Raw genomic sequence first — 55574 nt, forward strand, 5'->3', positions numbered from 1 at the left:
ATTGCGGCTTGCGGTTTACAACTGCTTCGGCGGCTAACAATGAAAAATGCCGTTCAGTCTTAACTGAACGGCATTACCCCCTTCGGGGCGCTTTTTCTATTTCTGCCGGCCTTACGCGCGCACCGAGACGGGTGGCGCATCGTGCGCAAGCGGCTTGCCGGCGTCTGGCGCCGGGCCGCAGCCCGGGCCGCATTACGGCCCGGTTACCGAATAGGTGAAGCGTATCCGTTACAATGCCGGGGTCTTTGCCGGACCTCGCGCGAGTGCGCCGGTGCCGCTTCCACGTCACGCTGAAACGCTGCCAACCGCATGAAACTGTTCGCCTGGATCGTCCGCATCGTCGTATTCGTGCTGCTGTTCGTGCTGGCGCTGCGCAATACCGCCGAAGCCTCGCTGCAGCTGTTCTTCAATGCCGTCTGGCATGCCCCGCTGATCCTGATCCTGTTCGCGGCCTTCGTGCTCGGCGCGGTCGCGGCACTGGCATCGATCGCGCCCAACCTGATGCGCCAGCGCATGGAGCTTGCCCGGCTGCGCCGCGCCCTGGCCGATGCCGGCGCGCAGGCGAGCGCGTCAGCGGCATCGCCGCCGTCGCCAACCTCGGCAGCAGCCGCCGCGCCGCGCGACGGCAAGCCTGTTCCCTATAACGTAGTCGGCCCGAAGGTCTGATCCATGATGTTTGAAACCTGGTGGCTGCTGGCGCTGCCACTTGTCTTTGGCCTTGGCTGGATGGCGGCGCGCTTCGATGTGCGCCAGCTGATCAGCGAGCAGGGCGCCTTGCCGCGCTCGTATTTCAAGGGCCTCAACTTCCTGCTCAACGAGCAACCCGACAAGGCCATCGACGCCTTTATCGAGGTCGCGCGGCTGGACCCGGAAACCACCGAGCTGCACTTCGCGCTGGGCGCGCTGTTCCGCCGCCGCGGCGAAACCGAGCGTGCCATCCGCGTGCACCAGAACCTGGCGACCCGCCCCGACCTGCCCGAGCCCGAGCGCGAGCATGCCTTGTTTGAACTGGGCGAGGACTTCCTGCGCGCCGGCCTGCTGGACCGTGCCGAGGAATCGCTGCGCCGGCTGATGTCGGGCCCGTACGCGGCGTCGGCCAAGCGCGTGCTGCTTGAGCTCTACGAAGTGGAGAAGGAGTGGCAGAAGGCGATCGAGGCCGCGCGCGAGCTGCAGACGCTGGAGCAGACCAGCTACAGCCTGCAGATTGCCCAGTTCTGCTGCGAGCTGGCGCAGGACGCGCTGCAGCGCAAGCGCCCCGAAGATGCGGTGAAGTGGCTCAACCAGGCCGTTGCCGAGAATCCTGCCAACGTGCGCGCCCCGATCCTGCTGGGCGACGTGGCCGCGGCCGCGGGCGACGCCCGCGCGGCGCTTGGCCACTGGCTTGGCATCGAGCGGCAGGATGCATCCTTCCTGCCGCTGGTGGCGGACCGCGTGGTCAAGGCCTACGCCAGCCTGCAGGAGGAGGGCGCCGCGCTGGAATGGCTGCGCGGCCTGCTCAAGGGCAAGCTGGCGCCGGAGGTGCTCGATACCGCCTACAAGGCGGAACTGGACGTGAACGGCCCGGAAGCCGCCGCGCGCCTGATGCGCGAACAGCTGCGCCGCCAGCCCACGCTGCTGGCGCTGACCAAGTATTTCGAGGCGCAGGCGGCGGTGGTCACGGCCGGCGCCCCGTCCGCGCAGCCGGCGGGTGCCGATGCCCCGGCAGAGGGTGCCGACGGCAACGACGGCAATGGCGAGCAAGCGCAGGAAACCACGGCCATCCGTGACCTGCTGCAGCTGCGCACGCGCAACCTCGCGCGCTACACCTGCCGCGAGTGCGGCTTCCGCGCCCGGCTTTTCTATTGGCAATGCCCGGGTTGCAACCGCTGGGAAACCTATGCCCCGCGGCGCTCCGAGACGCTCGGCTGAGCCCGGGCGGCCTGTGCAACAGAATTGAATTGACGCTATGAAAGTCACCATCATCGGCAGCGGCTATGTCGGCCTTGTCACCGGCGCCTGCCTGGCGGAACTTGGCAACGACGTGTTCTGCCTGGACCTGGACGAGCAGAAGATCGCGCTGCTTAACGCAGGCGGCGTGCCGATCTACGAGCCGGGCCTGCAGGAGCTGATCCAGCGCAACCGTGCCGCCGGGCGGCTGACCTTTTCCACCGACGTGGCGGCCAGCGTCGAGCACGCCGATGTGCAGTTCATCGCCGTGGGCACGCCCCCGGACGAAGACGGCTCTGCCGACCTGAAGTACGTGTTGGCGGCGGCGCGCAATATCGGCCGCCATATGACCGGCTTCAAGGTCGTGGTCGACAAGTCCACCGTGCCGGTGGGTACCGGCGACCGCGTGGCCGCCACGATCCGCGCGGAGCTGGCCGCGCGCAGCCTGGAGGACCTGCAGTTCTCGGTGGTGTCGAACCCCGAGTTCCTGAAGGAGGGCGCCGCGGTCGAGGACTTCATGCGCCCGGACCGCATCGTGCTGGGCTGCAGCGCCGACGTCGCCGGCCGCCACGCGCAGGCCACCATGCGCCAGCTTTACGCGCCGTTCAACCGGCACCACGAGCGCACCTTCTACATGGACGTGCGCTCGGCCGAGTTCACCAAGTACGCCGCCAATTCGATGCTGGCCACGCGCATCTCGTTCATGAACGAGCTGGCCAACCTGGCCGACGAGGTCGGCGCCGATATCGAACTGGTGCGCATGGGCATCGGATCGGACCCGCGCATCGGCTACAGCTTCCTGTATGCCGGCGCCGGCTATGGCGGTTCATGCTTTCCCAAGGACGTGCAGGCGCTGATGCGCACTGCCGCCGACCATGGCAAGCCGATGCGCGTGCTGGAGGCGGTGGAATCGGTCAACGGCGCGCAGAAACGCGTATTGGGCGACAAGGTCGTGCGCCGCTTCGGCGATGACCTGAGCGGGCGCACCTTTGCCGTGTGGGGCCTGGCCTTCAAGCCCAATACCGACGACATGCGCGAAGCGCCGTCGCGCGTGCTGGCGCGCGAACTGGTGTCGCGCGGCGCGTCGCTGCGCATGCACGACCCAGTGTCGATGGCCGAAGCCCGGCGCGTGCTGGATGCCGACCTGGCCGACCTGCCGGGCGGCGCCGCGCGCGTGAGTTTCCACGAGAACCAGATGGATGCGCTGGACGGCGCCGACGCGCTGGTGATCGTGACTGAATGGAAGGTGTTCCGCAGCCCCGACTTCGGCCAGATCAAGCGGCGCCTGAAGGCCCCGGTGATCTTCGACGGGCGCAACCTGTATGAGCCCGAGGCCATGGTCGAGACCGGCGTGGAGTACCACGCCATCGGCCGCCCGACCCGGCAGGCCGTGAACGAATGAGGCGCCGGCGGGTCAACGGACTCATCAACCGATAAGCTAACGCGGCGGCCGCGGCCGTCGCGATATTGCCAAGGATCTTCATGAACAAGACCGTCATTCCGCAGGAGCAGATCCGGCAGTCCCATATCCTGGTGGTCGGCGACATGATGCTGGACCGCTACTGGTTCGGCGATGTGGAGCGCATCTCGCCGGAAGCACCGGTGCCGGTGGTGCAGGTCAAGCGCAGCGACGAGCGCCTGGGCGGCGCCGCCAACGTGGCCCGCAACGCCGCGGCGCTGGGCGCACGCGTGGGCATGCTGGGCGTGGTCGGCGACGACGAGCCGGCCCGCACGCTTGAAGCGCTGCTGGGCGAGAGCCATGTGCAGCCCTACCTGCACCGCGATCCCAAGCTCAACACCACCATCAAGCTGCGCGTGGTGGCGCACCAGCAGCAGTTGCTGCGCGTGGATTTCGAGAGCGCGCCGGCGCATGAAGTGCTGGCCGCGGTACAGGACCGTTTCCTGGCCCTGATCAACGACTACCAGGTGCTGGTGCTGTCCGATTACGGCAAAGGCGGCCTGACCCACGTCACGCGCATGATCGACGCCAGCCGCGCGGCCGGGCGCAAGGTGCTGATCGACCCCAAGGGCGACGACTACTCGCGCTACCGCGGCGCCACCCTGATCACCCCCAACCGGGCCGAGATGCGTGCCGTGGTCGGCGCCTGGAAGACCGAGGCCGACCTGACCATCCGCGCGCAGAACCTGCGCCGCGGGCTGCAGCTTGAGGCGCTGTTGCTGACGCGCTCGGAAGAGGGCATGACGCTCTACACCGAGGCCGAGGTGCTGCACGTCTCCGCCCAGGCGCGCGAGGTCTATGATGTATCGGGTGCGGGCGATACCGTGATCGCCACGCTCGCCACCATGCTGGGTGCCGGCGTGCCGCTCAAGGAAGCCGTGCAGCATGCCAATCGTGCCGGCGCCATCGTGGTGGGCAAGCTTGGTACCGCCGTCGTCTCTTATTCTGAATTGTTCGGCGCCGCCCCGTGAGGCGTGGCGCCCCCATCCTGATCCGACCATGACCATCATCGTCACCGGCGCCGCTGGCTTTATCGGCAGCAACCTCGTCAAAGGCCTGAACGACCGCGGCGAGACCAACGTCATCGCTGTCGACAACCTGACCCGTGCCGACAAGTTCCACAACCTGGTCGACTGCGAGATCTCCGACTACCTGGACAAGCAGGACTTCCTCGCGCGCTTTGCCCGCGGCGAGTTCGGCAAGGTGCGGGCGGTATTCCATGAAGGCGCGTGCTCCGACACCATGGAGACCGACGGCCGCTACATGATGGAGAACAACTACCGTTACACGCTGTCTCTGATGGAGAGCTGCCTGGAACAGGGCACGCAGTTCCTGTATGCGTCGTCGGCGGCTACCTACGGTGCTTCGCAGGTGTTCCGCGAAGACCGCGAGTTCGAGCGCCCGCTGAACGTGTACGGCTACTCCAAGTTCCTGTTCGACCAGATCGTGCGGCGCCGGCTGCCGTCGGCGCTGTCGCAGATCGTGGGCTTCCGCTACTTCAACGTGTACGGCCCGCGTGAAACGCACAAGGGCCGCATGGCCTCGGTCGCCTTCCACAACTTCAACCAGTTCCGCGCCGACGGCACGGTGAAGCTGTTCGGCGAGTACGGTGGCTATGCCCCCGGCATGCAGAGCCGCGACTTCATCTCGGTCGAGGACGTGGTCAAGGTCAACCTGCACTTCTTCGACCATCCGGACAAGTCCGGCATCTTCAACCTCGGCACCGGCCGCGCGCAGCCGTTCAACGACATCGCCGCCACCGTGGTCAACACCCTGCGCGAGGCCGAAGGCAAGCCGCGCCTGTCGCTCGATGAACTGGTGCAGGAAGGCCTGCTCGAGTACGTCAAGTTCCCCGATGCGCTGCGCGGCAAGTACCAGTGCTTTACGCAGTCGGATGTGTCGAAGCTGCGCAGCGCCGGCTACAGCGAGCCGTTCCTGTCCGTCGAGGAAGGCGTGGCGCGCTACTGCCGCTGGCTGATCGAACGCGCCGGCTGACAATCGGCGCGCAGCCGGCCGACACGCTTTCGTGCGGCCGGTGTCAACTTTTGTTGCCGCATGGGCCGCCGCTGCGGCCCGCCCCTATCCTGACCTGACCTCGCCGCCCCGGCGGGGGTGGTACCTCAGACCATCCACAGGAAAGGAGAGCCTTCATGTTCAAGCATTGGGTCCGGCAACTTGCCCGGCGTTTTTCCCTGGTTTCCTTCGCTGCAACCATCTGCCTGTTCGCTGGCGGTGCCGCGCATGCCGCCATCGATGTCAACACGGCGGACGAGGCGGCGCTGACCTCGGTCAAGGGCGTGGGAGCCGCCACCGCCCGCAACATCATCGACGAACGCAACAAGCGTGGGCCCTACAAGGACGCCGCGGACCTGGCCGAGCGCGTCAGCGGCATCGGGCCAAAGTCCGTGGCGAAGCTGCAGGACGCTGGCCTCGCCATTGGCCCGAAGGGAGCCGCAGCAGCGGCGCCGGCAGCGGCGGCGGTCCCGGCCCCAGCCAAAGCCGGTAAGGCAGCGCCCACGGCGGCCGCGAAGCCGGCGCGCTAGCAGGCGCATGGGCTGGCGCCCGGCTGCCGCGTGGCCGGGCGCTCTCCTTGCTGGTATGGGTTGTGCTAGACCCTTGCCGCTTCGCACGCCCCGTGGCGGCGGAGTATCATGCGGACGCCGCGCCGGCAGGATCTGCCGCGCGCGGCTGCCGACAGGCACGCATCTACCAAACAACCAGGCACAAACGCGGCGGCCGCCGACCAGGCGGCCAGCCCGGACCACAGGGAGCAGAACAGTATGGCGAATGGCGAGGACGCGGGATTCCTGCCGCAATGGCGGCTCAAGACCGAAGGCGTGATCGGGCCGGATGAGCGGCTGCCCGCCGGGCAGACGCTGCTGGCCGGCATCCAGCACGTGGTGGCGATGTTCGGCTCGACCGCCATTGCACCGATCCTGATGGGTTTCAACCCGAATATCGCCATCCTGTTTTCCGGCATCGGCACGCTGATCTTCTTCCTGTGCGTGCGCGGGCGGGTGCCGAGCTATCTTGGCTCCAGCTTCGCCTTCATCGCCGTGGTGATCGCCGCCACTGGCTACGCGGGCAGCGGCCCCAACCTCAATATCCCGGTGGCGCTGGGCGGCATCATCGCCGCCGGTGCGCTGTACACGGTGATCGGCCTGATCGTGCAGGCGGTGGGCTACGCCTGGGTCGAAAAGCTGATGCCACCGGTGGTGACCGGGGCCATCGTCGCGGCGATCGGGCTGAACCTGGCCCCGGTGGCGGTCAAGGCAGTCAGCGGCGCGGCCCTCGATACCTGGGTGGGCCTGCTGACGGTGGTGGCCGTGGGGCTGGTGGCGGTGCGTGCGCCCGGCATGATCGGGCGCCTGCCGGTGCTGATCGGCGGCCTGGCCGGCTACCTCGCCTACTACCTGGGCACCAACGTGATGGGGCTGGGCAAGCCGATCGACTTCTCCAGCGTGGCTGCGGCCAGCTGGTTCGGGCTGCCGGCGTTCACCGCACCGACCTTCGAGTTAAGCGCCATGCTGCTGATCGCCCCGGTGGCGATTGTGCTGGTGGCGGAGAACCTGGGCCATATCAAGGCCATCGGCGTGATGACCGGGCGCAACCTGGACCCGTATATCGGCCGTGCCTTTATCGGCGACGGCATCGCGACCATGCTGTCGGCCAGCGGCGGCGGCACCGGCGTGACCACTTATGCCGAGAACATGGGCGTGATGGCGGTCACCAAGATCTACTCGACGCTGATCTTCGTGGTCGCGGCCGCGGTGGCCATCCTGCTGGGCTTCTCGCCCAAGTTCGGTGCACTGATCCTGACCATCCCGGGTCCGGTGATCGGCGGGCTGACCATCGTCGTGTTCGGCCTGATCGCGGCGACGGCGGGCCGGATCTGGGTGCAGAACAAGGTGGACTTCTCCAGCTCGCGCAACCTGATCACGGTCGGCGCCACGCTGACCGTGGCCGCCGGCGACCTGACGCTGAAACTGGGCGGCATGACGCTGGGCGGCATCGGCACCGCCACCTTCGGCTGCATCCTGCTGTACCACCTGCTGGGCGAAGGCAACCACGAAGAGGGCTGAGCCAGGGCAGGATGGGCGCAGGCGGGTGGGTGGCAGCGTAAATCCCGCCTGCCGGCGAGGGATAGGTGTCTGGATTACAATGGCCGGCGAATTGGAATCCCCCGTTTGCGACCCCCTTTCGCGACCCCTCGCTCCATGGCCTACAAGACAATTGAAGACACCATCGGCAATACGCCGCTGGTCAGACTGCAGCGCATCCCCGGTGCCGCCAACGACGCGCGCGGCAATGTGATCCTCGGCAAGCTCGAAGGCAACAACCCGGCCGGTTCGGTCAAGGACCGCCCCGCGGTGTCGATGATCGCCCGGGCCGAGGCGCGCGGGCGCATCAAGCCGGGCGACACCCTGATCGAGGCGACTTCCGGCAATACCGGCATCGCGCTGGCCATGGCGGCCGCCATCCGCGGCTACAAGATGGTGCTGATCATGCCCGAGGACCTGAGCCTCGAGCGCCGCCAGAGCATGGCGGCCTATGGTGCCGAGATCATCCTGACCCCGGTCAAGGGCGGCATGGAGTACGCGCGCGACCTGGCGGATTCGATGGAACGCGACGGCAAGGGCGTGATTCTCGACCAGTTCGCCAACCCGGACAACCCGCAGGCGCACTACGAGGGCACCGGGCCGGAGATCTGGCGCGATACCGACGGCCGCATCACCCACTTCGTTTCGGCGATGGGCACCACCGGCACCATTACCGGCGTGTCGCGCTACCTGAAGGAACAGAACCCGGAGATCCAGGTCATCGGCGCGCAGCCAGCCGAAGGCTCGCGCATCCCGGGCATCCGCAAGTGGCCCGAGGCGTATCTGCCCAAGATCTACGATGCCAGCTACATCGACCGCACCGAGCCGGTGAGCCAGGGCGATGCCGAGCACATGGCGCGGCGCATGGCGTCCGAAGAGGGCATCTTCTGCGGCATTTCGGCCGCGGGCGCGCTCTGCGTGGCGCTGCGCATTGCCGAGGAAGTGGAGAACGCCACTATCGTCTTCGTGGTGTGCGACCGCGGCGACCGCTACCTGTCGACCGGCGTGTTCCCGGCGTGACCTGAACCGGTGCCAACAAGAAAGGCCTCGCAAATGCGAGGCCTTTCTTGCTTTGGCGGGCAGCTGGCGTCAGCCCATCGCCGCCTTGACCGCCTCGCCCAGCTGGTACACCGCCAGCGCATAGAAGAAGCTGCGGTTGTAGCGCGTCAGCACGTAGAAGTTGCGCAGGCCGAGCAGGTACTCCGTGGGCTGGTCGGGGGTGGGCAAGTCCACCACCAGCACGCCGGTCTCGCCTTCGCGCGCGGGGTCGATCGGCTCGTCCACGCGCAGGCCGGCGCGGGTCAGCTGGTTGAGCGTGCGCGTTGGCCACGGCTCGCCGTCGGCCGCCGCGGTGGCGACACCCAGGCTGCCGGCGTCGCCGGCAATGCGCCACACCACCGGGCGGCCCGGCTCCCAGCCGTGCAGCTGGAGGAAGCGCGCGACACTGCCGATGGCATCGGTAGGGCTGTTGCGCAGGTCGATGCGGCCGTTGTTGTCGTAGTCGATGGCGTATTCGCGCAGGCTGGTCGGCATGAACTGCGGGATGCCGATCGCGCCCGCGAAGGAGCCCAGCACCGAGTACACGTCGGTGCGGGTGTCGCGGCACCACAGCAGGTAGTCGGCCAGCTGGTTGCGGAACAGCGTGGTGCGGGCTTCGCGGTTGGGCGTGTCCGGGTAGTCGAAGGCGAGCGTGGACAGCGAATCGAGCACGCGGAAGGTGCCCATGTCGCGGCCATAGATGGTTTCCACGCCGATGATGCCGACGATGACCGATGCCGGCACGCCGAACTCGGCTTCGGCGCGGCGCAGCGTGTCGCGGTTGTCCTGCCAGAAGCGCACGCCCGCGTTGATGCGGATCGGCTCGATAAAGCGCGAGCGGTAGGTGCGCCAGCTTTTGCGGCCGGTGGTGGCGGGCGGCATGATCAGGCGCACCACGGTGGCGGAATAGACCGCCTGGCCAAACCACTCCTGCAGCATGCCACGGTCAAGGCGGTGGCGGGCCACCATCTCGTCGATAAATGCGCGGGTCTGCGGATTGTCGCGGTAGCGGCCGGGTTCGATCTCTTCCTCGCGCATGCTGACGCGGCGCTTGCCCGCGGCGAGCAGGCTGGGGGAGAGGCCGCAGAGTCCGAGTGCGGCAGCGGAAAGCGCGGCGCCCAGCAGGGGGCGTCGCAGTGAGCGCTGGGTGTCGGTCATGATGTCCTTTGCAAGTCGCACCGAGTATAGCGGATGCCACTGCGGCAACTATGGGCAAGCCGTCACGACATCGCGCGCCGGCGCCGCTGGGTGGCTTGGGCTGGCGTGTGCTAACGTAGCGATTGGAGACAACATCGCGACGATAAGAGATGCCGACAGGCTATTACACGCACCCCGAGTTCCAGCGGCACGAGATGGGGCATTTCCATCCGGAGTGCCCGGAACGCCTTCAGGCGATCGAGGATCACCTGATTTCGCACGGCCTGGACGGGCTGCTGGAGCGCCGCGAAGCCCCGCCCGCCACGCGCGAGCAGCTTGAGCGCGTGCACCGGCCCGACTATGTCGATTCGCTCGAACGCGCCAGCCCGGCCAGCGGCTATCACGCGATCGATCCGGATACCTCGATGAACTCGCACACGCTCGCCGCCGCCACGCTGGCCGCGGGCGCGGCGGTAGCGGCCACCGATGCGGTGATTGCGGGCGAGTTCGAGAACGCGTTCTGCTGCGTGCGCCCGCCCGGCCACCACGCCGAGCCTGACCGCGCGATGGGCTTCTGCTTCTACAACAACGTCGCCATCGCCGCGCGCCACGCGCTGCGGGCGCACGGGTTGGAGCGCGTGGCCATCATCGATTTCGACGTGCACCACGGCAACGGCACCGAAGCGGCATTCCGTGGCGACGAGCAGGTGATGATGTGCAGCATCTTCCAGCACCCGTTCTATCCGTACAGCGGCACCGAGCATCTTGCTCCCAATATGGTCAACATCCCGCTGCCGGCCTATACCAACGGCATGGCCGTGCGCGAAGTGGTCGAGACCATCTGGCTGCCGCGGCTCAATGAGTTCCGCCCGCAGATGCTGTTTATCTCCGCCGGCTTTGACGCGCACCGCGAGGACGACCTGGGCCAGATGGGCCTGGTGGAGCAGGACTACGCCTGGATCACCGGCCAGCTGGTGGACGTTGCGCGCGCCCATGCACAGGGCCGCATCGTCAGCTGCCTGGAGGGGGGCTACAACCTGAGCGCGCTGGGCCGCAGCGTGCTGGCGCACCTGAAGGTGCTGCTGGAACGATAGGAGAGCATGGCCATGGCCGAGAACGATGCGCGCGTGGACGCGCCGCTGCTGACCGAAACGCGCGATGCCGCGGGCGTGGTGCGACTGACCATGAATCGGCCGCAGGCGTTCAATGCGCTGTCAGAAACGCTGCTCGACGCGCTGACCGGCGCTCTCGGCCGGCTGGCGTCGGACCACACCGTGCGCGTGGTGGTGCTGGCTGGCGCCGGCAAGGCCTTCTGCGCCGGGCACGACCTGCGCGAGATGCGGGCCTCGCCGTCGCACGACTACTACCGGCGCCTGTTCGACCGCTGCACGCGCATGATGATGGCGATCCAGAAGATGCCGCAGCCGGTGCTTGCGCGCGTGCAGGGCATCGCCACGGCGGCGGGCTGCCAGCTGGTGGCCATGTGCGACCTTGCGGTGGCCGCCGACGATGCGCGCTTTGCGGTGTCCGGCGTCAACCTGGGCCTGTTCTGCTCGACGCCCGGGGTGGCGTTGTCGCGCAACCTGCATCGCAAGCAGGCGATGGAGATGCTGCTGACCGGCGACATGATCGACGCCGAAACCGCCCGCGAGCGCGGGCTGGTGAACCGGGTGGTGCCCGCTGGCCAGCTCGACGAAGAGGTGGTGCGCCTGGCCGCCAGCATCTGCGCCAAGCCGGCCGCCGCGGTGGCCGCCGGCAAGGGCCTGTTCTACCGCCAGCTGGAAATGGGCATCGAGGCCGCCTACCAGCTCGCCGGCCAGACCATGGCCTGCAACATGATGGACGAGTCGGCGCTGGAGGGGGTGCAGGCCTTCATTGACAAGCGCTCGCCGTCCTGGCGTGGCTCATAGGCGACTTTTTGGGCGTTTATATGCCGGGAGCGTATAAAGACATCGGTAAAAAGTCGTTTATGGTATGAAGCGAATCGCATAAAATACGCGCTTCAGAAAAATAACGAGCGGCAACAGCGCTGGAGATCCCTCGCCTGTTGCCGTTTTCTTTTGGTCACCTTTCCATGATCGAACTGCAAGGACTGTCGCAGCGCTTCCCGGGCGCGTCTGGCGACGTGCATGCATTGCGGGACGTCAGCCTGTCGATAGCGGCGGGCGAGGTCTTCGGCATTATCGGCCGCAGCGGCGCCGGCAAGAGCACGCTGGTACGCGCCATCAACCTGTTGAACCGGCCCTCGAGCGGCCGCGTGATCGTCGCGGGCCAGGAACTGACCGCGCTGGACACGGGCGCGCTGCGCCTGGCACGCCGCGAGATCGGCATGATCTTCCAGCACTTCAACCTGCTGTCTTCGCGCACGGTGTATGAGAACGTGGCGCTGCCGCTGGAACTGGCCGGCAAGCCCAAGGCCGAGATCGCCGCGACGGTGCTGCCGCTGCTGGACCTGGTGGGCCTGTCGGCGTTGAAGGACCGCTATCCGGCGCAGATCAGCGGCGGGCAGAAGCAGCGCGTGGGCATTGCGCGTGCGCTGGCCAGCAAGCCCAAGGTGCTGCTGTCGGACGAGGCCACTTCCGCGCTGGACCCCGAAACCACCCGCTCCATCCTGGATCTGCTCAAGCAAATTAACCGCGACCTGGGCCTGACCATCGTGATGATCACGCACCAGATGGAAGTCATCAAGCAGGTCTGCGACCGCGTGGCCGTGCTTGAAGCCGGCCAGGTGGTGGAGACCGGGCGCGTGATCGACGTATTCCTGCGCCCGCAGCACGACGTCACCCGCGCCATGATCGGCGACGTCATCTCGCAGGAACTGCCGGCCAGCGTGCTCAAGCGCGTGGAAAGCCGGCTGGGCAACGGGCGCGACCACGTCTACCGCCTTGCCTTCACCGGCGAGGGCGTGGACCAGCCGGTGCTGGCCCAGGCGATCCGCCGCTACGGGCTGGACTTCAATATCCTGCATGGCCATATCGACGAGATCCAGGGCCAGGCCTTCGGCTCGCTGGCGATCATGGCCACGGGCGAACTGGCCGACGTGAAGGCGGCGATGGAATACCTGCAGGCGCAAGGCGTCGTGGTGGAGGAGTTCGAGCATGTGGTCTGAAATGTTTGACCTGTTCCTGACCTCGTTCAACGAGACCCTGCTGATGGTGGCGATCTCGGGCGTGGTCGGCTCGTTGCTGGGCGTGCCGCTGGGCGTGCTGCTGCACCTGACCAACCGCGGCGGCGTGTTGTCGCATCCGCTGTTCAACCGCAGCATCGGCGTGGTGGTCAATGCGGTGCGCTCGATCCCGTTCATCATCCTGTTGGTGGTGGTGATCCCGTTCACGCGCTTTATCGTCGGGTCGTCGATCGGCACCACCGCGGCGATCGTGCCGCTGACCATCGCGGCGATCCCGTTTATCGCGCGCCTGGTGGAAAGCGCGCTGCGCGAGGTCGACAAGGGCCTGGTCGAGGCCGCCCAGTCGATGGGCGCCACCACCCGCCAGATCGTGTGGAAGGTGCTGCTGCCCGAGGCCATGCCCGGCATCGTCGCCGGCCTGACCATCACCTTTGTCAGCCTGGTCGGCTATTCGGCCATGGCCGGCGCGATCGGCGGCGGCGGCCTGGGCGACCTGGGCATCCGCTACGGCTACCAGCGCTATATCACCGAGGTCATGGTGGCGGTGGTGGTGATCCTGATCGTGTTCGTGCAGGCCGTGCAGAGTTTCGGCGACTGGCTTGTCCGCCGCATCAGCCACCGCTAGTCAGCCACTGCCCAAGCCAATTATTTTCTGAAACAGGAACGCATATCATGCAACGTCGCAACCTGCTGCAATGGATTCTCGGCGCCGCGATCGGCGCAACGCTGGCCACTGGCGCCGTCGCCCAGGAAAAGCCGATCAAGATCGGCGTGACCGGCGGCCCGCACGCCCAGATCATGGAACAGGTGAAGAAGGTCGCCGCCAAGGACGGCCTGAACATCCAGGTGGTCGAGTTCAGCGACTACATCCAGCCCAACGCCGCGCTGGCTGCCGGCGACCTGGACGCCAACAGCTACCAGCACCTGCCGTACCTGGAAGCCCAGATCAAGGACCGCGGCTACAAGTTCGCGCATATCGCCTATACCGTGACCTTCCCGATGGGCGTGTACTCCAAGAAGATCAAGTCGCTCGACCAGCTCAAGCAGGGCGCGCGCGTGGGCGTGCCCAACGATCCCACCAACGGCGGGCGCGGCCTGTTGCTGCTGCAGAGCAAGGGCGTGATCAAGCTCAAGCCCAACGCCGGCCTGAAGGCCACGCCGCTGGACATCGTCGAGAACCCGAAGAAGATCCGCATCGTCGAGCTGGACGCCGCGCAGCTGCCGCGCTCGCTGGATGACCTGGATGCCGCCGCCATCAACGGCAACTACGCGGAATCGGCCGGCCTGTCGCCCGTCAAGGACGCCATCGCCATCGAAGGCCCGAAGGGTCCGTATGCCAACCTGATCGCGATCCGCGAGGCCGACAAGAGCAAGCCCTGGGTGGCCAAGCTGGTGAAGGCCTACCATTCGCCGGAAATCAAGCAATACGTCACATCGACCTTCAAGGACTCGGTCATTACCGCCTGGTAAGCCGGCGTCACTTTGAGGTTTTCATCCAATCAGACGATGCCCGCAAGCCCCGGTTTGCGGCACAATCGCTGGACGGCTGGGATCTGCCGGGCTATGCCCGGCATCATTTTGCCGATAAAATAGTACGATCGTTCGAAAAACAGGAGAGCCGCCAACCCGGTGGTTATAATGACGAGCGAACAATATTTCTGACTATCAGCTATCAGTGGAGTGAGCGCATGAAAGTACTCGTCGCAGTCAAGCGGGTGGTGGATTACAACGTCAAGGTCCGCGTCAAGCCGGACGGCAGTGGCGTCGATCTGGCCAACGTGAAGATGAGCATGAACCCCTTCGACGAAATCGCCGTGGAAGAGGCCGTGCGCCTGAAGGAAGCCGGCGTTGCCACCGAAGTGATCGCCGTCTCGTGCGGTGTCACGCAGTGCCAGGAAACCCTGCGCACCGCGATGGCCATCGGTGCCGACCGCGGCATCCTGGTGGAATCGAACGAAGACCTGCAACCGCTGGCCGTGGCCAAGCTGCTGAAGGCGCTGATCGACAAGGAACAGCCGCAACTGGTGATCCTGGGCAAGCAGGCCATCGACGACGACTCCAACCAGACTGGCCAGATGGTGGCCGCGCTCGCCGGCCTGCCGCAAGCCACGTTTGCCTCGAAGGTGTTGGTTGCCGATGGCAAGGCCTCGGTGACGCGTGAAGTCGATGGCGGCCTGGAAACGCTGTCGCTCAAGCTGCCGGCCGTGGTCACGACCGACCTGCGCCTGAACGAGCCGCGCTACGTGACGCTGCCGAACATCATGAAGGCCAAGAAGAAGCAGCTCGATACCGTCAAGCCGGAAGACCTCGGCGTCGACGTCAAGCCGCGCCTGTCGACCCTGAAGGTGGTCGAGCCTGCCAAGCGCAGCGCGGGTGTGATGGTGCCGGACGTCGCGACGCTGGTGCAGAAGCTGAAGAACGAAGCCAAGGTTATCTGAGCGCGGGGGAGAAATAACATGACTGCACTCGTCATTGCTGAACACGACAATCAATCCATCAAGGCCGCCACGCTGAACACCGTGACTGCCGCTGCCCAGTGCGGCGGCGACGTGCACGTGCTGGTGGCTGGTGCCAACGCCAAGGCCGCGGCCGATGCCGCCGCCAAGATCGCCGGCGTGACCAAGGTCCTGCTGGCCGACGCCCCTTACTTCGGTGACGGCTTGGCCGAGAACGTGGCCGAGCAGGCGCTGGCCATCGCCAACGACTACTCGCACATCCTGGCTCCGGCCACCCCGTACGGCAAGAACATCCTGCCGCGCGTGGCTGCCAAGCTGGACGTGGCCCAGATCTCGGAAATCTCCAAGGTCGACGCCCCGGACACGTTCGAGCGCCCGATCTACGCCGGCAACGCCATTGCCACGGTCAAGTCGGAAGACAAGATCAAGGTCATCACCGTGCGCGGCACCGCCTTTGACGCCGCCGCAGCCGAAGGTGGCTCGGCTGCCGTCGAGACCCTGCCGGCCGTGGCCGACGCAGGCGTTTCGCAGTTTGTTTCGCGCGAAGTGGCCAAGAGCGACCGTCCGGAACTGACCGCCGCCAAGATCATCGTCTCGGGTGGCCGTGGCGTGGGTTCGGGCGAGAACTACACCAAGGTGCTGACGCCGCTGGCCGACAAGCTGGGCGCCGCGCTGGGTGCCTCGCGCGCCGCCGTGGACGCCGGCTTCGTGCCGAACGACTACCAGGTCGGCCAGACCGGCAAGATCGTCGCGCCGCAGCTGTACATCGCCGTCGGCATCTCCGGCGCGATCCAGCACCTGGCCGGCATGAAGGACTCCAAGGTGATCGTCGCGATCAACAAGGATGCCGAAGCCCCGATCTTCTCCGTGGCCGACTACGGCCTGGTGGGCGACCTGAACACCGTGGTGCCGGAGCTGGTGGCAGCACTGGGCTGATGCCTTGCCGGCCGCCAGGCGGCCGGCACTGGTAGCAAGTACGAGCCGTTCCGGGGGTGACCCGCGAACGGCTTTTTCATACATGTTGGGAGACATCGATGACTTACCGTGCGCCGATCAAGGACATGCTGTTCGTCATGAACGAGCTGGCCGGGCTAGAGGCCGTGAGCAAACTGCCGGGCTTCGAGGAAGCCACGCCGGAAACGGCCGAGGCAGTGCTGGACGAGGCCGCCAAGTTCAACGAGCAGGTCGTCGCGCCGCTGAACCGCGCCGGCGACCTGGACCCGAGCAGCTGGAAGGACGGCGTGGTCACCACCACGCCCGGCTTCAAGGAGGCCTTCCGCCAGTTCGGCGAGGGCGGCTGGCAGGGCGTGCTGCATCCGCAGGAGTTTGGCGGCCAGGGCCTGCCCAAGCTGGTCGCCACCGCCTGCAACGAGATGCTGAACACCGCGAACCTGTCGTTCGCGCTGTGCCCGCTGCTGACCGATGGTGCCATCGAAGCGCTGCTGACGGCCGGCACGGATGAGCAGAAGGCCACCTTCCTGCCCAAGCTGATCTCGGGCGAGTGGACCGGCACCATGAACCTGACCGAGCCGCAGGCCGGCTCGGACCTGGCCGCGGTGCGCACCCGCGCCGAGCCGCAGGGCGACGGCACCTACAAGGTGTTCGGCACCAAGATCTTCATCACCTACGGCGAGCATGACATGGCGAAGAACATCGTCCATCTCGTGCTGGCGCGCACGCCCACCGCGCCCGAGGGCGTCAAGGGCATCTCGCTGTTCATCGTGCCGAAGTTCATGGTCAACGCCGACGGCAGCACCGGTGAGCGCAACGACGTGCATTGCGTCTCGATCGAGCACAAGCTGGGCATCAAGGCGAGTCCCACGGCCGTGCTGCAGTTCGGCGACCATGGCGGCGCCACCGGCACGCTGGTCGGCGAAGAGAACCGTGGCCTCGAGTACATGTTCATCATGATGAACTCGGCACGCTTCTCGGTCGGCATGCAGGGCATCGCCGTGTCCGAACGCGCCTACCAGCAGGCGGTGGCCTTTGCGCGCGAGCGCGTGCAGAGCCGCCCGGTCGATGGTTCGGCGCGCGAGGCGGTGACCATCATCCACCACCCGGACGTCAAGCGCATGCTGATGACCATGCGCGCGCTGACCGAAGGCGCGCGCGCCGTGGCCTACGTGGCCGCGGCCGCCAGCGACGCGGCGCACCAGCATCCCGAAGAAGCGGTGCGCCAGCAGAACCAGGCCTTCTATGAGTTCCTGGTGCCGGTGGTGAAGGGCTGGAGCACCGAGCTGTCGATCGATGTCACCAGCCTGGGCGTGCAGGTGCACGGCGGCATGGGCTTTATCGAGGAAACCGGCGCGGCGCAGCACTACCGCGATGCGCGCATCCTGCCGATCTACGAAGGCACCACGGCAATCCAGGCCAACGACCTGATCGGCCGCAAGACCGTACGCGACGGCGGCGCCGTGGCGCGTGCGATCTGTGCGCAGATCGCCGAGACCGAGGCTGCGCTGGGCAAGCACAGCTGCGCCGGGTTCACCGCGGTACAGGCGCAACTGGCCAAGGGCCGCGCGGCGCTGGAAGACGTGGTGGCGTTTGTCGTGGCCAATGCCAAGTCGGACCCGAACGCCGTCTTTGCCGGCAGTGTGCCTTACCTGAAGCTGTGCGGCATCGTGTTCTCTGGCTGGCAGTTCGGTCGTGCGATGCTGGCCGCCGATGCGAAGCGGGCCGAGGATCCGGGCTTTTATGACGCCAAGATCGCCACCGCGCATTTCTTTGCGGAGCACATCCTGTCGCAGGCGTCGGCTTTGCGCGATGCCATCGTCAGTGGTGCGGCACCGGTGAATGCGATGACGGCCGAGCAGTTCTGAGCGGCCTGACAGTCGCCGGAAAGAAGAAGGGCGGCCCCGCGGGGTCGCCCTTTTTGCTTATCGAGGCAGCGCCTGCTTCAGGCAGTGGCCGGCCTGGGCGCCAGGCGATGGCGCGCCGGCTTCAGGTAGCGGCCCACCGACAGGTCGTCGGCGCGGATCGCCGGCGAGGTGCCCGAGACCAGGTCCGAGAGCAGCTTGCCCGAGCCGCAGGCCATGGTCCAGCCGAGCGTGCCGTGGCCGGTGTTCAGCCACAGGCCGCGCACCTGGGTCGGGCCCACGATCGGCGTGCCATCCGGCGTCATCGGGCGCAGGCCGGTCCAGAAGGTGGCCTGGCTGACATCGCCGGCGCCCGGGAACAGGTCGGTGACCACGTGTTCGAGCGTGCGGCGCTTGGCCGGATCCAGGCTGCGGTCATAGCCGACGATCTGCGCCATGCCGCCCACCCGGATGCGGTCGTCGAAGCGGGTGATGGCAACCTTGTAGGTTTCGTCCAGAACGGTGGACACCGGGCTGCGCGACGGATCGCTCAGCGGCACCGTGATCGAGAAGCCCTTGAGCGGATACACCGGCAGGTTGGACATGCCATGCAGGAACGGCTTGACCAGTTGCGTCGACCAGCTGCCCAGCGCCACCACCACCAGGTCGGCATCCATCGGCTGGCCGTCGACCACGGCGCCGGTGACGGCATCGCCCTGGGTCATCAAGCTGTCGATCGAGCGGTTGTACAGGAGTTTCACGCCCAGCAGCTCGGCCATGCCCGCGAGCCGTTGCGTAAACAGCGCGCAGTCGCCGGTTTCATCGTTGGGGAGGCGCAGGCCGCCGGCCAGCTTGTGGCGGACGGCGGCCAGCGCCGGTTCGCTCGCGGCGAGTTCCTCGCGCGAAAGCAACTGGTAAGGCACGCCGGCTTCTTCCAGCACGGCGATGTCCTTGGCCGCGCCTTGCAGCTGCTCGTCGGTGCGGAACACCTGCAGCGTGCCTTGCTGGCGGCCTTCATAAGCGATGCCCGTCTCCGCGCGCAGCGCGCGGATGCAGTCGCGGCTGTATTCGGCCAGCCGCACCATGCGCTCCTTGTTGACGGCGTAGCGTTCGGCGCTGCAGTTCTGCAGCATCTGCCACATCCATTGCAGCTGGAACAGCGTGCCGTCCGGACGGATGCTGAGCGGCGCGTGTTCCTGGAACATCCACTTGATCGCCTTCAGCGGTACGCCCGGCGCCGCCCACGGCGACGCATAGCCGGGCGAGATCTGCCCCGCGTTGGCAAAGCTGGTGCCGAGCGCGGGCCCGGCCTCGCGGTCGACGACGGTCACTTCGTGACCGGCCTTGGCCAGATACCACGCACTGGTGACGCCAATAACGCCGCTGCCTAGTACGAGAACGCGCATGTCCGGGGGCTCCAACTGCGGTGACAAGTTGATAAAGGATTTATCTCTATACTATTGAATCCAATCCAGTCATTGTTATCGAATTTCTCAGGAAAACAGGAAAAACTCATGAGAACGAGTCGCCAGCCCATGCGCACCCTCGACCGGCTCGACCGCAAGATCCTGACGGCGCTGCAGAGCGACGGCCGGATGTCGATGAAGGACCTGGCCGAGGCGGTCGGCCTGACCATCACGCCCTGCATCGAGCGCGTCAAGCGCCTGGAGCGCGATGGTGTCATCATGGGCTACTACGCGCGGCTGAACCCGGCGCTGCTGGGCAGCGCGCTGCTGGTGTTCGTCGAGATCTCGCTGGGCAACAAGTCGGGCAATATGTTCGAGCAGTTCCGGCGCGAAGTGCTGCGTATCCCGGAAGTGCTGGAATGTCACCTGGTATCGGGCGATTTCGACTACCTGATCAAGGCGCGCATCCGCGAGATCGGTGAATACCGCCGGCTGCTGGGCGACATCCTGCTGCAGCTGCCCGGCGCAGCGCAGTCGAAAAGCTATGTGGTGATGGAAGAGATCAAGGAGACGCTGGCGATTTCCGTCGAGGAGAAGAGCCAGGCAGTGTGACCAAGGCCAGCATGGAGCGCCCCCCGCCAAAACCCAAGCCCGCCAGCAGCCGCCCGACGCGGCCCGACGCCGACCCCGACGCGCTCGCGCCGCAGGCAGGCCCGCGGCCGCCCGTGGCGCGCAAGGGCCGGGGCGCCGTGAGCAACCTGCAGGGGCGTTTCGAGCGCGACCTGCGTGAAGCGTTCGACGATGGCTGGGGCAGTGCACCGGAAGAGGCGCCGCGTACCACCGAAGCCGCACCGTCGCCGGAGGCAGCCCCGCTGCCGCCGCTGCGCACGGAAGTCCATATCGAGCGCGCCCGTTCGGTCCTGACGCGCAATGCATCGCCCGACATCCCGTTCGATGTCTCGCTCAACCCCTACCGCGGTTGCGAGCACGGCTGCATCTACTGCTTCGCCCGGCCGACGCACGCCTACCTGGAGCTGTCGCCGGGGCTGGACTTTGAAACGCAGCTTTATGCCAAAACCAACGCCGCCGAGCGGCTGCGCGAGGCGCTGGCACGGCCGTCGTACCGCTGCGAGACCATCGCGCTGGGCGTCAACACCGACGCCTACCAGCCGATCGAGCGCGAACAGCGCATCACGCGCGGCGTGCTGGAGGTGCTGAACGAGTGCGACCACCCGGTGGCGCTGATTACCAAGTCGTCTCTGATCGAGCGCGATATCGACCTGCTCGCGCCGATGGCGGCGAAGCGGCTGGCGGTGGCGGCGGTCACCATCACCACGCTGGACGCCGGTATCGCGCGCACGCTGGAGCCGCGCGCGGCCACGCCGTCACGCCGGCTGCGCACCATCCGCACGCTGACCGACGCCGGCATCCCGGTGGGTGTGAGCATCGCCCCGGTGGTCCCGTTCATCACCGAACCCGACCTGGAGCGTGTATTGGAAGCGGCGCACGAAGCGGGCGCCGTCTATGCAAACTACATCGTGCTGCGGCTGCCCTGGGAAGTGCGGCCGCTGTTCGAGGAATGGCTGCTGGCGCATTTTCCCGAGCGCGCGGAACGGGTGATGAACCGCGTGCGCGACATGCGCGAGGGCAAAGCCTACGATGCCAGCTTTGCCTCGCGCATGCGCGGTACGGGCGTGTGGGCGGACTTGCTGCGTCAGCGTTTCTACAAGGCCGCCGAACGGCTAGGGTTTCGTTACAACCGGTTCGAGCTGGATACGTCGCGTTTCCGCCCGCCAGTCAGGGGGCCCCGCGGCAAGGACGATCCGCAGGGTTCGCTGTTCTGAGTCTTCCGGGCGCGTTCGGTGGCCTGCTGGTCGCCGATCATGCTGCTGGCGAGTTCCAGCGCGGCCTTCGCGCTCGATGGCGGCAGTCCCGAGGACAGCGCCAGCCTGACAGCGATCGCCGCCAGGCGTCCTTCCTCATAGGTTGGCATGTCGATGCTTGCTCCTTTGCGCCAGGGTGTGGCCCCGCCGCGCGTGACGCCGCCGGAATCGGACGGCTCTACCAGTATGGGCGAATTGGCGGAAAGGAGAACCGCCGTTTGCGCCGGCCTTGATCGTGCGCAAGCGCGCAGTGCGCTCTAGGTATCGGGCCGGTCCCAATAGGGCGGGTTGCCGAAGCGCTCGGCGAAGAAATCCACGAAGGCGCGTGTCTTGGGCGGTACCAGATGCCGGCTGGGAAACACTGCCCAGATCGACACTGCCGGCACCACCGGGTATTCGTCCAGTACTGTCACGAGCGCGCCGCTGCGCAACAGCGGGCCCACATCCCAGGTCGACTTGAGCGAGATGCCGACGCCGGCCACCACCGCGTCGCGCAGCACTTCGCCGTTATCCACGCGCAGGTTGCCGCGCACGTGCACCACGGTCTCGCCCAGCGGCGTATTGAAGCGCCACGCCGACTGGTCGGCCAGCACCAGGCAGTTGTGCTGGCGCAGGTCGTCCGGGTGGCGCGGCACGCCGTGGCGCTGCAGGTAGGCGGGTGAGGCGCAGATCACGCGGTGGCTGGGTGCGAGCGCGCGTGCCACCAGCGTGGAATCGGGCAGCACGCCCATGCGCAGCGCCACGTCGATGCTGGCATCGACCAGTCCGATCACCTGGTCGGTCAGGCGCAGGTCAAGCGCGATATCGGGATAGGCGGCGAGGAATTCGGGCAGCGCTGGCGAGACATGCTGGCGCCCGAAGGACGCCGGCGCGGTCACGCGCAACTGCCCGCGCGGGCGCTCGGCGCTGGTGCCGACCGATGCGCTGGCCAGATCCGCGGTGGCAAGCAACTGCTCCGCATGCGGCAGGAAGCGCTCGCCGTCGGCGGTGAGTGCCAGCCGCCGTGTGGTGCGATGCAGCAGGCGGCTGCCCAGTGACTGTTCCAGCCGGCCCAGGCGGGCGCTGGCGCTGGAGGTGGACAAGCCCAGGTCGCGTGCGGCGGCCGACAGGTTGCCCAGCGCCGCGGCGCGGACGAAGACGGCAATGTCGAGCAGGTCGAAATGCACGGCGCCAATGCCGCCGCGGCCGCTATTGCGACAACGCGCGGGCGGCCTCGACCTGCGATTCGAAGAAGGTCTGGAAACTGATCGCCAGCCCTGCCATCAGCAGGCCGGTGCCGATCAGCAGCGACAGGATCACCAGGATCACTACCGGCCAGCCGGAGCGTGTAGGTTTGCCGAGTTGGTTGAAGCGTGCGTCCCATTTGTCGTCCGGGCGCAGCCCGTAGACGATGGCCGCCAGGAAGGCGCTGATGACGGAGGCTCCGCCGGCGACGGCGAAGGTCCAGTTCAGCGCCGGGCTGCCCGCGCCGGTCGCCATCGAGGCCACGCCGAGCGCGCCTGCCAGCAGCGCCAGCAGGTGCACCCAGCCATACGGATCGCGCAGGCCGCCCAGATAGAAGCGATGCGCGCCCAGGCTGCCGCACAGGAACGCCAGCGCCACGGTCAGCAGCTTCGATTTGCCGCGGGCGGGCGGCGAGGCGAGCGTGGAGGCATGGCGGGCTGGCGTGGCTGCAGGCATGGTCGGATTTCCGGCGGTTGCGGGCCGGCAATGCACCGGCACAGGAACGGCGGCACACGGGTACCGGCCGGCCCACATTGTACGCCGGCAGTCAGCGCAAGAAAGGGAAGTGCGTCAGAAGACGCGCAGGACGGCGCTAATGCCAGCCGGACTGCAGGCCGTCCAGGAAGGCCACCGCGTGCTCGCTGATATGGGTTTCGCCGTAGAGGACCAGGGTCAGGAGGCCCATGAACAGGATTGACAGCGATAACTGGCCCGCGTGTTCGGCCAGGTCGCTAAGAAGGGGTGACATGACAAACCTCACAGAATTATTGTCTTTCTGGAGGCTGCGCCCGGGCCGTCTTGATCGGGTCCGGCAGGAGGTGTCGGGCAGAGGCAGGTCAGTTCGATTGCCGTCTGCACTGGACGGCACGCTGTGAGCCCCGGGCAGCGCCGGGCGGCAGCCTGTGCGTGGCACCCGCAAAGCGGGGCGCACACTTGAATAGAGACCGGGGGAGCGGGGGCGGAGTTCCGCGAACCGCCGCAAGACCGTTGGGCAGTGCGGCGACGGGCGGGGGTGTGCCGACAGCCGTCAGCAGTGACCTTTATCGGCCATTGTCGCGGCCACGTGCCTGCCAGCCGGGGCCGACGTTGCCTGGCCGGGAGTCGTTGCGGGCTTCATTGGGGTTGTCGCGTTCCTGGCCCCGGCCACGGTTGTCGTCGCGGGCACCAGCCAGTGCGGCGCGGCGCCCGCTCAGGCGATCGTCGGCACGGGCACGTGCCTCCATGCGGTCGATCTGGGCTTGCACGTGCTCGCGGCTCTCGGCGCGCACGCTGGCCATCTGCCAGCCGTCGCGGGGCTGCGGCTGCATCCGTGCGGACCGGCTATCGGGCCGTACTTGTTGCCAGAACGCGACCTGGGCATGGCTGGTGGCAACCGCGCCGACCAGGCCCGAGGCCACCAGGATGCCAGCCACCAGGTCGCGCAGGAGAGAGCGGGTGAGCATGCGGATTCCCAGGTTCCTGACGCGCTGTGTTGCTGTTGGAAGATGGGTTCATGGTACGCATGGGCCATCGGGGCGCCTATGCCAATCCCGTTACCGGTGTAACGGATTGTTTCGGCCACCCAGACCCCCGTTCCGTGGGGTTTTCAGCGGGATTCAGGGTCGGTAGCGGATGCGGTAAATGGCCCCGGCAAGGTCGTCGCTGACCAGCAGCGAACCGTCCGGCGCAACCAGGACGTCGACCGGGCGGCCCCACGGCCTGCCGCCGCGCAGCCAGCCCTGCGCGAACACCTCCTGGCGCACCGCCTTGCCGGCATCGTCCAGCGCCACGCGGACCACGCGGTAGCCGGACGGCTCGCTGCGGTCCCAGCTGCCGTGCTCGGCAATGAAGACGTTGTTGCGGTAGGCCGCCGGGAATTGCGTGCCGGTGTAGAAGCGCATGCCCAGGGCCGCGACGTGCGCGCCCAGGCGAGCCACCGGCGGCACGAACTCGGCGCAGGGCCGCTGGCTGCCGTATTCGGGATCGGCAACCGTGCCGGCATGGCAGTACGGGTAGCCGAAATGCTGGCCGGCAGCGGTGGCGCGGTTGAGCTCGTCGTCGGGCACGTCGTCGCCCATGCGGTCGCGGCCGTTGTCGGTGAACCACAGCTCGCGCGTGGCCGGGTGCCAGTCGAAGCCGACGGTGTTGCGCACGCCGCGTGCCACTACCTGCAGGTCGCTGCCGTCGGGCTTCATCTTCATGATGTTGGCGTAGCGGTTCTCGTCCGGCGCGCAGATATTGCATGGCGCGCCGACCGGCACGTAGAGGTAGCCGTCGGGGCCGAAGGCGATGAATTTCCAGCCGTGATGCCCGTCTGTCGGGAAGCGGTCGCTCACCACCGTTGGTGCCGGCGGCTGGTCGAGGCTGGCCTCGATATGGTCGATCCGCACGATCTTCGACAGCGAGGACGCATACAGGCTGCCGTCGTGCAACGCCACGCCGACCGGCATGCGCAGCCCGGTGGCGACCGTGCGCACGCGCGGCCGGGCCCCCAGCGCGTCGGTCACCGCGTAGACCTTGCCTTCGCTGCGCGAGCCGACGAAGAGCGTGCCCGACGGCGACATCGCCATGGCGCGTGCGCCCGGCACGTCCTGCGTCAGCACCTCGATGCGGAAACCAGGCGGCAGCCGGACCTGGTCCAGCGGCAGGGCGGCCGGCGCGGACCCGGTGCCTGCCAGCAGTACAATGGCGAGCAGGGAAGCCGGCCGTAAGGTGCGGGCCATGAAGTGCAGAACGGGGCGCATGTCGGGCCTCCTGTCGCGGTTTTTGCCACGATGCCTGCACGGCAGGCGCGCGTCAATCACCTAAGTGTTTGTTTGGCCTCGGTAATTGGGCTATACTCTTGCGTTTCGTGTTCGAACGTCCTCGAACACCCCGTTTTCTGAGGAATCATTCCATGGTCGTTATCCGTCTGGCTCGCGGCGGCAGCAAGAAGCGCCCGTTCTTCAACATCGTCGCCACCGACTCGCGCAACCGTCGCGATGGTCGTTTCATTGAGCGCGTTGGTTTCTACAACCCGCTGGCTACGGAAGGTGAAGAAGGCCTGCGCCTGGCGCAAGACCGCCTGGCCTACTGGCAAGGTGTTGGCGCCCAGCTGTCGCCGACCGTTGCCCGCTTGGTCAAGCAAGGCGCCGCCAAGGCTGCTGCCTGATAGTCGCCTGCAGCGCGCCCCGTCGAGCCGTTTTACGGCCGGCCGGGCGCGTTCTTATTGCACACGTGACTGAACGAAAGCAGGGCGCCGCCCGGCCGCTGAACCGACCGCTGGTTCAGCCCCAGGGCGAGCCGCAAAAGGCTTGCAAACTGCCCGCGGCGCTCCTGTATGCCGACCCCCTGCCGGAAGACCTGGTGGAGGTCGGCTATATTGGCGCTGCCTACGGCATCCGCGGCTGGATCAAGGTCTTGCCGCATGCCGATGATGCTTCGGCCCTGCTGCATGCCCGCCGCTGGTGGCTGCTGGCACCGCCGCAGGCGGGGCTGGTGGCGGCCGATGCGTCGCGCGCCCAGCCCGTCTGCGTGAAGATCGCGCAGTCGCGCGAGCACAGCGGCACCGTCGTGGCGCAAGCGTCCGGCGTGGCCGACCGCAATCTTGCGGAAGCGCTCAAGGGCCGTCGCGTGTGGATCCGGCGTGCGGATTTTCCCGCGCCGGAAGAAGATGAGTTCTACTGGGTCGACCTGATCGGCTGCGCCGTCAGCAACGAGCAAGGCGAGTTGCTGGGCGAGGTGTCCGGGCTGATCGACAACGGTGCCCACCAGATCCTGCAGGTGGCCTGCGTGCTCCCTGACGGCAAGGCCGGTGAACGGCTGATCCCGTTTGTCGATGCGTTTCTGCGCTCGGTCGATACCGCGGGCAAGCGCATCGTGGTCGACTGGGGGCTCGATTACTGAACCCGTGCCTTCGCGGTGCGGGGTTCGGAAGGGAGAGAGCGGATGCAGTTCGATGTGATCACGCTGTTTCCCGACATGTTTCGCGCGCTGACCGACTGGGGTATCACCAGCCGGGCGGCCAAGCAGCAGCGCTATGGCTTGCGTACCTGGAATCCGCGTGATTTCACGGTCGACAACTACCGCACCATCGACGATCGTCCTTACGGCGGCGGCCCCGGCATGGTGATGCTGGCCAAGCCGCTGGATGACGCGATCGATGCCGCGGTGGCGGCGCAGGCGCAGGCCGGCGTGCCAGAGCCGCATGTGGTGCTGATGTCGCCGCAGGGCAAGACGCTGTCGCATGCCAAGGTGATGGAACTGGCCGAACGGCCGGGCCTGGTCTTGCTGTGCGGCCGGTATGAGGCTATCGACCAGCGGCTGATCGACCGCCGCGTGGACGAGGAAATCAGCCTCGGCGACTTTGTGCTGTCGGGCGGCGAACTGCCGGCGATGGCGCTGATCGACGCCGTGGTGCGGCATCTGCCCGGCGTGCTGGGCGATGCGCAGTCGGCCGTGCAGGACAGCTTCGTCAACGGCTTGCTGGATTGTCCGCACTACACGCGGCCGGAAGAATATGAAGGCGCGCGGGTGCCCGAGATCCTGCTCGGGGGCCATCACGCCGAGATCGAGAAATGGCGGCGCCAGCAGGCGCTGGCCAATACCGCGAGCAAGCGCCCCGATCTGATCGAGGCCGCTCGCAAACAAGGTTTGCTGACCCGGGCCGACGAAAAGTTCTTGTCGGAATGGGCGGCGAAGGAAGGGCGGGGGGAGACCCCCGCCAGGTAAAACCCCATCCTCTGCCGGGGCCCGGGCAATGCCTGGGGCATACAACGCCGGCACGATGGCTACGGAGAAAAAACGATGAACATCATCGAGCAGATCGAGAAGGAAGAGATCGCGCGTCTGACCGCGAACAAGACCATCCCCGCATTCGCACCTGGCGACACCGTGATCGTCAGCGTGAACGTGGTGGAAGGTAACCGCAAGCGCGTGCAGGCCTACGAAGGCGTCGTGATTGCCAAGCGCAACCGCGGCCTGAATTCGTCCTTCATCGTGCGCAAGATCTCGTCGGGTGAAGGCGTGGAACGTACGTTCCAGCTGTACTCGCCGCTGATCGCTGCCATCGAAGTGAAGCGTCGCGGCGACGTGCGTCGCGCGAAGCTGTACTACCTGCGCCAGCGTTCGGGCAAGTCCGCACGTATCAAGGAAAAGCTGGTGTCGAAGGCTGCTGTCGCTGCCAAGGCTGCACAGTAAGCTGGGCATGCCGGCCGGGGCAGCCCGGCCAGCATTTCCTCAGGAAGGGCACCCCCGGGGTGCCCTTTTTGCATTGGCGCGGTGCAAACGGTGGAAGCGGCAGGCGCTTTTGCTGCCGCGCCAGAATGCGCGCTTCTGTCATACTTGCGATGTTATGCGTCCTGCTTTCGATCCCGAATCCCTCCCCGTCATCGACACCGACCTGCGCAACGGCGCCCTGAGCGCGCCGCGGCTTGAGGTGGACTTTATCCGGCACCGCTTCCGGGTGCCCCCGGCCTGGGCGCCGGAGCTGACCGATGAATCGCGCGTCTATGACCGCAGCCGCGGGCTGCGCGACGCCGCCGTGCTGGTGCCGCTGGTGGAGCGCCATGACGGCCTGACGGTGCTGCTGACGCAGCGCAATGCCAACCTGAGCGCGCATGCCGGGCAGATCAGCTTCCCGGGCGGGCGGCAGGAGTCATGGGATGTCAACCGTATCGACACCGCGCTGCGCGAGACGGAAGAAGAGGTGGGGCTGGCGCGCGACTATGTCGAAGTGCTGGGTGCGCTGCCGGACTACATTACCGGCACCGGTTTCCACGTGAGCCCCGTGGTAGGGCTGGTGCGCGACGGTTTCACGCTGCGCCCGGATGCCTCGGAGGTTGCCGATGTCTTCGAGGTGCCGCTCGCGTTCCTGATGGACCCGTCCCACCATGAACGGCGGCTGTTCCGCTGGGTCGACGGCGAGCGGGTGTTCTACGCCATGCCCTATCCGCGCGAGACTGGCGGCCACCGCTTTATCTGGGGTGCCACCGCGGGCATGCTGCGCAATCTTTACCACCTGCTGGCGGCCTGAGCCGCCGGCTTCTTACGCTGCGGCCTGGTCCTTGCTGCCGATGCAGTGGGGGCAGCTCTTGCCGACCACGTAGTGCGGGCTTTGCTGCTCCTGCGGCGTGACCACCGCGCGGCAGGCAAAGCACTGCTTGGGGCCGGCCGGCTCCAGGCTGGGGTTCAGCGCGGTGCGGTAGTCAAAGACGAAGCAGTCGCCGCGATAATGGCTGCCACCGACTTCCTCGAAGTACTTCAGGATGCCGCCCTCGAGCTGGTACACGCGCTCGACGCCGACTTCCTGCATATGGATCGCCGCCTTCTCGCAGCGGATGCCGCCGGTGCAGAACGACACCACGGTCTTGCCTTCCAGCTCCGCCTTGTGGGCCGCCACCGCCTCGGGAAATTCGCTGAACTTGGCGATGTCATATTCCACGGCGTCTTCGAACGTGCCAACCGCGACTTCGAAATCATTGCGCGTGTCCAGCATCACCACCGGGCGGCCTTCGTCGTCGTGCCCCTGGTCCAGCCAGCGCTTCAGGTCGGCCGGACGCACTGACGGCGCGCGGCCTTCCTCGGGGCGGATCAGCGGCATCTTCATGGTGATGATTTCCTTCTTGGCGCGCACCAGCATGCGCTTGAAGGGCTGGTTTTCCGACAGGCTTTCCTTGGGCGCGATATCGGCAAAGCGCGCATCGGCGTGCAGCCAGGCCATGAAACCGTCGATGGCTGCGCGCGGCCCGGCCAGGAACATATTGATGCCTTCGGGCGCGAGCAGGATCGTGCCCTTCAGGCCGGCCGCTTCGCAGCGCTCGCGCATGGCCGGGCGCAGGGTCTCGATGTCGTCCAGCGAGACGAATTTGTAAGCGGAAATATTGACGATCTGCATGGGAGACTGCGCCTGCACGGCCGCGTCCCGGAGGGCGCCGACGGCTTGCGATAACTGCCTGATTGGAAAGGCGAAATTATAACGCGTGCGGGCGCCGCCGCCGCGCATTCCCAAGCACTCCGATCGGCTATGCCGGGCCCTCGCGCCAGGCCGCCTGCACGCAATATCGGAGGCATGCCAGCGGCCCGAGCCGGTACAATGTCGCCCATGTCCGCACCCCGCTTCGTACACCTCCGCCTGCATTCCGAATACTCCATCGTGGACGGCATCGTCCGCCTGGAAGACGCCGTCAAGGCCGCTGCCGCCGACGGCATGGGCGCGCTCGCCCTGACGGACCTCGCCAACGCCTTCGGGCTGATCCGTTACTACAAGGAGGCGCGCGGCAAGGGCGTGAAGCCGGTGGTCGGTGCCGACGTCTGGCTCACCAACGCCGAAGACCGCGACAAGCCGTCGCGCCTGCTGCTGCTGGTGCAGGACCGCCGCGGCTACCTGAACCTGTGCATGCTGTTGTCGCGCGCGTGGCTGGGCAACCAGCACCGCGGCCGCGCCGAGATCGATCCGGCCTGGTTCCTGGAACCCGGCGAGGATGACCTGCCGCTCGCGACCGGCCTGATCGCCCTGTCGGGCGCAATGGGTGGCGATATCGGCATGGCGCTGGCCAACGGCAATGCCGACGGTGCGCGCCGCGCGGCACAGCATTGGTCCACGGTATTCGCGCAACGCTTTTACATCGAACTGCAGCGCGCCGGCAACGCCGGCACCGATGCCTACGTGCAGCAGGCCGTGCAACTGGCGGCGGAACTGCAACTGCCGGTGGTGGCCACGCATCCGGTGCAGTTCATGACGCCGGACGACTACACCGCGCACGAGGCGCGCGTGTGCATCGCCGAGGGCGAGCTGCTGGCCAATCCGCGCCGCACGCGGCGCTTTACCACTGACCAGTACTTCAAGACCCAGGACGAGATGTGCGCGCTGTTCGCCGACATCCCCTCGGCACTGGAGAACGCGGTCGAGATCGCGCGCCGCTGCAACCTGACGCTGGAACTGGGCAAGCCGCGCCTGCCGCTGTTCCCGACGCCCGACGGCATGTCGCTGGACGACTACCTGGTCTACATGGCCAAGGACGGGCTGGAGAAGCGCCTGGTGGTGCTGTTCCCCGACGAGGCGGTGCGCGAATCCAAGCGCCCGGAATACTACGCACGGCTGGAGTTCGAGACCGGCACCATCATCAAGATGGGCTTCCCCGGCTACTTCCTGATCGTGGCGGACTTTATCAACTGGGCCAAGAACAACGGCGTGCCGGTGGGACCGGGCCGCGGTTCGGGCGCCGGTTCGCTGGTCGCGTATGCGCTCGGCATTACCGATCTGGACCCGCTCAAGTACGCGCTGCTGTTCGAGCGATTCCTGAACCCGGAACGGGTCTCGATGCCCGACTTCGACATCGACTTCTGCCAGCACGGCCGCGATCGCGTGATCACATACGTGAAGGAGAAGTACGGCAAGGACGCGGTATCGCAGATCGCCACCTTCGGCACCATGGCGGCCAAGGCCGCGGTGCGCGACGTGGGCCGCGTGCTCGATCTCGGCTACGGCTTTGTCGATGGCATCGCCAAGCTGATCCCGTTCAAGCCGGGCAAGCTGGTCACCATCGAGGAAGCCAAGAAGGAAGAGCCGCTGCTGACCGAGCGCGAGAACAACGAGGAAGAAGTGCGCCAGCTGCTGGAGCTGGCACAGCGCGTCGAAGGCATGACCCGCAACGTCGGCATGCACGCCGGCGGCGTGCTGATCGCGCCCGGCAGGCTGACCGACTTCTGCCCGCTGTACACGCAGGGCGCGCAGAACGACGGCATGAGCGGCGTGGTCAGCCAGTACGACAAGGACGACGTCGAGGCCGCCGGCCTGGTCAAGTTCGACTTCCTGGGCCTGACCACACTGACCATCCTGGACTGGGCCGAGCGCTATATCCGCCGCCTCGATCCGAGCAAGGCCGACTGGAATTGCAGCCATATCCCGCTCGACGACAGTCCCGCCTTCGATATCCTCAAGACCGCCAACACGGTCGCCGTGTTCCAGCTGGAAAGCCGCGGCATGCAGGGCATGCTGAAGGACGCCAAGCCTGACCGCTTCGAGGACATCATCGCGCTGGTGGCGCTGTACCGCCCGGGCCCGATGGACCTGATCCCCAGCTTCTGCGCGCGCAAGCACGGCCGCGAGAAGGTGGAGTACCCGGATCCGCGCGTCGAACCCGTCCTGAAAGAGACCTACGGCATCATGGTCTACCAGGAGCAGGTGATGCAGATGGCGCAGATCATCGGCGGCTACTCGCTCGGCGGCGCCGACCTGCTGCGCCGCGCCATGGGCAAGAAGAAGCCCGAGGAGATGGCCCAGCATCGCGTCATGTTCCGCGAAGGCGCCGACAAGAACGGCCTCTCCGCGCAGCAGGCCGACGACATCTTCGACCTGATGGAGAAGTTCGCGGGCTACGGCTTCAACAAGTCGCACGCGGCCGCGTATGCGCTGCTGGCGTACTACACCGCCTGGCTCAAGGCCCACCATCCGGCCGAATTCATGGCAGCCAACATGTCGCTGGCCATGGATGACACCGACAAGGTCAAGATCCTCTACGAGGACTGCAAGCTCAACAAGATCGCGGTGCTGCCGCCGGACGTCAACGCCAGCGAATACCGCTTCGCGCCGACCGATCCCAAGACCATCCGCTACGGCCTGGGCGGCATCAAGGGCAGCGGCCAGGGCGCGATCGAAGATATCCTGCGCGCGCGCGAGGAGCGGCCGTTCACCGATCTGTTCGACTTCTGCGAACGCGTCGACCGCCGCCAGGTCAATCGCCGCACCATCGAGGCGCTGATCCGCGCCGGCGCCTTCGACAGCCTGAACGACAACCGCGCCCAGCTGCTGGCCTCGGTGCCGATCGCGATGGAGGCCGCCGAGCAGAAGGCCGAGTCCGCCAACCAGGTGTCGCTGTTCGACCTGATGGGCGATGCCGGCGATGCGCACCGCCCCGAGCTGCTCGACGAACCGCGCTGGAGTCCCAAGCGCACGTTGCAGGAAGAAAAGCAGGCGCTCGGCTACTACTTCTCAGGCCATCTGTTCGATGCCTACCGCGACGAGGTGCGCCGCTTCAACAAGGGCACGCTGGCCGCGCTGGAAAAGGAAGTGCAGGGCAACGGCGGCGGCTTCGGCCGCGATGTGCGCGGCAAGACCATCGCCGGCGTGATCAGCGGCGTCCGCACGCAGATGACCCAGCGCGGCAAGATGGTGATCGTCACGCTGGACGACGGCACCGGGCTGGTCGAGATGACGGTGTTCAACGAGCTGTTCGACGCCAACCGGCACATGTTCCGCGAGGATGAGCTGCTGATCGCCACGGGGAATGCGCGGCACGATACGTTTACCGGTGGGGTGAGGTTTACGGCGGAATCGGTGATGGACCTGGTGGCCGCACGCGTCAGGTTTGCCAGCGCCGTGCGGTTGTCGATGAATGGGAATTCGTCGACCGGGATGTTGCGTGAACTGCTGATGCCGCACCTGGCCCGCGCCAGCGGTGGACAGGGTTTGCCGGTGCGCATCCACTACCAGTCGGCGGCGGCTTCGTGCGAGGCCATGCTCGGAGCGGACTGGAAGGTGGTGCCCTCCGACGAGGCGCTGACCGCGTTGCGGCTGGCACTGTCGCCGGACAGCGTCAGCACCCTCTACGAATAAACCGACGGCAGCGGCGGTCTCAGGCCGCCTGCCGGGCGGCGCGCGCGCTGGCCGCCAGCGCTAGCAGCGCGTCGACGTGGGCCTCGATGCCCGGATCGTAGTCGAGCATCGCCATCGGATCCGCCAGCCGGCCTTGGCCGCTGCGTGCCGCGTCGACCGCGGCGCGAATCGCGCGGTCGAGCGTCTCGGCGCGATCGCGTGCGAAGGCATGCACCGCCTGCGGCCGGATCACCTCCAGGCAGGCAATATTGTCGGCAAAGACCAGCGGTGTGCCGCACAGCACCGATTCCACGCCGACCAGTCCGAACGGTTCGTAGCCCGACGCCAGGATGGTGAAGTCCGCGGCGCGGTAGAGCGCGTCGATGCGGCTGCTGTAGCCCAGTTCCCGTACCCGCGGGATGGTGCGCCCGACCGGACGGCCGGCCACGGCAAGCGTGATCGGCAGGTCCGATTTGGAGAAATAGTCGGCAAGCAGGTCGAAACCCTTGCGGGCATGGCCCGAGGACGGGAACAGGAACACGACCTCATCGTCACCGAAACCGAACTCACGGCGCAACGCGGCGCGCGCGTCGGCGTCGACCGGCGTGAAGCGCTGCGTGTCGACCGGCGGGTAGATCAGTTCCACGCGGTCCGGCGGCATCCCGTACAGCTCGATCACCTCGCGGCGCATCAGCGCCGAATGTGCCACCACGCGGTGCGCGCCAGCATACTGCGCACTCTCCAGGTCGATCTGCCACTGGTCGGAGCGGCGCGCTGTCGTGCCGCGCGCGCCGAGATAGCCGCGATGGGTGCCGCCGCAGATGGCGATATCGGAGCCGCGCACGCGGTTGCAGCCAATCAGCACTTCGTCCGCGGGGCGGCGCGCTTGCAGCCGCCACGAGAAGTAGCGGTCGCGCAGCTTGCCAGGCAGCCACGACACCACGATCCGGTGCGGGGCAATGCCGGCCGACTCTGCCACGCCGGCGTCGAAGCGGCGCGCGTAGACCGACACCTCGGTGCCGGCGCGGCCTGCCATGGCCCGGCTGATGTCGAGCGCATAGCGTTCCAGGCCGCCGCCAGCGCCGAAGCGATTGCAGGAGATGCCAACTTTCATCGATGCATGGAATAAAGGGGAGGGGCGGCCGGCCGCCTCAACGGGTGACCTCAGGGGCGGCTGCCTTGAGATCGGTGTTGGCCTGCAACTGCGCCAGCTTGGCGTACTTGTAGTAGCTTGCCTGCGCATTCATCAGCGCCACGCCGAAGCCTGCGCTGCCGTCCAGGAAGCCGCGCTTGAGCAGGTAGGTCCGGATGAAGGCCCACAGGCCGTGCCCCGCGGCGGACGCCACCGAACTACGCTTGCCCCGCGCGTAGGCCTGCTGCGCGCCTGCGCTGGAGTAGCTGTCGATCTTGCGCAGCACGTCCGACAGTGTGCGGTAGCTGTAATGGACAAGCGGCTCGCGCAGATGGGTGACCGGATCGTCCACCTTCAGGTGTTCGTGGACCAGGTCATCCGTGAAGCGGCCGCGGCCCTTGCGGAAGACGCGGGTCACATAGTCCGGGTACCAGCCGGCGTGGCGCACGAAGGTGCCGCAGAACGCTGACAGGCGCGGCAGCGCAAGCGCGTGGGCGTCGGCCCGCTTCAGATGGCCCAGGATCTCGTCGCGCAGGGCGGGCGTGACACGTTCGTCGGCATCGAGACTCAGGATCCAGTCGCCCGTGGCGGCGTCAACCGCGCGGTTCTTCTGCGGGCCGAAGCCAGGCCAGTCGTCGGTCTGGATGACGGTGGCGCCGGCGGCACGCGCAATCGCCACAGTGTCATCCGTGCTGGCCCAATCCACTATAATCGCCTCTTCGCACCAGGACACGCTTTCGAGGCATGGCCCGATATTGTGAGCTTCATTCCTGGTAATGATGACGGCCGAGACTCTCATGGAACATAGGGGAGGCACGCAGGTCGGACAAGACCGACGGGCCGCCGGAGTCGCCCACGGCGCCAGGCGCTGGATCGAGACCGCGTATTCTACCGCACTGGCCATGGCGCCCTCCGCGCACCCTGATGCCATCGAGTCGGCTAGCGGGCCGCTTCCTGAAACTCAAATTGATGATACGAGCACAATTGTTCCGTTCCGCCGGGATGGAAGAAGTCTTCCTTCTGCCTGCGCGTGCAGCATTGGTCTCTCTGTCGCCGGCTGCAATCCGGGCAAGACCGGACACACAGGTGCTGGCCGCATGATCGGCGCCTACGTCATCAATCTCGACTCCGCGCGGGAACGCCGGGAGCGCATTTCCGGCCAGCTGGCGGGCCTTGGCATCCCGTTCCAGGTGTTCCGGGCCGTGGATGGCCGCGTGCTGGCGGAGCAGGAAGTGGCCAGCAAGTACGATGCCGCCGCCGCCGCCGCGCGCTACCGCCCCATGAGCCGGGGCGAGGTCGGGTGCGGGTTGAGCCACCTCGGTGTATACCGCAAGATGCTTGACGACGGCGCCGCCTTTGCGCTGGTGCTGGAGGACGATGCTTCGCCCGGCCCCGACCTGGCAACCGTGCTGGCCGACCTGGAGTCGCGTCTGGATCCGGACCGGGCCGAGGTGGTGCTGCTGTCCCATGTCGACAAGTACACCCGCTGGGGTGCCCGCAGGCTCAGTGGTGAACGACGCCTGGTCAGGCGCTACGGCGAATGGTGGCGCGCGCACGGCTACGTGGTGACGCGCGCCGCAGCGCAACGGCTGCTGGCGGGCTTGCAGCCGATGTGGTGCGCGGCCGACTACTGGTCGGCCTTCGAAAAGCAGGGCCTGGTGTCGGTCAGTGCGGTGGTGCCATATTGCATCGGCCTGACCGAGCTGGCCGAGACCTCGTCGCTCGAAACGCATCGCGCCGACCTGGACGCCACCGACAAGGCTCAGCGCAGCATCGGCTATTATCTGCGCCGCTACGTCTATCAGCGCTTCCTGTTCCAGCTCATCGTGAGGCCCTTCCTTCGGGTAGCCCGGCAGAAGCGGCCGGGCTAGCGCCGGGCCGGCACGCCGCCTCCACACACAAGACATATCAGTGACCACATCCAAACCGCCCATTTCGCCAGGTGCCGCCGTGCCGTCCAGCATGGCCAGCCGGCTCTGGTCTTACCTGCGCCCCGAGTTACGCATCTTCATCGGCGCTATCCTCGCCATGGCCGTGGTCGCGGGCAGCGAAGGGGTGATCCCCAAGGTTGTCAATGACCTGCTCGACAAGGGCTTCGGCGGCGACTACGCCGGCACGCTGTGGCATGTCCCCGCCATCCTGACCGGCGTGGCCCTGATCCGCGGCCTGGCGCAGTTTGCCTCGGGCTACCTGCTGAACCTGATCTCGAACCGCGTGCTGCTGAAGATGCGCCTGCAGATGTTCGAGCGCCTGCTGCAGGCGCCGGCGTCGTTCTTCCACCGCAACACGGCGGCTTCGCTGATCAATGCCGTGATCTTCGAGGTCAACCAGGTGCTGCAGATCCTGACCAGCGTCTTTATCACGCTGGTGCGGGACTCGCTGACGGTTGTGGCGCTGCTGATCTACCTGTTCTATACCAACTGGCGCCTGACGCTGATCGTGGCGGTGATCCTGCCGGTGATCGGCTACCTGATGTCGAAGATCAACCGCCGGCTGCGCAAGCTCAACCGCGATCACCAGGCCTTTACCAACAACGCTGCCTATGTCGTGGAAGAGGCCGTGGGCGGCTACAAGGTGGTCAAGCTGCACGGCGGCGAGGCCTACGAGATGGGCCGCTTCCGCACCGTGGCCGAGCGGCTCAAGAACTACTCGATGCGCATGGCGGTTGCCGGCGGGCTGAACCAGCCGGTCACGGCCTTCCTGGCCGCGCTGGCGCTGTCGGTGATCATCACCATTGCGATGGTGCAGGCGCAGGCCAACCAGACCACGGTGGGCGGTTTTACCGGCTTTGTGATGGCGATGCTGCTGCTGATCTCGCCGCTCAAGCATCTGACCGACATCAACCAGCCGCTGACGCGCGGCATCACCGCAGCCGAGATGATCTTCCGGCTGATCGATGAACCGATCGAGCCGCAGGACGGTGGCAAGATGCTGGATCGTGCCCGTGGCGAACTTGCCTTCGAGCAAGTCGGCTTCCGCTACGGTGAAGCATCGCGTGCCGCGCTGGAGGGCATTGACCTGCGCGTCAGTCCGGGCGAAGTGGTGGCGCTGGTAGGTCCGTCGGGAAGCGGCAAGACCACGCTGGTCAACCTGGTGCCGCGCTTCTTCGACCCGACTGGCGGGCGCATCCTGCTGGATGGCACGCCGCTGACCGAGTTGTCGCTGAAGGACCTGCGCAACCAGATTGCCTTCGTCAGCCAGGACGTGGTGCTGTTCAACGACACCGTCGCCGCCAACGTGGCATATGGCGCGCAATCCGACAGCGAGATCGACATGGCCCGCGTTGAGCGCGCGCTGGCGGCCGCCTACCTGACGGAAACGGTCAAGGGGCTGCCGGAGGGCCTGAACACCAATATCGGCGACAACGGCATGAAGTTGTCCGGCGGCCAGCGCCAGCGGCTGGCGATTGCCCGGGCGCTGTATAAGAACGCGCCCATCCTGATCCTGGACGAGGCGACTTCGGCACTGGATTCGGAGTCCGAGCGCCAGGTCCAGGCGGCGCTGGAGGAACTGATGAAGGGCCGGACCACGCTGGTGATTGCGCACCGGTTGTCCACCATCGAGAACGCCGACCGCATCGCCGTGCTGGACCACGGCCGCGTGGCGGAGCAGGGCACGCACGCGCAGCTGCTGGCGGCCAACGGCCTGTACGCCGGGCTGCACCGGATCCAGTTCGCGACGCAGCAAGGGTAACGGACCTGCCAACGACAAAGGCCGGCGCTTGCGCCGGCCTTTGTCGTTTCCTTCGTGCTCAGTTTGGCGAGGTGACGGGCGGCTGCACGCCCAGCACTTCATCGATGGCAGCCAGCACCTGATCCCGCCGCGGCACCACGCCGCCGCCGCCCAGCGAGACCGCGCGGCCCGGCGCATCGACGCCGTACAGGTGGCGCGACGTGGTCGTGAACAGGATCACGGTCGGGCGGCGCAGCGCATCGGCGATATGCACGAAGCCGGTGTCCATGCCAACCACCAGCGATGCCTTGCCTACCATCTGCGCCACGCCGGTGATGCTCAGGCGTGGCATCACTTCGGCGTTGGGCACGCTGGCGGCGATGGTTTCGGCTTCCTTGCGCTCCGCGTCGTTGCCCCAGGGCACCAGCACGCGCAGCCCGCGCGCCGAGATCGCGCTGCCCACGCTGATCCAGTCGGCGACCGGCCACTTCTTTTCCTCGCTCGAGGTGGCATGGAACAGCATCGCGTACGGACCCTTGGCGGCCGGCGCCGGCGTGTCTGCGGGCATCTCCAGGCCGTAGTCCATGTCCCTGGTCAGCTCATAGCCCAGGGCGCGGCTGACGGCGCGGCGCATCCGCTGCCGCGCGCAATCTTCTTCGACAAATGGCTGGAACACATGGTTGTAAGCGAAGCGTGCGCCGCTCTCGCCCAACTCTGCCACGGGGTAGCCATAGCGATTGCGCGTTCGTGCCAGGAACGTCACGATGGCGCTCTTGTAGACGCCGTGGACGTCCAGCACCGCATCGTACTTCTCGCGGCGCAGTTCACGCAGCGCACTGAAGATCGCACGCAAGCCAGCCCAATTGCGCGATTTCTTGAAGCCGCGCAGCGGCGCGGAAATCACACGCTCGATATTCGGATTCCAGCGCGGCACGTCGGCGCAATATGAGTCGGCGATCCAGTCGATCTTGACGCCGGGAAAGGCCCGCTGCAGGTCCGCGACCAGCGGCTGGGTGAACACCATGTCGCCGAGAGAGGTCAGCTTGACGATGAGAATACGTTTCATCAGGAACAGTATGGTGGGCAGTGTGCCCGCCTGGTTCGGAAGGTGCGTAGTATGCCTTATGCAGGGGACATGTGTCCGTGCGATGCATGGGCGACATGGCGCCCGCCACACTCATGCCGATCCGTTAGTATCTGCATCAGAAGCCCACGATCGATGACGCCTATCCAACAGGAGACCACCATGTCCGACCCGGCATTCGCCATCAGCCGCTACCCCGTTCCCGCGCTGACCGACCTCCCCGACGACATCCGCGCCCGCATCCTGGAAGTCCAGGAAAAAGCCGGCTTCGTCCCCAACGTCTTCCTGGCGCTGGCGCACCGTCCCGACGAGTTCCGCGCGTTCTTCGCCTACCACGACGCGCTCATGCTCAAGGAGGGCGGCCTGACCAAGGGCGAGCGCGAGATGATCGTGGTGGCGACTTCCGGCGCCAACCAGTGCCTGTACTGCGTGGTGGCGCATGGCGCGATCCTGCGCATCTATGAGAAGAAGCCGCTGGTGGCGGACCAGGTGGCGGTGAACTACCTGAAGGCGGATATTCCGCAGCGCCAGCGCGCGATGCTCGACTTTGCGATGAAGGTGTGCAAGGCGTCGCATGAAGTCGGCGATGCCGACTTTGCTGCGCTGCGCGAGCACGGTTTTTCCGAGGAGGATGCCTGGGATATTGCCGCCATCACGGCGTTCTTCGGCCTGTCGAACCGGATGGCCAACACCGTCAGCATGCGCCCGAACGACGAGTTCTACCTGATGGGCCGGGTGCCGAAAGCGAAGTAACGCCGCAGCGGCTCAGCGCACCTCGGCGCAGGCACCGCTCTTGGGGTCGAACAGCACCGGCCACGCCTGCTCGTAGATGCCGGGCGTGCAGTGCTTCTCGCAGCGGTTATGGGCCAGCGTCACGCGGCGCGGATCCTGCCACACCAGCAGCTTGCACTGGCTGCCGTCGATGGCCTGCAGTTCGATGTGCGGGGTCGCGCGGACCTGGCGGAACTCGGCCAGGTTGAATTCGCAACTGCCGCGCCGCGATACCCATAGCTTCCACTTGAGCGCACGCACCTCGTTGGCCTTGACGTCCATCAGCGCGTCTTCGCGGAAGCCGTCTTCCTCGGTGCGCTTGCAGGCGGCGGCAATGTTGATGGTCTTGTTCGCGATCGGGGTGGCGCGCTCCTTGGGCGCGGCGGCGACCGCTTCGCCCTTCGCCTCGGGCGGCGGTGCGGGGGCGCGCTTGGCAATCGGCAATGGCGCGCACGCCACCGACAACAGAAGGGCCAGCAGACAGGTCCCATGGTTCGTGGCGTTCATGCCGGACTCCTTGCTTGCCGACCGGGCCGCGCCCCGCATCGGGGCGGCAAGCCGGGCGCGGCATCCGTGCGGATGCCGCTGACTACGTTGGCTTAGTTATAGCGGATGGCAAACGGAATTGGAGTAGGACCATCACCGAGTCCGTAAGGAGACGGACGCTAGCGGACACGCGCAGGCGCTGCAGCGCGGTTACGTTCGTAAACAGCTTGATACACAGATGCGGAATGCGGCGTGCTAGCCTTTCTCAACCATCGCTCGCCGCCGCCAAAAAATGAAGCCCCGCGCCCTTGTTGCCCTCATCGTATTGCCCGTGCTCCTTGGCACCTTCTCCGCCGCCGCCCAGGCCGACGACGACTGGGACGACGATGATGATCACCGCTACGCGCGCCGGTACAAGGGCGGCGACTACAAGGAAGAATTCTGGGTCGGCAACTGCAAGATCAAGCGCAAGTGGAAAGACAACGGCGAGTACAAGGAGGAGCGCAAGTGCAAGGACCGGCCGGTCGTGTACCAGCCGCCGCCGGCCGTGTACTACCAGCCCGAACCCGCCTTCGTGGTGAGTCCGCAAGTCGTGATCCGGCCCTAGCCTGGTCCGGCCAGAATGCAGAAAGGCCCGCCAGTGAGCGGGCCTTTCCATGCCTGCGCCGGCATCTTCACATCAGGATGATGTCGTACTGTTCCTGGTGGAACGTCGATTCCACCTGCAGCGAAATCGGCTTGCCGATGAAGTCGCCAAGCATCGCCAGATGCTGGCTTTCCTCTTCCAGGAACAGGTCGATCACTTCCTGCGAGGCCAGGATGCGGAATTCGCGCGGGTTGAACTGGCGCGATTCGCGCATGATCTCGCGCAGGATGTCGTAGCAGGCCGTACGCGGCGTCTTGACCTGGCCCTTGCCGTGGCAGACCGGGCATTGCTCGCACAGCACATGCGCCAGCGACTCGCGCGTGCGCTTGCGCGTCATCTCGACCAGGCCCAGTTGCGAGAAGCTGTTGACCGTGATGCGGGTGCGGTCGCGTGCGAGCGCTCGCTTCAGCTCGGACAGCACCGCGTCGCGGTGCTCGGCGTTCTCCATATCAATGAAGTCGATGATGATGATGCCGCCGAGGTTGCGCAGGCGCAGCTGCCGCGCGATGGTGTGGGCCGCCTCCAGGTTGGTCTTGAAGATGGTGTCGTCGAAGTTGCGCGCGCCCACGTAGCCGCCGGTGTTGACGTCGATGGTCGTCATCGCCTCGGTCTGGTCGATCATCAGGTAGCCGCCCGACTTCAGGTCCACCCGGCGCGACAGCGCCTTCTCGATCTCGGCGTCGATATTGAACAGGTCGAAGATCGGGCGCTCGCCGGTGTAGTGCGACAGCCGCGGCAGCACCGCCGGGGTGTATTCCTTGGCGAACTCCAGCAGCATCTGGTAGTTCTCGCGCGAGTCGATCTGGATCACGCCGGTGGCGTCGTTGATAAAGTCGCGCAGCACGCGCTGGGCCAGGTTCAGGTCCTGGTAAAGCAGGTTGGGCGCGGGCAGGGTAGTGGCGTTCTGGCGGATCGCGCCCCAGATCTTGCGCAGGTAGGCGATATCGTTGCCGAGTTCTTCGTCGGTCGCTTCCTCGGCAATGGTGCGCACGATAAAGCCGCCGCGCTCGTCGTCGGGCACCAGGCCCTGCACGCGGCTGCGCAGCGCCTCGCGGTCCACTTCGCCCTCGATGCGCTGCGAGATGCCGATATGCGGGTCCTGCGGCAGGTACACCAGGGTGCGCCCGGCGATGCTCACCTGGGTGGACAGGCGCGCCCCCTTGGTGCCGATCGGGTCCTTGATCACCTGCACCATGAGTGCCTGGCCTTCGAACAGGGTCTTCTCGATGGCCAGCTGCGGGGTGGAATTGTTGCGGTCGGCATCACGCGGATGCCAGATGTCGGCCACGTGCAGGAAGGCGGCGCGCTCCAGGCCGATATCGATAAAGGCCGATTGCATGCCGGGCAGCACGCGCACCACCTTGCCCAGGTAGATATTGCCGACCAGCCCGCGCGTGAGCGTGCGTTCGACATGCAGTTCCTGCACCGCGGCTTGCTGCACGATGGCGACGCGGGTCTCTTGGGGCGTGATGTTGACGAGGATGTCTTCAGTCATAGCGGGTGAAACGCGTCGCCGGTGGCCCGGCTGTATAGGGTGGCCCGGCGCTGGGCCGGGTCTTGTCTGGGCACGGAGGGCGCTGCTCAGAACTGCAGGCGGGCCTGGCGAAGTAACGCCGCCGTCTCAAACAAGGGCAAGCCCATGATACCTGAATAGCTGCCACTGATCCGCTCGACGAACTCCGCCGCCCGGCCCTGGATGCCGTAGGCACCGGCCTTGCCGAGCGGCTCGCCGCTGGCGACGTAGCGTTCGATCTCGGCGGGCTGCATCGGGCGGAAGGTGACTTCCGAGATCGACAGCGCATGCCGCATGCCCGTGGTCGACACGATCGTCACGGCGGTCAGGACGCGGTGGGTGCTGCCCGAGAGCGCGCCCAGCATGGCCGCGGCATCGGCGCCGTCGGCGGGTTTGCCCAGGATGCGGCCGCCCAGGCAGACCGTGGTGTCGGAGGTCAGCACCGGCGCATCGGGCAGCGCGCGGCGTTCGCGGCGGCGCAGCGCGGCTTCGGCCTTCAGCGCGCAGACGCGCTGGACGTAGTCGTCGGGGGTCTCGCCGGGCTGGACGGCCTCGAGCGCTTCGGCATCCTCGTCGTCATCGGCCAGCAGCAGTTCGTAGCGCACGCCGAGCTGGGTCAGCAGCTCGCGGCGGCGCGGGCTCTGCGAGGCGAGGTAAAGGTAGTCGTGCAGGGTGTCGGGCATCGCGGCGGAGGGGCCTACCGGCGACAGCCGGGATCAGGCCCGATGATAGGGGTGGTTCTGTGTGACGGACCAAGCGCGGTACAGCTGCTCGGCCAGCAGCACGCGCACCATGCCGTGCGGCAGGGTCAGGCTGGACAGCCGGATCAGGGTGCTGGCGCGGGCTTTCAGGGCGGGATCGAGCCCGTCGGCGCCGCCGATCAGGAAGGCCACGTCGCCGCCCTCGCGCTGCCAGTCGGTCAGCTGCGCGGCCAGTTGCACGGTGGTGAAGTCGCGCCCGCGCTCATCCAGCGCGACGATGCGACACTGTTTCGACAGCGAGCCCAGCACCGCCTCGATGCGCGCGGCTTCGCGCTGCATCACGGTGGCGGCGTTGTTGCTGGACGAGCGGGTTTCGGGCTTGACCTCGCGCAGTTCGATGCGCAGCTCGGGCGGCATGCGCTTGGCGTACTCGCTGAAGCCGGTCTCGATCCAGCCGGGCATCTTGTGGCCGACGGCCACGATCACCAGTTGCATGGGGCAGGGGATGGGTCATGCTGCGCGGCCGCCGGGCGGCCGCGCGCCGGGACTCAGGCCGAGCGGGTGGTGCGCTTGCGCGCGGCCGGCTTGGCTGCTGCGGTCTTGCTGGCAGCGGTCTTGCTCGGGGCCTTCTTGGCCGCGGTCTTGGTTGCGGTCTTGCGCGCGGTGGTGCCGGCAGCGGTCTTGCGCGGCGCCGCGGCGCGGGTGCCGGCGGTCTTGGTCGCTGCCGTCTTGGTGGCGGTCTTGCGGGCCGGCTTGCGGATGGTGGCGATGGCGTCCGCGTCGGTGTCCTCATGGCCCATCGGCGGCGACGGCTCCTTCATGCCTTCGGGCAGGCGGGCCAGCGCGGGGCGCAGGTTGCTGGCGCGGCGCACGGTGCGCACCGGGGCTTCTTCCTCGTCCTCGTCCATCGGCTCGCTGGCCTTGGCCAGGCCGCGGCCGCCGGCGGCCAGCTTCATGCGCACCGGCTTGTCGCCCCAGATTTCTTCCAGGTTGTAGTACAGGCGCAACTGCGGCTGCAGGATGTGGACCACGGCGTCGCCACAGTCGACCAGCACCCATTCGCCGGTTTCCAGGCCCTCGACCGCCACGATATGGCCGCCGGCTCCCTTCACCGTATCCCGCACCGACGCTGCCAGCGCCTTGGTCTGGCGGTTGGATGTCCCGCTGGCAATCACCACCCGGTCGAACAGTTCAGTCAGGTGGCTGGTGTCGTACACCTTGATGTCCTGCGCTTTGACATCCTCGAGGCCGTCGACGATGGCGCGTTGCAGTTTACGAATATCCATGGTGTCTTCTTGTTCAGCTGAGATCGGTTGGGGGTGGGCGCCGGGACTGGGGCAACCCCGGTCATGCCCTGGCCGGGGCGTTGCGGTACAGCCCGTGGTTGGCAATGTAGTGTGCCACGCCGGGCGGCAGTTGGTCATCTGCCGGCTGGCCGGCTGCCAGCCGCTGGCGCAGGTGGGTGGAAGACAGGTCGACGGCGAGCGTCTGGTCGATCCACATCCGGCCGGAGGGCGTGCATTGTATCAGGTGCGTGTCAGCCTGGCGTTCGGCCAGTGCCGCCAGCACCGGACCCTCCAGTGCCGCCAGTTCAAAGCGCGGCCGCGTGGCGGTGCACAGGTGCACGTGTTCGAACAGTGCCTGCCAGCCGTGCCAGGTGTGCAGGCGCAGCAGCTGGTCGGCGCCCATCAGCCAGCACAGCGAGGTTTCGGGGCCGTATTCGGCGCGCAGCTGGCGTACGGTGTCGATGGTGTAGCTGGGGCCGGCGCGGTCCACTTCCATGCGGCTCACGCGGACTTTGGCGCCGCTGTCGCCAAGCGCCGCGGCGGCGAGTTCGGTCATGGCCAGGCGGTCGGCGGCAGGGGTCACGTCGTCGCCTTTTTGCCACGACTGGCCGGTGGGTATCCACACCAGCTCATCCAGCCCGAGGTGTTCGATGCACAGCCGCGCCAGTGCCAGGTGGCCGACGTGGGGAGGATCAAATGTGCCGCCCAGGATACCCAGGCGATAGGGGCGGGCGGACGGTTGCGGCGGTTCTCCCGCGTCGGCGGCGGGCTTGCGGTGTTGCGCTGGATTGGCCATAGGTCAGGCGTCAGGCCCAGTCGCGCGCTGGCAGGAAATCGGTGTACAGCGCCGCTTCGGGGCTGCCCGGTTCCGGTTGCCAGTCATAGCGCCAGGTCACCAGCGGCGGCATCGACATCAGGATGGATTCGGCGCGTCCGCCCGACTGCAGGCCGAACAGCGTGCCGCGGTCGAACACGAGGTTGAATTCGACGTAGCGCCCGCGCCGGTAGGCCTGGAAGCCGCGCTCGCGCTCGCCGTAGGGCGTGTCCTTGCGCGCCTGCAGGATCGGCAGGTAGGCGTCCAGGAAGGCGTCGCCGACCGATTGCATCATGGCGAAGCTGCGCTCGAAGCCCAGCGCGGAGAAGTCATCGAAGAAGATCCCGCCCACGCCGCGCGCCTCGTTGCGGTGGCGCAGGAAGAAATACTCGTCGCACCACTGCTTGAAGCGCGGGTACAGGTCGTCGCCGTAGGGCGCCAGCGCCTGCTGGCAGGTGCGGTGGAAGTGCGCGCAGTCGCCGGCGTCGCCGTAGTAGGGCGTCAGGTCCATGCCGCCGCCGAACCACCATACCGGCTCGGTCCCCGGCTTGAGCGCCAGGAAGCAGCGCACGTTCATATGGACCGTGGGCACATAGGGATTGCGCGGGTGGAACACCAGCGACACGCCCATGGCCTCGAAGCTGCGCCCGGCCAGTTCCGGCCGATTGGCGGTGGCTGACGGCGGCAGGGTGTCGCCGCTCACGTGCGAGAAGCCCACGCCGGCGCGCTCCATCACCGCGCCGCCTTCCAGGATGCGGGTGCGGCCACTGCCGCGCAGGCGTTCGGTGGGCGGTTTCTCCCAGGCGTCGGTCAGGAACGGCTGGCCGTCGATGGCACCGATGGCATCGGTGATGCGGTCTTGCAGACCGAGCAGATAGGCACGGACTGCCTGGGAATCGATCATGGTTGGCGGAAAGCGGATGGACCGGGCTGAGGGCAGCCTGGCAGCCTTGGCGGCTGCCGGGCGCGTCACAGCGTTGTCACGATTGTACCGGCTGAGGCGGCCGGCGGGTCGCGCAGGTCCAAAGCTGGCCGGCAAGGCGGATCAGCCATGCCGGCCGGAACGGCGTTTGCCGGGAAGGATCAGCGCTTGATGGCGCGGTAGCCGATGTCGGTCCGGTACTGCATGCCGTCGAAGCGAATCTGCTCGACCGCGGCATAGGCGGCGCGCTGCGCTGCCTTGACGGTGTCGGCCAGGCCCACCACGCACAGCACGCGCCCGCCCGAGGTCAGCAGGGTGCCGTCCTTGAGGGTGGTGCCGGCGTGGAAGGTCACGCTGTCGTCGGTCTCGGCCGGGATGCCGGTGATGGCGTCGCCCTTGCGCGGGCTGTCGGGATAGCCGTAGGCGGCCATCACCACGCCCAGCGCGGTGCGGCGGTCCCAGTCCAGCTCGATGCTGTCGAGCTTGCCGTTGACGGCGTGCTCCATCACATCGACCAGGTCGGTCTTCAGGCGCGCCAGGATCGGCTGGGTTTCGGGGTCGCCCATGCGGCAGTTGAATTCCAGCGTCTTCAGGTTGCCGTCCTTGTCGATCATCAGGCCGGCGTACAGGAAGCCCGTGTACGGGATGCCGTCCTTTTCCATGCCGCGCACGGTCGGCAGGATGATCTCGCGCAGCGCGCGCGCATGCAGCGCGGGCGTGACCACCGGGGCGGGGGAATACGCGCCCATGCCGCCGGTGTTGGGCCCGGCGTCGGCATCCAGCAGGCGCTTGTGGTCCTGGCTGGTGGCCAGCGCCAGCACGTTCTTGCCGTCGACCAGCACGATAAAGCTGGCTTCCTCGCCGTCCAGGAACTCTTCGATCACCACGCGCGCGCCGGCGTCGCCGAGCTTGTTGTCGGCCAGCATCATGTCGACCGCGGTGTGCGCTTCTTCCAGCGACATCGCCACCACCACGCCCTTGCCCGCTGCCAGGCCGTCGGCCTTGATCACGATCGGAGCGCCCTGGGCGTCGATGTAGGCGTGCGCCTGGGTGGCGTCGGAGAAGGTCTGGTAAGCGGCGGTCGGGATGCCGTGGCGCTCCATGAACGCCTTGGCGAAGTCCTTGGACGATTCCAGCTGCGCGGCAGCCTGGGTCGGCCCGAAGATGCGCAGGCCCTTGGCGCGGAAGATATCGACAATGCCGGCGGCCAGCGGGGCCTCGGGGCCGACCACGGTGAAGGCCACGCCCTCGCGCTCGGCAAAGGCGGCGATGACCTCGGGGTCGGTCAGCGGAACATTCTGCAGGCGCTTGTCGAGCGCGGTCCCGCCGTTGCCCGGCGCCACGTACACCACCTGCACCTTGGGGGACTGGGCCAATTTCCAGGCCAGCGCGTGTTCACGTCCACCCGAGCCGACAACCAATACTTTCATGATCACTGCCAGAAAAGAAACACATACTAAAAGGCGGCGGCCTGGGCTGTGTCCGGGGCGCCGCCGATGGGGGCTTGTTGCAGCTTAGTCTTCGATCACCGCATTGGTGAAGACTTCCTGCACGTCGTCCAGGTTTTCCAGGGCGTCGAGCAGTTTCTGCATCTTGGCCGCGTCGTCGCCGGCAAAGCTGACTTCGTTCTGCGGCTTCATCACCACGTCGGCCACTTCCGCCTTGAAGCCGGCGGCTTCCAGTGCGGCCTTGACCGCCGAGAAATCGTTGGGCGGGCAGGTGACTTCGATCGAACCGTCGTCGTTGGTGACGACGTCGTCGGCGCCGGCTTCGAGCGCGGCTTCCATCAGCTTGTCTTCCGGCGTGCCGGGGGCATACAGGAACTGGCCGCAGTGGGTGAACATGAACGCCACCGAACCTTCGGTGCCCATGTTGCCGCCGTGCTTGGAGAACGCATGGCGCACTTCGGCCACGGTGCGGGTGCGGTTGTCGGTCAGGCAGTCGACGATGATGGCCGCGCCGGCCAGGCCGTAGCCCTCGTAGCGGATCTCTTCGTAGTTGGCGCCTTCCATGCCGCCCACGCCGCGCTGGATCGCGCGCTGGATGTTGTCCTTGGGCATGTTCGCGTCCATGGCCTTGTCGATCGACAGGCGCAGGCGCGGGTTGGAGTCGACATCGCCGCCGCCGAGCTTGGCGGCAACGGTGATTTCCTTGATCAGGCGGGTCCAGATCTTGCCGCGCTTGGCGTCAGCGGCGGCCTTCTTGTGTTTGATATTGGCCCATTTCGAGTGACCGGCCATGATTCTCTCCGAAGCGGAATGCGGTGATCTGCGGTGATGTTGTGCGGGGTTGCCATGCGCGCCGTGGCCGGGTGGCAAAGCCCTCGGACAGCGCCCGCCAGGTGACGGATATGCCTGGCGGCTGGCTATAATCAGCCCAGGATTTTATCACGCGGGCCTGCCCGCGCCGCTGCCGTGGCGAGTCCCGCGGTGCCAGACCTCAAAACCCCAGGAACATCATGGCCGACCCCATCCTCATCGCCAAGAACGCCGAACATGAACTGGTGCTGCTGCCGCAGATGGGCAACCGGCACGGGCTGATCACCGGCGCCACCGGCACCGGCAAGACCGTCACGCTGCAGACCCTGGCGCAGGGCTTCTCGCGACTGGGCGTGCCGGTCTTCATGGCGGACGTCAAAGGTGACTTGACCGGCATTTCGCAGGCCGGCCAGCCGTCCGACAAGCTAAAACAGCGCCTGGCCGACCTGAACCTGCCGGAGCCGGCATGGGGCGCGTGCCCGACCACGCTGTGGGACGTGTTCGGCGAGAAGGGCCACCCGGTGCGCGCCACGGTCTCGCACATGGGCCCGCTGCTGCTGTCGCGCATGCTGGAGTTGAACGACACCCAGCAGGGCGTGCTGAACCTGGTGTTCCGCATTGCCGACGCCAATGGCCTGCTGCTGCTCGACGCCAAGGACCTGCGCGCCATGCTGCAGTACGTCGGCGACAACGCCGGCCAGTTCACCACCGAGTACGGCAATATCTCGGCCGCCTCGGTCGGCGCCATCCAGCGCGGGCTGATCGCGCTGGAATCGCAGGGCGGGGACGTCTTCTTCGGCGAGCCGATGCTGAACCTGGAAGACTTCATCCAGACCGAGAAGGGCCAGGGCGTGGTCAATATCCTGGCCGCCGACAAGCTGATGAACGTGCCGCGGCTGTACGCGACCTTCTTGCTGTGGATGCTGTCCGAGCTGTTCGAGAAGCTGCCCGAGGCCGGCGACCTGGACAAGCCCAAGCTGGTGTTCTTCTTCGACGAGGCCCACCTGCTGTTCAACGATGCGCCCAAGGCGCTGCTCGACAAGATCGAGCAGGTGGTGCGGCTGGTGCGTTCCAAGGGCGTGGGCGTGTACTTCGTCACGCAGAACCCGATCGACATCCCCGACACCGTGCTGGGCCAGCTGGGCAACCGCGTGCAGCATGCGCTGCGCGCCTTTACCCCGCGCGACCAGAAGGCGGTCAAGGTGGCGGCCACCACCATGCGCGCCAACCCCAAGCTGGACCTGGAAACCGCGATCAGCGAACTGGGCGTGGGCGAGGCCCTGGTGTCGTTCCTTGACGCCAAGGGCACGCCCTGCGTGACCGAGCGCGCCTGGGTGCTGGCACCGGGCAGCCGCATCGGCCCGGCGACGGAGGAAGAGCGCAGGCAGCTGATTGCAAGTTCGCTGGTGGCGGGCACCTACGAGAAGACCGTGGATCGCGAATCCGCCTATGAAAAGCTGCGCGGCAGCGTGGCGACGGTCGGCAATGGCAACGGCAAGGGCGCTGGCGGCGCGCCGGCGGGGCAGCCAGCGGGCGAGCAGGACAGCGGCTGGCTCGGCACGGCCGGCGACATCTTCGGCACGCTGACCAAGGGCACCGGCAAGACCGGCCGCGGCGATTCGATCCTGGAGTCGATGGCCAAGTCGGCCGCGCGCACGGTGGGCTCGCAGGTCGGGCGCGAGCTGATCCGCGGCGTGCTGGGGAGCCTGCTGGGCAAGAAGAAGTAAAGCCCCGGACTGACGCAATGACGGAAAGGGCCGCGCGAAGCGGCCCTTTTCCTTAGCGGCGCTGCGCTTGTTGCTGCGCCTTGGCCGCTGCCGCATCCTCGCGCATCTTGCGCGCGAACATCCGCGCGAAGAACCACCCCATGCCGATGATGAAGACGATCACGCCCAGGCTCATCAGGCCGGTGCTGGTACTGAACAGGATCTTGAAGGCTTCCATGCTTGGCTCCCTTTGCTTTGGCGATGGCCGCCGGCGAGGTCTCGCCGGCGCCTGCCGCCAGTGTAGGGAGCCCTGTGGCGCGGACTATTGAGGCCGGTCAAGCGCAAGCCAGCCCGCCGCGCGCCACTCAGTTCTTGGTGCCGAACAGGCGGTCGCCCGCATCGCCCAGGCCCGGCACGATGTAGGCGTGCTCGTCGAGATGGCTGTCGAGCGAGGCCACGAACAGCTGCACGTTCGGATGCGCCTTCTGGAACACCTCCACGCCCTCGGGCGCCGCCACCAGCGCAACGAAGGTGATGGCCTCGTCCTTCACGCCGCGCCGCTTGAGCACATCCACGGCATGCGCAGCCGAATAGCCCGTGGCGACCATCGGGTCGCACAGGATGAAGCTGCGGTCCTCCACGTCGGGCAGGCGCACCAGGTATTCCACCGGGCGGTGCTGCTCGTCGCGGTACACGCCGATATGGCCGATGCGCGCCGACGGGATCAGCTCGACCAGGCCGTCGCTCATGCCCACGCCCGCGCGCAGTACCGGCACGATGGTCAGCTTCTTGCCGGCGATCACCGGCGCGTCCAGCTCCACCAGCGGCGTCTCGATGCGGCGCGTGGTCAGCGGCAGGTTGCGGGTGATCTCATAGCCCATCAGCAGCGTGATCTCGCGCAGCAGTTCGCGGAAGGTGCGCGTCGACGTTTCCTTGTCGCGCATGTGCGAGAGCTTGTGCTGGATCAGCGGGTGGTCGAGGATGAACAGGTTGGGAAAGCGCGGGTCTTGTTTCATGGCTGGCGGCGAGGGCTCGGCGGGATAGGGGCAAGCAGGTGAAGCGGGCGGCGAGATCGGGTCGACCAGCGCGCCGCGCCGTTGCAGCCGGATTGTAATGGAAGCGGGCCGCCCTGCCCGTGGCTTCGCTTTCGGGACCCGCTACGCCAGCGCCGCCGGCGGGCTCCCTGAACTGCCGGGAGCGTCCGGCGGCGCCTTGCGCTAGTCGAGCGCGCGGTTCTTCGACTCGATATCCACCATGTAGATGGCGATTGCCGCCACGGCAAGAAATGACGAAAGCAGCGCAAGGGCGAGGGTGAACTGGCTGGCCATGATCGGTGCAATGATGGACGGCGCGAACAGGCCGCCAAAGCGCGCCATCGCACCCGCAGTGCCCATCCCGCTGGCCCGCAGGTCGGTCGGGTACACCTCGGGCGTGAAGGCGTAGAGGGCGCCCCAGGTACCGAGGAGCGAGAAGCTCATCAGCAGGGTCGAGCCGACGATAAGCGCGGTGGACGTACCCAGGCTGTAGAGCATGCAGCCTGCCGCGCTGAGCAGCAGGAAGCCGATCAGGGTCGGCTTGCGGCCCCAGCGCTCGACGCCGTGCGCGGCCAGCGCGAACCCGGGAAGCTGCACCAGCGCGAGCACGATCAGGAAGACCTGGCCGCGCATGAAGCCAAAGCCCTGGCCCGCCAGCTTGACCGGCAGATAGACGAAGACGCCGTAGTAGGCGATCGAGATGAGCGCCCAGGCGGCAAGCAGGCAGATGGTGCGGCGCCGGCATCCGCGCGCGAACAGCGCAAAGACCGACTTGCGCTCCATCGGCTGCGGCTCCAGGTTGCCGATTTCAACGGACACGCGATTGGCGGTGGCGACACGCTGCAGCACCGCGCGCGCCTCGGCCGAGCGTCCCGATTTATTCAGGTAGAGCGGAGACTCGGGAACAAAGAAACGGAACACCACGCCGACCAGGGCGGGGATGCCCGTGACGAGGAAGATCAGCCGCCAGGCATCATTGCCTCGCGACACGGCGATCAGCGCAAGAATGGCGAGCAGGATCGTGCCGACGGCCCAGAACGACTCCAGCAGGACCAGCCAGCGACCGCGCCGGTCCGAGGGCAGGAACTCGGCCATCATGGTGTAGTCGACCGGCAGCGTGCCGCCAACGCCGATGCCGGTCAGGAAACGCAGCAACAGCAGCCACTGGAAGTCCGGTGCAAAGGCTGAAGCGACACCGCAGATGGCGTCGATGACCACCGCCATCATCAGCACTGGCCGGCGTCCGATCCTGTCAGCCAGCCGGCCGAACACGAAAGCGCCGATCAGCATGCCGACAAAGAACATCGTCCCGGTCTGCAAGGCCGTCGGTACGGGAATGCCAAACGTCGCCGCGATCGACGGCGCGGTGAAGCCGATCGACAGCACCTGCATCGCGTCAGCGAGCCAGACCAGGCCGAAGATGACAAAGAGCCGATACTGGAACCGGCCGACGCCGGCCGCGCGGATGCCTTGCTCGATCGTGATGGTTTGAGACGACGCTCCCCTCGCGCTGGGCTGCGGAGCCGAGCCTAGCGTGACTTCCGGGATGGTCGTTGTTGCCATGGATGAAATTGATGACGACATGTTGTCTACCTGTCTTTATAGGCTGGTTCTTGAACTCGGACGCACACGTTTATCGAAGCGGGGCCAGACGGTACTGACTAATGCGTGATGATCACACCGGGGCAGTCGCACCGAATTGCAACGAAACGTGGTGAGTACTCCAATTGGCGAGGCTGGAACTAACCTGGTAGCACGCTCGCGACACCTGCTTGGTTCTGATACGACATAGTCACTCCTTGTTGTCTACCCTTGGTTGGTCCAGGCCCGGCCTCCCGGTCGGCGCTGCGGGGGACTATGCAAGCCCCGGGCCAGCGCTTCCGGTGATGTAAAGGGCCAATCTTTTAGTTTTGTTGTCTCGTCTGCCGCTTGCGGCGCGCCGTCCTTGTGCGGGGAGGCACCGCTGCGAGCCACGCGGCACTCATGTAGTGCGCACTACATGATCGTTCAGCGTAAGCTACATGAAACTGGCGGGCAAGGCCGAATTGCGTTTTCCCTCCTCGGGGTTTTCCCGCGCGTGGCGCGCATGGCGCCGGCGCGGGAATGCACGTGTCCCTGCCCGGTGGCGAAGCGCCTTGCCAGGCACGGCGCAGGTGCGGTCAGCGTGGATGCGGAAGGCCGGCGCGCCGGCCCCGCAAGGTCTGGATTAGTCCTGGTGGGCAGGCGCCGCGCGCAGGCGCGCGACGGTGTTCTCCAGGTCCTGCCATGCGGGTTTGTCGGGCGCAAAGCGCGCGCGCAGGTACTGCGTCAGTTGCGCGATCTGCTGGTCGTCGAGCGTGTCGGCATAGGCCGGCATCGCCCCCAGTTCGCTGTTGGGCGGTGCCGGCATGCCTTGCAGCAGCACCTGGATCACGTTGTCCGGCAGCTTGCTGTGCAGGTTCGTATTGAGCGCCAGCGAAGGCTTGACGCCGAACTGGGCGATGCCCTGGTCCGACTGGTGGCAGACCGCGCATGCGCTCTGGTACAGGCGTTCGCCGGGACCGCCCAGGGTGCGCGCGGCCTGCGCGCTGCGCTGCTCGATCTGCGCTGCCTGTGCGGCCAGTACGGCAGGCGAGGGCGCTGGCGTGCCGAACGAGGCCACGTAGTGCGCAATCGCGCGCACGTCGGACTCAGGCAGTTGCGCCAGTTCCTCGACCACCGGTGCCATCGGTCCGGCCGCGGCGCCATGGTGCGGTGCATAGCCGCCGCGCAGGTAGGTGAACAGCGCCGCTTCGGTCCAGGGCAGCGGTGCTTGCGACAGCGCGGTCAGAGGCGGCGCTTCCCAGCCTTCGGCGCTGCCGCCGGTCAGGTACTGGCGGCCGCCCTTTTCGCCGCCGAGCGCGTTGCGCGGCGAATGGCAGGCGCTGCAGTGGCCCAGCCCTTCAGCCAGGTACGCGCCGCGATTCCATTGCGCGGAGCGCGACGGGTCCGGTGTAAAGCGCTCGTTGCGATGGAACAGCAGGTTCCAGCCGGCCAGCAGCGGGCGCACGTTGAAGGGGAACGCCAGCTGCGTCTGCGGGACTTCGGCTTTCACCGGCTCTGCCGACATCAGGTACCCGTATAGCGCCTGCATGTCGCCGTCGCTGATCTTCGCGAATGCGGTGTACGGGAACGCGGGATACAGGCGGCGCCCGTCGCGGTGGATGCCCTCGCGCATGGCGCGCTCGAACGCGGCGAAGGACCAGTTGCCGATGCCGGTCTGCACATCCGGGGTGATATTGGTGCTGTAGACCGTGCCGAAGGGCGTCTCCAGCGGCAGGCCGCCGGCGTTCTTCACGCCGCCCGGCACGGTATGGCAAACCGCACAGTCTCCCGCGGCGGCCACCAGCCGGCCGCGTTCGAGCGTGGCGGCGGAATAGAAGCCCGCTTCGGGCGGCGCCACCGGTGCGATCGGCGCGCGCCAGGGCAGCAGCGTGGCGCACACGCCCGCAGCGGCAGCGGCGGCTGCGGCGATCCAGCCGCGCTTGCTGCGCTGGTTGCCGGGCCTGGCCTCGGCCAGCGCCAGGCGGATGCGGTCGGCGCTGAAGGGCGGCGCGCGCAGGCGCACGCCGGTGGCATCGTAGATGGCATTGGCCACGGCCGCGGCGGCGGGCATGGTGCCGGTCGGGCTGGCAGCCAGCGCGTCATGCGGGGCGAGCGTGCCGGCCAGGCGGACTTCCGGCAGGGCGCTGCCCGGCACGGCTGGCAGCGCCGGCCTGGCAGATGGCGCCTCGGCCGGCCAGGTGTCGAAGGCGGGCGTGGCCGACGTCAGCTGCAGGGCAGCATCGGCCACGGCCAGCTCGAGCGAGCGCGCGGACGGCGCGGCTTGCGCGCGCGGCAGCGATTCACTGTCATGCCCCACCGTCACGCGCGTGACCGCCAGCTCGCCGGTGGTGCCGTCGACCTCGACCTCGGCCACCCATGCCGACCAGGTCTGCCCGGCTTCGTGATCGATGGTGTGGGCATAGGCAAAGCCGCGGCCGCGCTGTACGTTGCCTGCCGCTGTGTTGGCGCGGGGCGCGGCCGGCGTCCAGGCGGCGCGCTCGGCCACTTGGCGTACCAGTGCCGTGCCGCGCGCATCGTCGAGATGCGCCAGCCGCAGCGCGACCGGATCGGTGCCGGAGGCGGCGGCAAGCTCGTCGAGATGGGATTCCCGGGCGAACACCTGGGCCCGGGCGGCCGCCAGTGGCGCGGCATCGAACGCGGCGGCGTTGCCTGTCGCAACCAGGTCGACATGCGGGATGCGATAGGGCGGCATGGCGGTGTCGCCCGCATGGTCGGCATCGATGCCGTCCGCCACGGGCGATGCCGTATGCGTCAGCCACAGCGCCAGCGGTACGGCCGGGGCGGCGGTGCCCGCCAGCGTTGCGGCGTAGGCTTCGATGGCAGTGCCGGCCAGCGCGGTGTCGACGCGCATATCGAGCGCGG

53 protein-coding genes (1 of these 53 running past the window's edge) are annotated in these 55574 nt (G+C 67.1%); 29 read left to right on the forward strand and 24 right to left on the reverse strand.

Annotated elements, in window-relative coordinates:
* Positions 1-309 precede the first annotated feature (309 nt).
* From AC3WVS_RS29035 to cysM, 8 genes are all read left to right on the forward strand, one after another.
* On the forward strand, positions 310-666 hold the full coding sequence (locus tag AC3WVS_RS29035) for a LapA family protein (protein ID WP_010812952.1): 357 nt from the start codon (positions 310-312) through the stop codon (positions 664-666).
* A gap of 3 nt (positions 667-669) precedes the next feature.
* Positions 670-1908, forward strand: coding sequence for a lipopolysaccharide assembly protein LapB (gene lapB / locus AC3WVS_RS29040; protein ID WP_492321409.1), 1239 nt, complete (start codon positions 670-672; stop codon positions 1906-1908).
* 37 nt (positions 1909-1945) lie between these two features.
* Positions 1946-3328, forward strand: coding sequence for a UDP-glucose dehydrogenase family protein (locus AC3WVS_RS29045; RefSeq protein ID WP_492321410.1), 1383 nt, complete (start codon positions 1946-1948; stop codon positions 3326-3328).
* Positions 3329-3408: 80 nt separating this feature from the next.
* Complete coding sequence (gene rfaE1 / locus AC3WVS_RS29050; RefSeq protein ID WP_010812949.1) at positions 3409-4356, forward strand: D-glycero-beta-D-manno-heptose-7-phosphate kinase; 948 nt, start codon at positions 3409-3411, stop codon at positions 4354-4356.
* A gap of 28 nt (positions 4357-4384) precedes the next feature.
* Positions 4385-5380, forward strand: a complete 996-nt coding sequence (gene rfaD / locus AC3WVS_RS29055) for an ADP-glyceromanno-heptose 6-epimerase (RefSeq protein WP_010812948.1) — start codon at positions 4385-4387, stop codon at positions 5378-5380.
* A gap of 155 nt (positions 5381-5535) precedes the next feature.
* Positions 5536-5928, forward strand: a complete 393-nt coding sequence (locus AC3WVS_RS29060) for a ComEA family DNA-binding protein (RefSeq protein ID WP_492321411.1) — start codon at positions 5536-5538, stop codon at positions 5926-5928.
* Positions 5929-6165: 237 nt separating this feature from the next.
* Positions 6166-7467 (forward strand): solute carrier family 23 protein, encoded by a 1302-nt coding sequence (locus AC3WVS_RS29065; RefSeq protein ID WP_011614702.1) that lies wholly within the window; start codon positions 6166-6168, stop codon positions 7465-7467.
* A 135-nt stretch (positions 7468-7602) separates the two neighbouring features.
* Positions 7603-8505 (forward strand): cysteine synthase CysM, encoded by a 903-nt coding sequence (gene cysM / locus AC3WVS_RS29070; RefSeq protein WP_010812945.1) that lies wholly within the window; start codon positions 7603-7605, stop codon positions 8503-8505.
* Between the two features lie 69 nt (positions 8506-8574).
* On the opposite strand, the gene mltB is transcribed toward cysM, so the two are convergent.
* The gene (gene mltB / locus AC3WVS_RS29075) at positions 8575-9681 is read right to left on the reverse strand and encodes a lytic murein transglycosylase B (protein ID WP_340523979.1); all 1107 of its coding nucleotides are present in this window, start codon (positions 9679-9681) and stop codon (positions 8575-8577) included.
* A 149-nt stretch (positions 9682-9830) separates the two neighbouring features.
* Here mltB and AC3WVS_RS29080 point away from each other — a divergent pair, with 149 nt between their 5' ends.
* From AC3WVS_RS29080 to AC3WVS_RS29115, 8 genes are all read left to right on the forward strand, one after another.
* A complete protein-coding gene (locus tag AC3WVS_RS29080) occupies positions 9831-10754 on the forward strand; it encodes a histone deacetylase family protein (RefSeq protein ID WP_010812943.1) in 924 nt (307 codons plus the stop codon).
* A gap of 12 nt (positions 10755-10766) precedes the next feature.
* Positions 10767-11570, forward strand: coding sequence for an enoyl-CoA hydratase (locus AC3WVS_RS29085; protein ID WP_492321412.1), 804 nt, complete (start codon positions 10767-10769; stop codon positions 11568-11570).
* Positions 11571-11734: 164 nt separating this feature from the next.
* Positions 11735-12769 (forward strand): methionine ABC transporter ATP-binding protein, encoded by a 1035-nt coding sequence (locus AC3WVS_RS29090; RefSeq protein ID WP_492321413.1) that lies wholly within the window; start codon positions 11735-11737, stop codon positions 12767-12769.
* Positions 12759-13412 carry a methionine ABC transporter permease gene (locus AC3WVS_RS29095; RefSeq protein WP_010812940.1) on the forward strand — a complete coding sequence of 218 codons (654 nt, stop codon included), beginning with the start codon at positions 12759-12761 and terminating at the stop codon, positions 13410-13412. Before AC3WVS_RS29090 ends, AC3WVS_RS29095 begins: the two co-directional genes overlap by 11 nt.
* 47 nt (positions 13413-13459) lie before the next feature.
* Positions 13460-14257 (forward strand): MetQ/NlpA family ABC transporter substrate-binding protein, encoded by a 798-nt coding sequence (locus tag AC3WVS_RS29100; protein WP_492321414.1) that lies wholly within the window; start codon positions 13460-13462, stop codon positions 14255-14257.
* A gap of 218 nt (positions 14258-14475) precedes the next feature.
* On the forward strand, positions 14476-15225 hold the full coding sequence (locus AC3WVS_RS29105; RefSeq protein ID WP_492321415.1) for an electron transfer flavoprotein subunit beta/FixA family protein: 750 nt from the start codon (positions 14476-14478) through the stop codon (positions 15223-15225).
* 18 nt (positions 15226-15243) lie between these two features.
* A complete protein-coding gene (locus tag AC3WVS_RS29110; protein WP_010812937.1) occupies positions 15244-16179 on the forward strand; it encodes an electron transfer flavoprotein subunit alpha/FixB family protein in 936 nt (311 codons plus the stop codon).
* A 98-nt stretch (positions 16180-16277) separates the two neighbouring features.
* Positions 16278-18062, forward strand: coding sequence for an acyl-CoA dehydrogenase (locus AC3WVS_RS29115; protein ID WP_492321416.1), 1785 nt, complete (start codon positions 16278-16280; stop codon positions 18060-18062).
* A gap of 77 nt (positions 18063-18139) precedes the next feature.
* Here the strand turns inward: AC3WVS_RS29115 and AC3WVS_RS29120 are convergent, their stop codons facing one another.
* A complete protein-coding gene (locus AC3WVS_RS29120; RefSeq protein WP_492321417.1) occupies positions 18140-19444 on the reverse strand; it encodes a D-amino acid dehydrogenase in 1305 nt (434 codons plus the stop codon).
* 108 nt (positions 19445-19552) lie between these two features.
* Here AC3WVS_RS29120 and AC3WVS_RS29125 point away from each other — a divergent pair, with 108 nt between their 5' ends.
* Together AC3WVS_RS29125 and AC3WVS_RS29130 are read left to right on the forward strand one after the other, a co-directional pair.
* On the forward strand, positions 19553-20056 hold the full coding sequence (locus tag AC3WVS_RS29125) for an Lrp/AsnC ligand binding domain-containing protein (protein WP_010812934.1): 504 nt from the start codon (positions 19553-19555) through the stop codon (positions 20054-20056).
* Between the two features lie 11 nt (positions 20057-20067).
* Entirely contained in the window at positions 20068-21288 is a 1221-nt protein-coding gene (locus AC3WVS_RS29130; RefSeq protein ID WP_492321443.1) for a PA0069 family radical SAM protein, read from the forward strand.
* A 296-nt stretch (positions 21289-21584) separates the two neighbouring features.
* Here AC3WVS_RS29130 and AC3WVS_RS29135 read toward each other — a convergent pair whose 3' ends face one another.
* From AC3WVS_RS29135 to AC3WVS_RS29155, 5 genes are all read right to left on the reverse strand, one after another.
* Positions 21585-22493, reverse strand: a complete 909-nt coding sequence (locus AC3WVS_RS29135; RefSeq protein ID WP_492321418.1) for a LysR family transcriptional regulator — start codon at positions 22491-22493, stop codon at positions 21585-21587.
* Positions 22494-22515: 22 nt separating this feature from the next.
* Complete coding sequence (locus AC3WVS_RS29140; protein ID WP_492321419.1) at positions 22516-23007, reverse strand: NINE protein; 492 nt, start codon at positions 23005-23007, stop codon at positions 22516-22518.
* A gap of 136 nt (positions 23008-23143) precedes the next feature.
* Positions 23144-23299: a hypothetical protein gene (locus AC3WVS_RS29145; protein ID WP_492321420.1), complete on the reverse strand. Its 156-nt coding sequence runs from the start codon at positions 23297-23299 to the stop codon at positions 23144-23146.
* 292 nt (positions 23300-23591) lie between these two features.
* The gene (locus AC3WVS_RS29150) at positions 23592-23993 is read right to left on the reverse strand and encodes a hypothetical protein (protein WP_010812929.1); all 402 of its coding nucleotides are present in this window, start codon (positions 23991-23993) and stop codon (positions 23592-23594) included.
* Between the two features lie 153 nt (positions 23994-24146).
* Positions 24147-25274 carry a PQQ-dependent sugar dehydrogenase gene (locus AC3WVS_RS29155; RefSeq protein ID WP_492321421.1) on the reverse strand — a complete coding sequence of 376 codons (1128 nt, stop codon included), beginning with the start codon at positions 25272-25274 and terminating at the stop codon, positions 24147-24149.
* Between the two features lie 152 nt (positions 25275-25426).
* Between AC3WVS_RS29155 and rpsP the strand changes: the two genes are divergently transcribed.
* The 5 genes from rpsP to AC3WVS_RS29180 all read left to right on the forward strand — a co-directional run bounded on the left by rpsP (position 25427) and on the right by AC3WVS_RS29180 (position 28543).
* Positions 25427-25681 carry a 30S ribosomal protein S16 gene (gene rpsP, locus AC3WVS_RS29160; protein WP_010812927.1) on the forward strand — a complete coding sequence of 85 codons (255 nt, stop codon included), beginning with the start codon at positions 25427-25429 and terminating at the stop codon, positions 25679-25681.
* Between the two features lie 110 nt (positions 25682-25791).
* Positions 25792-26415 carry a ribosome maturation factor RimM gene (rimM, locus tag AC3WVS_RS29165; protein WP_492321444.1) on the forward strand — a complete coding sequence of 208 codons (624 nt, stop codon included), beginning with the start codon at positions 25792-25794 and terminating at the stop codon, positions 26413-26415.
* Between the two features lie 42 nt (positions 26416-26457).
* Entirely contained in the window at positions 26458-27240 is a 783-nt protein-coding gene (gene trmD, locus AC3WVS_RS29170) for a tRNA (guanosine(37)-N1)-methyltransferase TrmD (protein WP_492321422.1), read from the forward strand.
* Between the two features lie 75 nt (positions 27241-27315).
* Positions 27316-27708 carry a 50S ribosomal protein L19 gene (rplS, locus tag AC3WVS_RS29175; RefSeq protein ID WP_492321423.1) on the forward strand — a complete coding sequence of 131 codons (393 nt, stop codon included), beginning with the start codon at positions 27316-27318 and terminating at the stop codon, positions 27706-27708.
* 154 nt (positions 27709-27862) lie between these two features.
* The gene (locus tag AC3WVS_RS29180) at positions 27863-28543 is read left to right on the forward strand and encodes a CoA pyrophosphatase (protein WP_010812923.1); all 681 of its coding nucleotides are present in this window, start codon (positions 27863-27865) and stop codon (positions 28541-28543) included.
* 12 nt (positions 28544-28555) lie between these two features.
* Here the strand turns inward: AC3WVS_RS29180 and AC3WVS_RS29185 are convergent, their stop codons facing one another.
* Positions 28556-29404, reverse strand: coding sequence for a sulfurtransferase (locus tag AC3WVS_RS29185; protein ID WP_492321424.1), 849 nt, complete (start codon positions 29402-29404; stop codon positions 28556-28558).
* Positions 29405-29611: 207 nt separating this feature from the next.
* Between AC3WVS_RS29185 and dnaE the strand changes: the two genes are divergently transcribed.
* Positions 29612-33124: a DNA polymerase III subunit alpha gene (dnaE, locus tag AC3WVS_RS29190; RefSeq protein WP_492321425.1), complete on the forward strand. Its 3513-nt coding sequence runs from the start codon at positions 29612-29614 to the stop codon at positions 33122-33124.
* Between the two features lie 19 nt (positions 33125-33143).
* Here dnaE and AC3WVS_RS29195 read toward each other — a convergent pair whose 3' ends face one another.
* A complete protein-coding gene (locus AC3WVS_RS29195) occupies positions 33144-34217 on the reverse strand; it encodes a glycosyltransferase family 4 protein (protein WP_492321426.1) in 1074 nt (357 codons plus the stop codon).
* A gap of 37 nt (positions 34218-34254) precedes the next feature.
* Positions 34255-35034: a glycosyltransferase family 2 protein gene (locus AC3WVS_RS29200; protein ID WP_492321427.1), complete on the reverse strand. Its 780-nt coding sequence runs from the start codon at positions 35032-35034 to the stop codon at positions 34255-34257.
* Positions 35035-35332: 298 nt separating this feature from the next.
* On the opposite strand from AC3WVS_RS29200, the gene AC3WVS_RS29205 reads away from it, so the two are divergent.
* Entirely contained in the window at positions 35333-36106 is a 774-nt protein-coding gene (locus AC3WVS_RS29205) for a glycosyltransferase family 25 protein (protein WP_492321428.1), read from the forward strand.
* 91 nt (positions 36107-36197) lie between these two features.
* Positions 36198-37928: a lipid A export permease/ATP-binding protein MsbA gene (gene msbA, locus AC3WVS_RS29210; RefSeq protein WP_492321445.1), complete on the forward strand. Its 1731-nt coding sequence runs from the start codon at positions 36198-36200 to the stop codon at positions 37926-37928.
* 58 nt (positions 37929-37986) lie between these two features.
* Here msbA and waaC read toward each other — a convergent pair whose 3' ends face one another.
* Positions 37987-38973, reverse strand: a complete 987-nt coding sequence (gene waaC, locus AC3WVS_RS29215; RefSeq protein ID WP_010812916.1) for a lipopolysaccharide heptosyltransferase I — start codon at positions 38971-38973, stop codon at positions 37987-37989.
* 180 nt (positions 38974-39153) lie between these two features.
* Here waaC and AC3WVS_RS29220 point away from each other — a divergent pair, with 180 nt between their 5' ends.
* On the forward strand, positions 39154-39744 hold the full coding sequence (locus AC3WVS_RS29220; protein WP_010812915.1) for a peroxidase-related enzyme: 591 nt from the start codon (positions 39154-39156) through the stop codon (positions 39742-39744).
* A 12-nt stretch (positions 39745-39756) separates the two neighbouring features.
* Here the strand turns inward: AC3WVS_RS29220 and AC3WVS_RS29225 are convergent, their stop codons facing one another.
* Positions 39757-40269 carry a hypothetical protein gene (locus AC3WVS_RS29225; protein WP_492321429.1) on the reverse strand — a complete coding sequence of 171 codons (513 nt, stop codon included), beginning with the start codon at positions 40267-40269 and terminating at the stop codon, positions 39757-39759.
* Between the two features lie 271 nt (positions 40270-40540).
* On the opposite strand from AC3WVS_RS29225, the gene AC3WVS_RS29230 reads away from it, so the two are divergent.
* Positions 40541-40855: a hypothetical protein gene (locus tag AC3WVS_RS29230; protein WP_492321430.1), complete on the forward strand. Its 315-nt coding sequence runs from the start codon at positions 40541-40543 to the stop codon at positions 40853-40855.
* A 67-nt stretch (positions 40856-40922) separates the two neighbouring features.
* On the opposite strand, the gene rng is transcribed toward AC3WVS_RS29230, so the two are convergent.
* The 8 genes from rng to AC3WVS_RS29270 form a co-directional block, all read right to left on the reverse strand.
* Positions 40923-42389: a ribonuclease G gene (gene rng / locus AC3WVS_RS29235; RefSeq protein ID WP_010812912.1), complete on the reverse strand. Its 1467-nt coding sequence runs from the start codon at positions 42387-42389 to the stop codon at positions 40923-40925.
* Between the two features lie 86 nt (positions 42390-42475).
* Positions 42476-43090 carry a Maf family protein gene (locus AC3WVS_RS29240; protein ID WP_010812911.1) on the reverse strand — a complete coding sequence of 205 codons (615 nt, stop codon included), beginning with the start codon at positions 43088-43090 and terminating at the stop codon, positions 42476-42478.
* 33 nt (positions 43091-43123) lie between these two features.
* Positions 43124-43603: a 23S rRNA (pseudouridine(1915)-N(3))-methyltransferase RlmH gene (rlmH, locus tag AC3WVS_RS29245; RefSeq protein WP_011614787.1), complete on the reverse strand. Its 480-nt coding sequence runs from the start codon at positions 43601-43603 to the stop codon at positions 43124-43126.
* Positions 43604-43656: 53 nt separating this feature from the next.
* Entirely contained in the window at positions 43657-44394 is a 738-nt protein-coding gene (gene rsfS / locus AC3WVS_RS29250; protein WP_492321431.1) for a ribosome silencing factor, read from the reverse strand.
* 61 nt (positions 44395-44455) lie between these two features.
* Positions 44456-45190 carry a nicotinate-nucleotide adenylyltransferase gene (locus tag AC3WVS_RS29255; protein ID WP_492321432.1) on the reverse strand — a complete coding sequence of 245 codons (735 nt, stop codon included), beginning with the start codon at positions 45188-45190 and terminating at the stop codon, positions 44456-44458.
* Between the two features lie 10 nt (positions 45191-45200).
* A complete protein-coding gene (gene hemF / locus AC3WVS_RS29260; protein ID WP_492321433.1) occupies positions 45201-46112 on the reverse strand; it encodes an oxygen-dependent coproporphyrinogen oxidase in 912 nt (303 codons plus the stop codon).
* A 179-nt stretch (positions 46113-46291) separates the two neighbouring features.
* Complete coding sequence (gene purD, locus AC3WVS_RS29265; protein WP_010812906.1) at positions 46292-47560, reverse strand: phosphoribosylamine--glycine ligase; 1269 nt, start codon at positions 47558-47560, stop codon at positions 46292-46294.
* Positions 47561-47644: 84 nt separating this feature from the next.
* Positions 47645-48370 carry a YebC/PmpR family DNA-binding transcriptional regulator gene (locus AC3WVS_RS29270; protein ID WP_010812905.1) on the reverse strand — a complete coding sequence of 242 codons (726 nt, stop codon included), beginning with the start codon at positions 48368-48370 and terminating at the stop codon, positions 47645-47647.
* A 218-nt stretch (positions 48371-48588) separates the two neighbouring features.
* Here AC3WVS_RS29270 and AC3WVS_RS29275 point away from each other — a divergent pair, with 218 nt between their 5' ends.
* A complete protein-coding gene (locus AC3WVS_RS29275; protein WP_492321434.1) occupies positions 48589-50115 on the forward strand; it encodes a helicase HerA-like C-terminal domain-containing protein in 1527 nt (508 codons plus the stop codon).
* Between the two features lie 52 nt (positions 50116-50167).
* Here AC3WVS_RS29275 and AC3WVS_RS29280 read toward each other — a convergent pair whose 3' ends face one another.
* The 4 genes from AC3WVS_RS29280 to AC3WVS_RS29295 all read right to left on the reverse strand — a co-directional run.
* Entirely contained in the window at positions 50168-50332 is a 165-nt protein-coding gene (locus tag AC3WVS_RS29280) for a DUF3149 domain-containing protein (protein WP_010812903.1), read from the reverse strand.
* Positions 50333-50459: 127 nt separating this feature from the next.
* Entirely contained in the window at positions 50460-51110 is a 651-nt protein-coding gene (gene upp, locus AC3WVS_RS29285; RefSeq protein WP_010812902.1) for a uracil phosphoribosyltransferase, read from the reverse strand.
* A 201-nt stretch (positions 51111-51311) separates the two neighbouring features.
* On the reverse strand, positions 51312-52712 hold the full coding sequence (locus AC3WVS_RS29290; protein ID WP_492321435.1) for an MFS transporter: 1401 nt from the start codon (positions 52710-52712) through the stop codon (positions 51312-51314).
* A 622-nt stretch (positions 52713-53334) separates the two neighbouring features.
* Positions 53335-55574 carry the 3' portion of a c-type cytochrome gene (locus tag AC3WVS_RS29295; RefSeq protein WP_492321446.1) on the reverse strand. 640 nt of this gene lie beyond the right edge of the window, so 2240 of the gene's 2880 nt are visible here — the last part of the coding sequence; the start codon falls outside the window, past its right edge; it ends in the stop codon at positions 53335-53337.

It is taken from the genome of Cupriavidus sp. CPT47-8839-RL05A (genome assembly GCF_058792255.1).

Excerpts from the sequence above, each read along its gene's own strand:
- AC3WVS_RS29035 (WP_010812952.1), top strand. The coding sequence starts at position 310 with ATGAAACTGTTCGCCTGGATCGTCCGCATCGTCGTATTCGTGCTGCTG.
- lapB (WP_492321409.1), top strand. The coding sequence starts at position 670 with ATGATGTTTGAAACCTGGTGGCTGCTGGCGCTGCCACTTGTCTTTGGC.
- AC3WVS_RS29045 (WP_492321410.1), top strand. The coding sequence starts at position 1,946 with ATGAAAGTCACCATCATCGGCAGCGGCTATGTCGGCCTTGTCACCGGC.
- rfaE1 (WP_010812949.1), top strand. The coding sequence starts at position 3,409 with ATGAACAAGACCGTCATTCCGCAGGAGCAGATCCGGCAGTCCCATATC.
- rfaD (WP_010812948.1), top strand. The coding sequence starts at position 4,385 with ATGACCATCATCGTCACCGGCGCCGCTGGCTTTATCGGCAGCAACCTC.
- AC3WVS_RS29060 (WP_492321411.1), top strand. The coding sequence starts at position 5,536 with ATGTTCAAGCATTGGGTCCGGCAACTTGCCCGGCGTTTTTCCCTGGTT.
- AC3WVS_RS29065 (WP_011614702.1), top strand. The coding sequence starts at position 6,166 with ATGGCGAATGGCGAGGACGCGGGATTCCTGCCGCAATGGCGGCTCAAG.
- cysM (WP_010812945.1), top strand. The coding sequence starts at position 7,603 with ATGGCCTACAAGACAATTGAAGACACCATCGGCAATACGCCGCTGGTC.
- mltB (WP_340523979.1), bottom strand. The coding sequence starts at position 9,681 with ATGACCGACACCCAGCGCTCACTGCGACGCCCCCTGCTGGGCGCCGCG.
- AC3WVS_RS29080 (WP_010812943.1), top strand. The coding sequence starts at position 9,831 with ATGCCGACAGGCTATTACACGCACCCCGAGTTCCAGCGGCACGAGATG.
- AC3WVS_RS29085 (WP_492321412.1), top strand. The coding sequence starts at position 10,767 with ATGGCCGAGAACGATGCGCGCGTGGACGCGCCGCTGCTGACCGAAACG.
- AC3WVS_RS29090 (WP_492321413.1), top strand. The coding sequence starts at position 11,735 with ATGATCGAACTGCAAGGACTGTCGCAGCGCTTCCCGGGCGCGTCTGGC.
- AC3WVS_RS29095 (WP_010812940.1), top strand. The coding sequence starts at position 12,759 with ATGTGGTCTGAAATGTTTGACCTGTTCCTGACCTCGTTCAACGAGACC.
- AC3WVS_RS29100 (WP_492321414.1), top strand. The coding sequence starts at position 13,460 with ATGCAACGTCGCAACCTGCTGCAATGGATTCTCGGCGCCGCGATCGGC.
- AC3WVS_RS29105 (WP_492321415.1), top strand. The coding sequence starts at position 14,476 with ATGAAAGTACTCGTCGCAGTCAAGCGGGTGGTGGATTACAACGTCAAG.
- AC3WVS_RS29110 (WP_010812937.1), top strand. The coding sequence starts at position 15,244 with ATGACTGCACTCGTCATTGCTGAACACGACAATCAATCCATCAAGGCC.
- AC3WVS_RS29115 (WP_492321416.1), top strand. The coding sequence starts at position 16,278 with ATGACTTACCGTGCGCCGATCAAGGACATGCTGTTCGTCATGAACGAG.
- AC3WVS_RS29120 (WP_492321417.1), bottom strand. The coding sequence starts at position 19,444 with ATGCGCGTTCTCGTACTAGGCAGCGGCGTTATTGGCGTCACCAGTGCG.
- AC3WVS_RS29125 (WP_010812934.1), top strand. The coding sequence starts at position 19,553 with ATGAGAACGAGTCGCCAGCCCATGCGCACCCTCGACCGGCTCGACCGC.
- AC3WVS_RS29130 (WP_492321443.1), top strand. The coding sequence starts at position 20,068 with ATGGAGCGCCCCCCGCCAAAACCCAAGCCCGCCAGCAGCCGCCCGACG.
- AC3WVS_RS29140 (WP_492321419.1), bottom strand. The coding sequence starts at position 23,007 with ATGCCTGCAGCCACGCCAGCCCGCCATGCCTCCACGCTCGCCTCGCCG.
- AC3WVS_RS29145 (WP_492321420.1), bottom strand. The coding sequence starts at position 23,299 with ATGTCACCCCTTCTTAGCGACCTGGCCGAACACGCGGGCCAGTTATCG.
- AC3WVS_RS29150 (WP_010812929.1), bottom strand. The coding sequence starts at position 23,993 with ATGCTCACCCGCTCTCTCCTGCGCGACCTGGTGGCTGGCATCCTGGTG.
- AC3WVS_RS29155 (WP_492321421.1), bottom strand. The coding sequence starts at position 25,274 with ATGCGCCCCGTTCTGCACTTCATGGCCCGCACCTTACGGCCGGCTTCC.
- rpsP (WP_010812927.1), top strand. The coding sequence starts at position 25,427 with ATGGTCGTTATCCGTCTGGCTCGCGGCGGCAGCAAGAAGCGCCCGTTC.
- trmD (WP_492321422.1), top strand. The coding sequence starts at position 26,458 with ATGCAGTTCGATGTGATCACGCTGTTTCCCGACATGTTTCGCGCGCTG.
- rplS (WP_492321423.1), top strand. The coding sequence starts at position 27,316 with ATGAACATCATCGAGCAGATCGAGAAGGAAGAGATCGCGCGTCTGACC.
- AC3WVS_RS29180 (WP_010812923.1), top strand. The coding sequence starts at position 27,863 with ATGCGTCCTGCTTTCGATCCCGAATCCCTCCCCGTCATCGACACCGAC.
- AC3WVS_RS29185 (WP_492321424.1), bottom strand. The coding sequence starts at position 29,404 with ATGCAGATCGTCAATATTTCCGCTTACAAATTCGTCTCGCTGGACGAC.
- dnaE (WP_492321425.1), top strand. The coding sequence starts at position 29,612 with ATGTCCGCACCCCGCTTCGTACACCTCCGCCTGCATTCCGAATACTCC.
- AC3WVS_RS29195 (WP_492321426.1), bottom strand. The coding sequence starts at position 34,217 with ATGAAAGTTGGCATCTCCTGCAATCGCTTCGGCGCTGGCGGCGGCCTG.
- AC3WVS_RS29200 (WP_492321427.1), bottom strand. The coding sequence starts at position 35,034 with ATGAGAGTCTCGGCCGTCATCATTACCAGGAATGAAGCTCACAATATC.
- AC3WVS_RS29205 (WP_492321428.1), top strand. The coding sequence starts at position 35,333 with ATGATCGGCGCCTACGTCATCAATCTCGACTCCGCGCGGGAACGCCGG.
- msbA (WP_492321445.1), top strand. The coding sequence starts at position 36,198 with ATGGCCAGCCGGCTCTGGTCTTACCTGCGCCCCGAGTTACGCATCTTC.
- waaC (WP_010812916.1), bottom strand. The coding sequence starts at position 38,973 with ATGAAACGTATTCTCATCGTCAAGCTGACCTCTCTCGGCGACATGGTG.
- AC3WVS_RS29220 (WP_010812915.1), top strand. The coding sequence starts at position 39,154 with ATGTCCGACCCGGCATTCGCCATCAGCCGCTACCCCGTTCCCGCGCTG.
- AC3WVS_RS29225 (WP_492321429.1), bottom strand. The coding sequence starts at position 40,269 with ATGAACGCCACGAACCATGGGACCTGTCTGCTGGCCCTTCTGTTGTCG.
- AC3WVS_RS29230 (WP_492321430.1), top strand. The coding sequence starts at position 40,541 with ATGAAGCCCCGCGCCCTTGTTGCCCTCATCGTATTGCCCGTGCTCCTT.
- rng (WP_010812912.1), bottom strand. The coding sequence starts at position 42,389 with ATGACTGAAGACATCCTCGTCAACATCACGCCCCAAGAGACCCGCGTC.
- AC3WVS_RS29240 (WP_010812911.1), bottom strand. The coding sequence starts at position 43,090 with ATGCCCGACACCCTGCACGACTACCTTTACCTCGCCTCGCAGAGCCCG.
- rlmH (WP_011614787.1), bottom strand. The coding sequence starts at position 43,603 with ATGCAACTGGTGATCGTGGCCGTCGGCCACAAGATGCCCGGCTGGATC.
- rsfS (WP_492321431.1), bottom strand. The coding sequence starts at position 44,394 with ATGGATATTCGTAAACTGCAACGCGCCATCGTCGACGGCCTCGAGGAT.
- AC3WVS_RS29255 (WP_492321432.1), bottom strand. The coding sequence starts at position 45,190 with ATGGCCAATCCAGCGCAACACCGCAAGCCCGCCGCCGACGCGGGAGAA.
- hemF (WP_492321433.1), bottom strand. The coding sequence starts at position 46,112 with ATGATCGATTCCCAGGCAGTCCGTGCCTATCTGCTCGGTCTGCAAGAC.
- purD (WP_010812906.1), bottom strand. The coding sequence starts at position 47,560 with ATGAAAGTATTGGTTGTCGGCTCGGGTGGACGTGAACACGCGCTGGCC.
- AC3WVS_RS29270 (WP_010812905.1), bottom strand. The coding sequence starts at position 48,370 with ATGGCCGGTCACTCGAAATGGGCCAATATCAAACACAAGAAGGCCGCC.
- AC3WVS_RS29275 (WP_492321434.1), top strand. The coding sequence starts at position 48,589 with ATGGCCGACCCCATCCTCATCGCCAAGAACGCCGAACATGAACTGGTG.
- AC3WVS_RS29280 (WP_010812903.1), bottom strand. The coding sequence starts at position 50,332 with ATGGAAGCCTTCAAGATCCTGTTCAGTACCAGCACCGGCCTGATGAGC.
- upp (WP_010812902.1), bottom strand. The coding sequence starts at position 51,110 with ATGAAACAAGACCCGCGCTTTCCCAACCTGTTCATCCTCGACCACCCG.
- AC3WVS_RS29290 (WP_492321435.1), bottom strand. The coding sequence starts at position 52,712 with ATGTCGTCATCAATTTCATCCATGGCAACAACGACCATCCCGGAAGTC.